The organism is Aporhodopirellula rubra (assembly GCF_014192335.1).
GTDB classification, from domain to species: Bacteria; Planctomycetota; Planctomycetia; order Pirellulales; family Pirellulaceae; genus Rhodopirellula; species Rhodopirellula rubra.
In genome coordinates, this window is record NZ_JACHXU010000002.1 from 57672 (window position 1) to 115342 (window position 57671).

The 57671-nt window shown below is 56.4% G+C and carries 42 protein-coding genes (2 of these 42 cut by a window edge); 24 read left to right on the plus strand and 18 right to left on the minus strand.

Features of this window, described 5'->3' with window-relative positions; translation table 11 throughout:
* Nucleotides 1-341, minus strand: the start of a protein-coding gene (locus FHS27_RS02495) for a competence/damage-inducible protein A (protein ID WP_184301335.1). 943 nt of this gene lie to the left of the window's left edge; 341 of the gene's 1284 nt are visible here — the first part of the coding sequence; the start codon lies at nt 339-341; the stop codon falls past the left edge of the window.
* Between the two features lie 125 nt (nt 342-466).
* Between FHS27_RS02495 and eboE the strand changes: the two genes are divergently transcribed.
* Entirely contained in the window at nt 467-1756 is a 1290-nt protein-coding gene (eboE, locus tag FHS27_RS02500; protein ID WP_184301337.1) for a metabolite traffic protein EboE, read from the plus strand.
* 90 nt (nt 1757-1846) lie between these two features.
* Nucleotides 1847-2593 (plus strand): pyridoxine 5'-phosphate synthase, encoded by a 747-nt coding sequence (locus FHS27_RS02505; RefSeq protein ID WP_184301339.1) that lies wholly within the window; start codon nt 1847-1849, stop codon nt 2591-2593.
* On the opposite strand, the gene FHS27_RS02510 is transcribed toward FHS27_RS02505, so the two are convergent.
* Genes FHS27_RS02510 through FHS27_RS02520 form a run of 3 tightly spaced genes read right to left on the minus strand, consistent with a single transcriptional unit; the run spans nt 2570 to nt 8887 of the window.
* Complete coding sequence (locus FHS27_RS02510) at nt 2570-5815, minus strand: efflux RND transporter permease subunit (protein ID WP_184301341.1); 3246 nt, start codon at nt 5813-5815, stop codon at nt 2570-2572. The two genes, FHS27_RS02505 and FHS27_RS02510, sit on opposite strands and share 24 nt — an antisense overlap.
* Nucleotides 5812-7995: an efflux RND transporter periplasmic adaptor subunit gene (locus FHS27_RS02515; RefSeq protein ID WP_184301342.1), complete on the minus strand. Its 2184-nt coding sequence runs from the start codon at nt 7993-7995 to the stop codon at nt 5812-5814. Before FHS27_RS02515 ends, FHS27_RS02510 begins: the two co-directional genes overlap by 4 nt.
* 49 nt (nt 7996-8044) lie before the next feature.
* A complete protein-coding gene (locus FHS27_RS02520) occupies nt 8045-8887 on the minus strand; it encodes a CerR family C-terminal domain-containing protein (RefSeq protein WP_184301344.1) in 843 nt (280 codons plus the stop codon).
* A gap of 188 nt (nt 8888-9075) precedes the next feature.
* On the opposite strand from FHS27_RS02520, the gene acs reads away from it, so the two are divergent.
* The 3 genes from acs to FHS27_RS02535 are packed head-to-tail and all read left to right on the plus strand — an operon-like array spanning nt 9076 to nt 14147.
* Entirely contained in the window at nt 9076-11049 is a 1974-nt protein-coding gene (acs, locus tag FHS27_RS02525; protein ID WP_184301346.1) for an acetate--CoA ligase, read from the plus strand.
* Nucleotides 11049-13229 carry a serine/threonine-protein kinase gene (locus FHS27_RS02530; protein WP_184301348.1) on the plus strand — a complete coding sequence of 727 codons (2181 nt, stop codon included), beginning with the start codon at nt 11049-11051 and terminating at the stop codon, nt 13227-13229. Before acs ends, FHS27_RS02530 begins: the two co-directional genes overlap by 1 nt.
* Before the next feature lie 6 nt (nt 13230-13235).
* Nucleotides 13236-14147: an EamA family transporter gene (locus tag FHS27_RS02535; protein ID WP_184301351.1), complete on the plus strand. Its 912-nt coding sequence runs from the start codon at nt 13236-13238 to the stop codon at nt 14145-14147.
* 54 nt (nt 14148-14201) lie between these two features.
* Here FHS27_RS02535 and FHS27_RS02540 read toward each other — a convergent pair whose 3' ends face one another.
* From FHS27_RS02540 to FHS27_RS02550, 3 genes are read right to left on the minus strand one after another with little or no spacing between them, the layout of a single operon-like run.
* On the minus strand, nt 14202-14984 hold the full coding sequence (locus tag FHS27_RS02540) for an ABC transporter ATP-binding protein (protein WP_184301354.1): 783 nt from the start codon (nt 14982-14984) through the stop codon (nt 14202-14204).
* Nucleotides 14981-15754 carry an ABC transporter permease gene (locus FHS27_RS02545; RefSeq protein WP_184301357.1) on the minus strand — a complete coding sequence of 258 codons (774 nt, stop codon included), beginning with the start codon at nt 15752-15754 and terminating at the stop codon, nt 14981-14983. The genes FHS27_RS02540 and FHS27_RS02545 overlap by 4 nt, the downstream gene beginning before the upstream one ends.
* Nucleotides 15754-17001 carry an ABC transporter substrate-binding protein gene (locus FHS27_RS02550; RefSeq protein WP_184301360.1) on the minus strand — a complete coding sequence of 416 codons (1248 nt, stop codon included), beginning with the start codon at nt 16999-17001 and terminating at the stop codon, nt 15754-15756. Before FHS27_RS02550 ends, FHS27_RS02545 begins: the two co-directional genes overlap by 1 nt.
* A 282-nt stretch (nt 17002-17283) precedes the next feature.
* Here FHS27_RS02550 and FHS27_RS02555 point away from each other — a divergent pair, with 282 nt between their 5' ends.
* From FHS27_RS02555 to FHS27_RS02605, 11 genes are all read left to right on the plus strand, one after another.
* Nucleotides 17284-17847: a 3'-5' exonuclease gene (locus FHS27_RS02555; RefSeq protein ID WP_184301363.1), complete on the plus strand. Its 564-nt coding sequence runs from the start codon at nt 17284-17286 to the stop codon at nt 17845-17847.
* Entirely contained in the window at nt 17844-18224 is a 381-nt protein-coding gene (locus FHS27_RS02560; RefSeq protein ID WP_184301366.1) for a low molecular weight protein tyrosine phosphatase family protein, read from the plus strand. The genes FHS27_RS02555 and FHS27_RS02560 overlap by 4 nt, the downstream gene beginning before the upstream one ends.
* Nucleotides 18225-18754: 530 nt before the next feature.
* Nucleotides 18755-19960 (plus strand): Na/Pi symporter, encoded by a 1206-nt coding sequence (locus FHS27_RS02565; protein ID WP_246419030.1) that lies wholly within the window; start codon nt 18755-18757, stop codon nt 19958-19960.
* A gap of 9 nt (nt 19961-19969) precedes the next feature.
* Nucleotides 19970-20194 carry a hypothetical protein gene (locus tag FHS27_RS02570; RefSeq protein ID WP_009096670.1) on the plus strand — a complete coding sequence of 75 codons (225 nt, stop codon included), beginning with the start codon at nt 19970-19972 and terminating at the stop codon, nt 20192-20194.
* Between the two features lie 25 nt (nt 20195-20219).
* The gene (gene ppk2 / locus FHS27_RS02575) at nt 20220-21113 is read left to right on the plus strand and encodes a polyphosphate kinase 2 (protein ID WP_184301369.1); all 894 of its coding nucleotides are present in this window, start codon (nt 20220-20222) and stop codon (nt 21111-21113) included.
* A gap of 312 nt (nt 21114-21425) precedes the next feature.
* Nucleotides 21426-21680 (plus strand): DUF3565 domain-containing protein, encoded by a 255-nt coding sequence (locus FHS27_RS02580; protein WP_184302337.1) that lies wholly within the window; start codon nt 21426-21428, stop codon nt 21678-21680.
* 52 nt (nt 21681-21732) lie between these two features.
* The gene (locus FHS27_RS02585) at nt 21733-23355 is read left to right on the plus strand and encodes a sodium:glutamate symporter (RefSeq protein ID WP_184301373.1); all 1623 of its coding nucleotides are present in this window, start codon (nt 21733-21735) and stop codon (nt 23353-23355) included.
* Between the two features lie 140 nt (nt 23356-23495).
* Nucleotides 23496-25109, plus strand: coding sequence for an amidophosphoribosyltransferase (locus FHS27_RS02590; RefSeq protein WP_184301377.1), 1614 nt, complete (start codon nt 23496-23498; stop codon nt 25107-25109).
* Nucleotides 25110-25290: 181 nt separating this feature from the next.
* On the plus strand, nt 25291-26253 hold the full coding sequence (gene trpS / locus FHS27_RS02595; protein WP_184301380.1) for a tryptophan--tRNA ligase: 963 nt from the start codon (nt 25291-25293) through the stop codon (nt 26251-26253).
* A gap of 4 nt (nt 26254-26257) precedes the next feature.
* Entirely contained in the window at nt 26258-26671 is a 414-nt protein-coding gene (gene acpS, locus FHS27_RS02600; RefSeq protein ID WP_009096653.1) for a holo-ACP synthase, read from the plus strand.
* A gap of 341 nt (nt 26672-27012) precedes the next feature.
* Nucleotides 27013-27333 carry a nuclear transport factor 2 family protein gene (locus FHS27_RS02605; RefSeq protein WP_184301383.1) on the plus strand — a complete coding sequence of 107 codons (321 nt, stop codon included), beginning with the start codon at nt 27013-27015 and terminating at the stop codon, nt 27331-27333.
* Nucleotides 27334-27426: 93 nt separating this feature from the next.
* Here FHS27_RS02605 and FHS27_RS02610 read toward each other — a convergent pair whose 3' ends face one another.
* The 3 genes from FHS27_RS02610 to dgt form a co-directional block, all read right to left on the minus strand.
* On the minus strand, nt 27427-27759 hold the full coding sequence (locus tag FHS27_RS02610) for a co-chaperone GroES (protein WP_009096648.1): 333 nt from the start codon (nt 27757-27759) through the stop codon (nt 27427-27429).
* Between the two features lie 3 nt (nt 27760-27762).
* Complete coding sequence (locus tag FHS27_RS02615; protein WP_184301386.1) at nt 27763-28770, minus strand: PIN/TRAM domain-containing protein; 1008 nt, start codon at nt 28768-28770, stop codon at nt 27763-27765.
* Between the two features lie 242 nt (nt 28771-29012).
* On the minus strand, nt 29013-30155 hold the full coding sequence (gene dgt / locus FHS27_RS02620) for a dGTP triphosphohydrolase (RefSeq protein ID WP_184302340.1): 1143 nt from the start codon (nt 30153-30155) through the stop codon (nt 29013-29015).
* A 348-nt stretch (nt 30156-30503) separates the two neighbouring features.
* On the opposite strand from dgt, the gene FHS27_RS02625 reads away from it, so the two are divergent.
* The 5 genes from FHS27_RS02625 (at nt 30504) to FHS27_RS02645 (ending at nt 35729) form a co-directional block, all read left to right on the plus strand.
* Nucleotides 30504-31355 (plus strand): glycosyltransferase, encoded by an 852-nt coding sequence (locus FHS27_RS02625; protein WP_184301390.1) that lies wholly within the window; start codon nt 30504-30506, stop codon nt 31353-31355.
* A gap of 4 nt (nt 31356-31359) precedes the next feature.
* The gene (locus tag FHS27_RS02630; RefSeq protein WP_184301393.1) at nt 31360-32817 is read left to right on the plus strand and encodes an NAD(P)/FAD-dependent oxidoreductase; all 1458 of its coding nucleotides are present in this window, start codon (nt 31360-31362) and stop codon (nt 32815-32817) included.
* A 191-nt stretch (nt 32818-33008) separates the two neighbouring features.
* Nucleotides 33009-33989, plus strand: a complete 981-nt coding sequence (locus FHS27_RS02635) for an SGNH/GDSL hydrolase family protein (RefSeq protein WP_184301396.1) — start codon at nt 33009-33011, stop codon at nt 33987-33989.
* A gap of 140 nt (nt 33990-34129) precedes the next feature.
* Entirely contained in the window at nt 34130-34273 is a 144-nt protein-coding gene (locus FHS27_RS02640) for a hypothetical protein (protein WP_184301398.1), read from the plus strand.
* A 148-nt stretch (nt 34274-34421) separates the two neighbouring features.
* The gene (locus FHS27_RS02645; RefSeq protein WP_184301402.1) at nt 34422-35729 is read left to right on the plus strand and encodes an outer membrane protein assembly factor BamB family protein; all 1308 of its coding nucleotides are present in this window, start codon (nt 34422-34424) and stop codon (nt 35727-35729) included.
* A gap of 9 nt (nt 35730-35738) precedes the next feature.
* Here FHS27_RS02645 and FHS27_RS02650 read toward each other — a convergent pair whose 3' ends face one another.
* From FHS27_RS02650 to FHS27_RS02660, 3 genes are all read right to left on the minus strand, one after another.
* Nucleotides 35739-37658: an arylsulfatase gene (locus FHS27_RS02650; RefSeq protein WP_184301405.1), complete on the minus strand. Its 1920-nt coding sequence runs from the start codon at nt 37656-37658 to the stop codon at nt 35739-35741.
* Between the two features lie 80 nt (nt 37659-37738).
* Nucleotides 37739-39724: a sulfatase gene (locus FHS27_RS02655; RefSeq protein ID WP_184301408.1), complete on the minus strand. Its 1986-nt coding sequence runs from the start codon at nt 39722-39724 to the stop codon at nt 37739-37741.
* Between the two features lie 184 nt (nt 39725-39908).
* Nucleotides 39909-43304 (minus strand): family 78 glycoside hydrolase catalytic domain, encoded by a 3396-nt coding sequence (locus tag FHS27_RS02660; protein WP_390852450.1) that lies wholly within the window; start codon nt 43302-43304, stop codon nt 39909-39911.
* A gap of 439 nt (nt 43305-43743) precedes the next feature.
* Here FHS27_RS02660 and FHS27_RS02665 point away from each other — a divergent pair, with 439 nt between their 5' ends.
* Both FHS27_RS02665 and FHS27_RS02670 read left to right on the plus strand, forming a co-directional pair.
* Nucleotides 43744-45231: a DUF1570 domain-containing protein gene (locus FHS27_RS02665; RefSeq protein WP_184301415.1), complete on the plus strand. Its 1488-nt coding sequence runs from the start codon at nt 43744-43746 to the stop codon at nt 45229-45231.
* Nucleotides 45232-45236: 5 nt separating this feature from the next.
* Entirely contained in the window at nt 45237-46742 is a 1506-nt protein-coding gene (locus FHS27_RS02670; RefSeq protein WP_184301418.1) for an SHD1 domain-containing protein, read from the plus strand.
* Between the two features lie 79 nt (nt 46743-46821).
* Here FHS27_RS02670 and FHS27_RS02675 read toward each other — a convergent pair whose 3' ends face one another.
* Nucleotides 46822-52641, minus strand: a complete 5820-nt coding sequence (locus tag FHS27_RS02675; protein WP_246419032.1) for an amino acid adenylation domain-containing protein — start codon at nt 52639-52641, stop codon at nt 46822-46824.
* A 3-nt stretch (nt 52642-52644) separates the two neighbouring features.
* Between FHS27_RS02675 and FHS27_RS30925 the strand changes: the two genes are divergently transcribed.
* Entirely contained in the window at nt 52645-52821 is a 177-nt protein-coding gene (locus FHS27_RS30925) for a hypothetical protein (RefSeq protein WP_246419033.1), read from the plus strand.
* Here FHS27_RS30925 and FHS27_RS02680 read toward each other — a convergent pair.
* The 4 genes in view from FHS27_RS02680 to FHS27_RS02695 are tightly spaced (at most 3 nt apart) and all read right to left on the minus strand, a layout consistent with a single transcriptional unit that may run on beyond the window.
* Nucleotides 52818-54356: a GumC family protein gene (locus FHS27_RS02680; protein WP_184301424.1), complete on the minus strand. Its 1539-nt coding sequence runs from the start codon at nt 54354-54356 to the stop codon at nt 52818-52820. The two genes, FHS27_RS30925 and FHS27_RS02680, sit on opposite strands and share 4 nt — an antisense overlap.
* On the minus strand, nt 54353-55579 hold the full coding sequence (locus FHS27_RS02685) for a glycosyltransferase family 4 protein (protein ID WP_184301427.1): 1227 nt from the start codon (nt 55577-55579) through the stop codon (nt 54353-54355). The genes FHS27_RS02680 and FHS27_RS02685 overlap by 4 nt, the downstream gene beginning before the upstream one ends.
* A gap of 3 nt (nt 55580-55582) precedes the next feature.
* Nucleotides 55583-56659, minus strand: coding sequence for a glycosyltransferase family 4 protein (locus FHS27_RS02690; protein ID WP_246419034.1), 1077 nt, complete (start codon nt 56657-56659; stop codon nt 55583-55585).
* A protein-coding gene (locus tag FHS27_RS02695) for a hypothetical protein (RefSeq protein ID WP_221224843.1) crosses the window boundary here: on the minus strand, nt 56656-57671 show its 3' portion. The gene runs 244 nt beyond the window's last position; the window shows 1016 of its 1260 coding nt (coding positions 245-1260); its start codon lies off the right edge, out of view — the gene reads right to left on this strand; the stop codon is at nt 56656-56658. Before FHS27_RS02695 ends, FHS27_RS02690 begins: the two co-directional genes overlap by 4 nt.

Sequence of the window (57671 nt, forward strand, 5' to 3'; positions counted from 1 at the left end):
GGCATATCACGCCCCCGCACCGAGAACATCGATTCGATGTGCTTGAGCGACGCCTCGTCGAGTTGCAGGGGACGACCGAGCGATTCGGCGATCGCTTCGCGGGTCAGGTCATCACGTGTCGGCCCGAGCCCACCGGTGGCAATCACAATATCCGCCCGACGAACCGCGATCCGAAACGCATCGGTGTTGTGCGATAGCGTGTCCCCCACGGTGCTGTGGTAATGAACATCGACTCCCAACTCGGCGAGCCGTCGACTCAACCACGCGGTGTTTGTATCAATTCGAGCTCCACTAATCATTTCATCACCAATGGCGATGATTTCAGCGTTGAGGTGAGACATGCGGTATCACGTGGTTGGGAAAAATGCCGGGCGGGGCGACAAGTCAGCCCCGGCAGCTTACCCTTTACGACTCGCTGCCGAACAGGTCGGAGGCGGGAAACATTCCTACGCCAACCAATTCATCCATGCCTTCTGCTTCACGATCCGATTGGACACTGGGTTACTGCACGAACATTCATCCGGGAATCGAAGTCGACGCGATCTGCAAAAACCTCAATACGGTCTCCGCAGAGGTTGCCCGCCGACGGGAACAGGCATCCGGCCCGCTCGGTGTTGGCCTTTGGATTCCGCACGCAGCCTCTGTCGAATTACGGCGACACGGCATGCCCCCGCTCGAAGAAGCGGTCGGACATAAGAGCCTCCTCGCCTACACCGTGAACGGATTCCCGTACGATGATTTTCACGGCGACCGGGTCAAACACGCCGTGTACCAACCTGCATGGTGGCACGACGAACGAGTCGGATACACACGGGATTTGGCGAAAATCCTTGGCGATTTGCTACCCGAGGGCATGACCACGGGCACGATCAGCACACTGCCGCTGGGTTGGCCACGCCAGATCGACGAACATGAATCGACCGAGACAAATCCCGTTTGGCGCGACGTCACCGAAGACGAACTCCACCACGCGGGAACCAACTTCCGCCGGTTGGCCGAAGACCTGCGAATGCTCGAGAACCGAACCGGCAAACGAATCATCGTCGCGATCGAACCCGAACCCGGTTGCCTGCTCGAACGATCTGAACAGGTCGTTGAGTGGTTTCAAAAACAACTCCCTGACCCGACACACCGACGATACATCGGCGTCTGCCACGACGTTTGCCACTCGGCCGTCATGATGGAAGATCAACGTGAAACACTCAAACGGTATGCCGATGCCGGCATCGTTCTCGGGAAGGTGCAGATCAGCAGCGCGATCGTGGCGGATTGGAAATCAGCCGAACCTTCCGACCACCCGGCTGTCCTAGAACAACTGCGATCTTTCGCCGAAGATCGTTACCTCCACCAGACCGGACGCCGCACCGCAAACGGCCGTTTCGAAATGGCGGAAGACCTTCCCGAACTGCTCGACGCGACCGCCTCGACGCCGATCAAGGATGAGCGATGGGTCGTCCATTTCCACGTCCCCGTTTTCCTCGAAAAGTTCGGTTTGCTGAAGACAACGCGTAACGAAATTGCGGAAGCCCTCGACGCGGTCGAACAGCTATCGGCCCCACTGGCTAAGGGTTCTCGCTCGACACGATCGGTGCTCGAATTCTCCGGCCACCTCGAAGTCGAAACGTACGCGTGGTCCGTCCTTCCGGACTCGCAACGAACCGGCCCTCTCGCTATCGACGACTCGATGTCACGCGAAGAAGCCATGGCTCGCGACATCGCTTACGAAATCGACTACGTCGCGGGATTGCTGACGTAAACAGGCAACCGACGCTTGGCAGGGGCACCGCTCACTCGCTGGCTCCCCATTCCCCATCTCCTCCCCACCCTGCAACCTCTCCCCAAACCCATGTCGTCTTTCATTTCCTTAGGCGTTAATGTTGACCATGTTGCGACCGTGCGTCAGGCCCGGCGAACGACTGAGCCCGATCCGGTCATCGCGGCCGCTCTGGCCGAACAGGGTGGCGCCGACGGCATCACCTTTCACTTGCGCGAAGACCGACGCCATATCCAAGACCGTGACGTCGAACTGTTCATGCAGACGGTTCGCGTCAGCACGAATTTCGAACTGGCCTGCGCCGATGAAGTCCTCAGCATTTGCTGTCGCCTGAAACCGGACTGGGCGTTGCTCGTCCCCGAGAGCCGCGAAGAAGTCACGACCGAAGGCGGACTCGACGTCGCATCGGATCAGGGGCGTGTTCGCGATGCGGTCAAACGAATCGCCGACGCGGGAATTCAAACGAGCCTGTTCCTCGACCCGGATCCTCGGCAAATCGACGCCGCCGCTAAACTCGGTGTCGACGCGGTGGAATTGCACACCGGCCCCTACGCGATCGCCACGCGAGACCAAGCCGCCTCGGAACTGGAACGACTGCGAAGCGTTGGCAAACAGATCACCGAGTACGGCATGCGATTGCACGCCGGTCACGGTTTGACCTACGCCAACGTTCGTCCCGTTGCCGCGATCGACGGCATGCGTGAACTCAATATCGGGCACAGCATCGTCAGCCGCGCCGTGATGGTGGGAATGAAAGAAGCCGTCGCCGAGATGCGACGACTCCTCGATTCGGCATCACTCCTCAATCTCAACAAATGAGATTCCAAGCGATTGCAGCACCACGAGGTACAACAGGTACAGTACCGGGATAAGCAGCAACACCAAAACCGTTGCCACCATCAATCCGAAGGCGAGACTCGTCGCCATCGGTATCAACAACTGAGCCTGGAACGACTTCTCCGTTAACAACGGCACCAGCCCCGCGATCGTCGTCAAACTGGTCAACATGATCGGGCGGAATCGACGCTCGCCGGATTGCAACAACGCCTCGAGCGGTGGCTCGCCCGCACGGACACGTGAGTTGATGAAGTCGATCAACACGATCGAATCGTTCACAACCACTCCGGCCAACGCCACCAACCCGAACATACTGAAAAGGGTCAGAGGCAAACTCAGCACCGCGTGTCCCCACACGGCTCCGATCATTCCAAAAGGAACGATCGCCAAAATCAACAACGGTTGTGCGTAACTACGGAACTGCAGCACCAACAACACGAACATGCAAACAATCGCGACGATGAACCCGATCAACAGACTGCCCACCGATTCACGGCTTTGCTCCTGCTGCCCTTCCCACCGAATAGATACGTTGGGATACAAGCCAGAAAACTCGGGCAGATAATCGCGTTTGAGCTCACCGATGATGACATCGGCGTTCGCGGTCGTCTCATCAAGGTCAGCCGAAATCGTGATGCTGCGTTGCTGATCCACACGGTTGATTTCCGAAAACCCGCGTTGCAGATCGATTTCAGCTAGCTCGCCGATCGGCCGCATCGTTCCGCTTCCATCGCTGACGCGAATCTCTCGAAAGTTCACCAGCGAGGCGCGTTCTTCCTTCGGGTACCGGACCATCAACTTGACCTCGTGCCGACCACGTTGCAAACGCATCACCTCGGCCCCGTAGTAAGTATTGCGGACCGTTTGACCGAGATCGGTGGGCGTCACGCCGGTCGACAACGCGGTGTCTTTTACGCGGAATTGAAACTCCCACTTACCCGGTGTGTTGTCGTCAGAGATGTCATACACCCCGGCAAACTTCTCGACGCGTTTCTTCATCGTTTCGGTCGCTTCGAGCAACTCATCAATGTGTTCGCTCGACGCCAGCAGCTTGAATTCGATCGGCTTACCGCCCGGACCCGTGCCAACACTTCCGAAAGTCATTTTCTCGACCCCCGGGACTTCACCGACCTCCCGTCGCCAACGATTGATCAACTCATCGCTGTGCACACCGCGGATTTCGGTTCCGTGCAGTTCCGCAAAAATCTGCCCTGAGTTACTGCCACTGCTGCTCTGTCCGCCCATCGGCCCCTGAGTGTTCGCGATCGCACCGACTTCACGGTAGGCCAAACGGACCGGGCCGACATAGCTGCCTTGCGCGGGAGGATAGATCGCCTCGATGGGACGACGTTCCTTCGCAGCACGTTCTTCGGCGAATTGCCGGCTGACTTTCGCCAGCGCGACTTCCATCCTGCGAGTCGCCATGTCCGTCGCGCCGGCGGGCGTACCATTGGGAAACACCACCGTCGCCTGCAGGTAATTGTTGTCCGTCTTCGGAAACAGCACGCTCTTGACGACACCGCCACGGACCATGCCGAACGTTCCGACCAACATGCCAATCGCAACCGCGATCGGCAACACCGGATTCCGCAAACAGAACCTCAACGTAGGAACGTAGATGTTCTTTGCGAACCATTCCATCGCGTCACTGGCGTGAGAATTAATCCACAACAGCAACAACATGAACGGCCGCAACGGATAGGTGACGATGGCTGCAAAGCGGAAAAATCCGGCATGCGAATGTGCCAAGTGACACGGCAGCACAAACGTGCTTTCCCACAACGAGATGATCAACATCGCGATCACCGCAAAAGGGATCACCGCCATGAATTTGCCCATCACCCCGGATACAAAGAACATCGGCGAGAACGCGATCACCGTGGTTGCGATCGATGCGGTCACACTCGGCAAAACTTCCGTCGCCCCGTCCACCGCCGCGTCCATCAACGTCTTGCCCATCTGACGATGCGCGTAGATATTCTCGCCGATCACAATCGCATCATCGACGACGATCCCGAGCGCAATCAGGAACGAAAACAACGACAACATGTTAAGAGTCTGATCACCGTAGGATAGCGCCGCTCCCGCACCCATGATCGAAATGGGAATGCCAAGGGCCACCCAGAACGCCAAACGGACTTCGAGGAAAAACGCTAAGACCAAGAAGACCAACGCCAGACCTTGGGCACCGTTGCGCAGCAACAACGCCATCCGGTCACGCACGTCGACACTTGTGTCGCCCCACAAAACCAATCGATACCCCGGAGGCAATTCGGCAATTTCCGCATATCCACGAACATCGTCGACCAACGCGAGCAAGTCTTCGCTCTTGGTGCGCTGCACGTTCACAACGAGCGCGGGTTCGCCGTTGATCTCACCGACCGCGGTCACGTCTTCGAACTCGTCTCGAACGACGCCCAAGTCACCTACCGTCAACACCACACCTCCCGGTTCGGTGATCAACGGGATCGTTTCGATTTCGGGACCGACGCGTCCTTTGTTTTTCGCCCGCAGCAGAATTTCCTGCCCCTGCGATTTCAACTGACCGCCCGGCAACTCCACGTTGTGAGCCCGAATGAGGCCTGCGACTTGATCGAGCGTTAACCCATACGAGCGCAGAGTCGCCTCGGGGATTTCAACATCGATTTGATAGTCACGCGTGCCCATCAATTCCGCCACCGAAACGCTCGGCAACAGCAGCATCTCCGAACGCACACGCTCGGTCACTTCACGCAGCGCCAATTCACCACGACGCGAGCGATCGTCCGGTCCGATCACGCCGACGCGAATTGCGGTATCACGAAACGTGATCTGTTCCACGCTCGCGTCTTCGGCGAGGTCCGGAAAACTCGGAATCCGATCGACTTCTCGGTCGATCTCCGACATCACCTTTTGAACGTCGTCGACGTCGCTCCGCAATTCTGCGAGAACGTAGCCGGTCCCTTCCAGTGCGATCGAGGTGACCTTTTTGATCCCGTCGATCGAACGAATCGCCTCTTCTATTTTTTGACAGATCGCTTCCTCGGCATCCTGGGGTGTCGCGCCAGGATAGGGCACCGAGATCATCACGACCTCCAACTCAAACTCGGGAAACACCTCACGCCGCATCGTCATGAACGCGCCCGCGCCGATCAGCACCAACGCAAACATCACCACATTCATTCCGGGCGCGTTGTGGATCGCCCATGAAATCGCTCGTCTCATCGGTTCACCTCCGACTCAGCGGAATCGGACTTCCGTTGCCGCTCGCCATTGACGGCAACCTTTCGCGATTGAACGCGGGCTGACTTTGGATTTGGCGACACGCCTTCGGGTCCCGTCAAACGCAGCCCCGCGATCTCTTCCGCGGCGGTCGTGGTCACTTCACCAACGACACTCGCCGGTGCACGAACGGGAAAGACATCCGTCCGCAAATTTCCGACCGGTGACACCACGACAAACGAACCATCAACGAGCACATCGCCAGACACTTCGCAAATCCACGACTGACCCGTTGCCTGAACTTCCGAATCGAGATCATCGCCAGGAACGTTCGCAATGAATTCCTCCTCCGTCACGAACAGATCAATCGGACGGATATTTTGACGGATGACCAAATTGCCCGGCACCCACGCGGCCGGGTCAAAGCCCGCCATCGGGTCCGTCTCGGATCGTCCGGCTGGCTCATCTTTGCCGCCCTCAGACTCTTCCGGCGATGCGTCATCGGACTTCGACGCATCGGCGATCTGTTCGGTCGCCTGCTCAGGCGCGGCGGACGGTTCGGGTTCGTCTGCATCGCCTCTGTCTGCATCGCCACCTTCCGCCTCGTCACCCTCAGGCGTGATGGAAACATCCAGCACGCTCGCGTCAGGCAAAAACTGCCAAACACGATTGCCCGGCTTGAGCGCCTCGCTAGGCAAGACGACCAACTCCACCGCCGGATCGAGCTCCAACCGCAACTTGACGAACATGCCTCGCACTAACGCCGTCGGTCCAGCGATTTCATCCGAGGCGTTCATTTTCTTGGTCACCTTCCCGTCACGAATCACTTGAAAGGTTTGCGGATCGTCGACCAAGATCCGTACAGGAACGGTTCGCGTTTGCTCATCCAATCCGATCCCGTCATAGCCGATCAGATTGCCCGTCCACTGGTAAATCAAACCGTCGCGGCCCGACACGACATAGCGAACGATGACGGGCGTCGGAGGCAAACGGTATCCGCGGTCTTGAGTGTTCAGGGGCGCCGTCAATGCAGCGTCGGTGTCATCGGCAACGTCCGCTTTGCGTTGATTGAGAACCCAATAAAGCTGGTCCGTCCGCAGCTTTGCCGCCACCTCGACCTTCGACGTGTCTTCGATCGTGACGACCGGACTCCCGCGAGCGACAAATGTATTTAACTCCGCCTGTTCACTGACCACGACTCCGCTGATCGGGGCCTTGATCTCGGTGCGGCGAAGGTTGTTCTCAGCGGCTTCGAGTTGCATCGCCGCCAATCGCTCAGCGGATTCCAACCGGGTTCGTTTCTTTTCTGAGAGATCGAGTTGGTTCTGATAAACAACGAGTTGTTGCTGCGCCGACAACAACGCTCGCCGTGCCTGATCGAGTTCGCCTTGACTGGCAAACTGACTCGGTAACGCTTCTTGTCGTTTGAGTTCGCGTCGTTGCAGTTCAATATCAGCTCGCGCTAGTTCCATCGAGCGTTTCGTGTTAACCATCTCCTGATCAACTTCGCCGAGCGCCTCGTATTCCTGCTGACGCTGGCGCTGCAACCGTTTGACTTCGAGTTCATAGTCGGTGGGGTCGATCCGCATCAACACCGCCCCCTTGGTCACGTATTTGCCGGTTTCACACAGTGGCGATTTTTCGACAATTTGTCCCGCCACTTCCGTCGCCAGAATGACTTCCCGAAAAGGAACCACGGTTCCGTCGGCACTCAGATGCAATTTCTCGCCCGTACTGACCAGCGACCGAACCGGGACCACGTCGACGGCAGGCAAGGCGAACAATCGGCCGACGGGTGTGTCGTCAATCGGCGGTCGCGCCGCCGACTCGACCGTCCCGAGCATCCAAACGATTCCCGCCGCGGCACATAACAAAATGACCGGAATGACGAGGTTGTAAATCAACCACCTCGGCAAGTTGCGGAGTGGCTTGACCGGCAAATCGGGATTGCCGGGCACCTCACCGCTGCCGTGCAAAGTCGCCCCGGCGTAATCCCCACCGGACGCACCGAGCCCCGGTGCTCTCGCCGCATCACCGTGAGCGGTCGAATCACCGTTGGTGGATGAGTCACCATTGGTCGATGGAGGAGAATGATTCGGATCGGGCGGCAATTTCTTCTCCGATCCCGCGTACGGATCCCCGGTCGGACCTGGGGACTTTGCTTCAGTCGATTCGATACTCATGACGGCCTATTTTCTTTTGGTTTTCTAATGCTTCGATTTTGTTTCGTTCTTAGGTCGTGGGACCCGGAGATGACTGAACCGATCGATCTTCTGTTCCGGTCGAATTGCTCGCGTCACGGTCGATCTGCTGATGCACCTGCACGATGTCCGATCGACCGCATGCGGCCAGCGTCGTGGCCGTGATGTGTCGGCAGAGCGAATCGACGTCGAAATGCCGTGCACGAACTTCGGGCTGGACGAGCTGTTCGATCACCTGTTTGCCGAGGAGGTAGTGCAAGCACTGACCAACAACGCCAAGTGCGACTTGCGCGACCAGAGCGTTTTCCTGCCAGGAACGGGTTGGCTGCGACTTCGCCGCCTCCAACGGAGCAATCAATTGCTCGATCGTCTGGCAGAGCGCGTCATGAATCGGACGAAAGTATTCCTGAATGACTTCGCTCAACGCCGCCGTCGGCTGCTGAACCTCCCGCATCATGAGCATCGATTCCCATCCCGTGCTGTCGCTCGACAGCATCCGCGACAACAACGTTCGAACGAGCTTGCGGAGCGTCTCTTCGGGTGGAGCGTCCCCCACCACAGGAGCCGGAAACGCCCGCTGGCGTCGATTCCGAATCCCCGCCAACACGGCGCGGTAGAGCCCCATTTTGTCGCCGAAATAATAATTGACCGCAGCAATATTGACCCCAGCAACTTTGGCAATTTCACGCACGGGAGCCCGATCGAACCCGCGTCGAGCGAATACGGGCCCCGCGGCGGCAACCAATCGAGCCGAAGGGTCCCCCGCGACCAAGGGCGTTTTGCCGACGGGCGAACCACCGGCATCCGAGTCCGCGTTCGACAATTCGTCGGAACCGAGCGGATCTTGCGACAAATTTTGTTGAGAAGGAGGCATGAAGGCCGTTCAAGAGAAGAAAAAGTACCCCGAAAATGCGATTTCACACCCATCATGACTGGAAGCTCGAAAAAGTTAAACACCTGTTTGAAACATTTGTTTTATTTTGCCCACCCCATCGATTTCGCGACAACTGCTAGACTGTGGGCTTCCCCATCCACCCGCCTCCCCTCGCAACAAGACTGCTGATGTCCGCAACTCCCGCCGACGCTTCACAAGGTGGCTCGATTGACCACGTTTTGACCGAAGACCGCCTGTTCCCGCCATCTGCCGAGTTCACAAAAAACGCTGTAATTTCGACGCAAGATCAGTACGAACAACTCTATGCGGCCGCCCGCGACACCCCGGACGATTTCTGGCGCGACCAGGCCAACGAGCACCTGCATTGGTTCGAACCGTTCAGTGAAGTCTGCCAATGGGAGGCACCTGACGCAAAATGGTTCGTCGGAGGCAAAACAAACGCCTGTTACAACTGCGTCGACGCCCACGTCGAAGCCGGCCGCGGCGACAAAACCGCGATCATCTGGGAGGGTGAACCCGGCGACAAACGAACGCTCAGCTATCGAGAATTGCAAACCGAAGTCGCGAAATGCGCCGAAGCCTACCAACAACTCGGCGTCGGCCTCGGTGACGTGGTCAGCATCTACATGCCGATGACGCCGGAACTGGCAATCGCGATGCTCGCCTGTGCCCGCATCGGTGCGATCCACTCGGTGATTTTCGCCGGATTCAGTGCCGAATCGATCGCGGACCGGAACAATGACGCCTCCGCCAAACTGATGATCACGTCCGACGGACTGAATCGCCGGGGCAAAGTCCTGCCGCTGAAACAGACCGTTGACGAAGCCCTCGACAAATCCACCACCGTGGAAAAGTGTCTCGTCCTTCGCCGCACCGGTGGCGACGACACTCCGATGACCGAAGGCCGTGACGTGTGGTGGCACGACGTCGTCGACACCCAACCCGGCGTCCTGCCCGCGACCCCGCTCGAGAGCGAAACGCCGCTTTTCATCCTTTACACCTCTGGCAGCACCGGTAAACCCAAAGGCATTCTGCACACGACCGCGGGCTACAACCTGTGGGCTCGCCGCACGTTTGAATGGGTGTTCGACCATCGCGACGACGACATCTACTGGTGCACGGCCGATTGCGGTTGGATCACGGGACACTCCTACATTGTCTACGGCCCGATGACGGCGGGTGCGACATGCTTGATGTACGAAGGCGCGCCCAATCATCCCGCCGAAGACCGTTTTTGGGATCTCGTCGAGAAATACAAAGTCACCATCCTTTACACCGCACCGACCGCGGTACGCGCCTTCATCAAATGGGGCGACGAACACGTCGACAAACATGACCTGTCTAGCCTGCGATTGCTCGGCAGTGTCGGCGAAGGCATCAACCCGGAAGCCTGGATGTGGTACCACGAAAAGATCGGCGGCGGCAAATGCCCGATCGTCGACACGTGGTGGCAAACCGAAACCGGCGGAATCATGATGAGCCCCCTCCCCGGCATCACGCCAACCAAGCCCGGGTCATGTACCAAACCGTTGCCCGGAGTCATTCCGAAAATCGTTGACGAAATCGGAAACGAAGTCGACAGCGAACACGGCGGCAAACTCTGCATTTCGCAGCCATGGCCCGGCATGTTGCGTGGCATCTGGGGTGATCCCAAACGTTTCGTCGATCAATACTTCAGCGACGTGCCGGGACAATACCTCACCGGCGATAACGCGCGACGCGACAGCGACGGGTACTACTGGATCATGGGCCGGATCGACGACGTGATCAACGTTTCCGGTCACCGACTCAGCACGATCGAAGTCGAAAGCGCGTTGGTCTCTCACCCCGACGTTTGCGAAGCCGCCGTTGTCGGCCGCCCCGACGATCTCAAAGGCCAAGCCATTGCGGCATTCGTCACGACGACCAACCGCGAAGTCAACGACGAATTCCTCAAAGAACTCAAACAGCACGTGAGGAAACAAATCGGTGCGTTAGCCCAACCCGATGACATCCGCTTCACTTCGGCTCTTCCGAAGACACGCAGCGGCAAAATCATGCGCCGGTTGTTGCGTGACGTTGCCGCCGGACGCGAATTGGCGGGCGACACGTCCACCCTCGAAGATCTCGCGTCCATCGCGAGCCTGCAAGAGAAGGATTGATGCCGTCGCGTCGCTTACACGATAGCGAGACTCTGAGATCGCGAATCCAAACCGGCACCAATCGTCGATTGGTGTCGTGGTTCGCGGCAGCCTACCTCGTGGTCATGTTCACCACGATGATTTGGGTGACCCGGAAATTGGATCACTCGATGCGCCGACTGACTGGCCGATCGATCCAATCCATTTTGGTCGGCAACGTCGCCCGGGTTCGGCTGCACATTGTTGAACTCGAACGCGACGCGGAACAACTGCTCGCAAACTCATCAATCCGCACCTCACTCGTCGAATCACTGACGGTAGATTCTCCGGCCCCAAACCCACAGGTAACGAGAACCGGCGGCACTGCCGCGACCGACGGCGACGAAGAAAGCGACACCGCCAATCGCGGCCCCCAAAAATCGCTCATCACGCGCCACCCACTCACCGGTGGTTGGATTTTGACGGACGGCGCCGGACGCGTCGTCGCGTCCGATGACGAGGCCCGCATCGGTACATTCAGCCAATGGACCGATCACAATCGCATGCAATTGCTGGGCAACAAGTCCACTCTCGTCTTGCCGCCTCTTCAATCAGACACCCCGACAATGTCTGTCCTGTCCCCTTTGACGGAGGAGAACCAACTGCTCGGCGCGTTCGGATGGCTCATCGACCCTCGCCGCTATCTCAGCGCCCGAATGTCGATCACCCCAACCGATGCAACCTACGTGTTTGACCGGCAGGCTCGCATGTTGACCCGCAGCCGTTTCGGCTCGCGCCTTCCGTTTTCGGCTTTGGAAACCGACGAAGAACCAACGGCCTGGCAACCGATCCTGATCCGCGATCCCGGCCGGTTTCTCGAATCCCCCGAAGAAATCACCGCTGACGAACTCGCTCGTCGCCCACTCACACAGATGGCCGACCAAGCCACACGAGGATCCGCAGGCGTCAACACCGATGGGTACAACGACTACCGAGGTGTTCGCGTTGTCGGCGCGTGGCAATGGCTGCCTGAGTTCAATCTCGGGATGGCGATGGAGATCGACGCGGACGAAGCCTTCGCGCCCGTCAATATTCTCCGCCGAGTGATCGTAGGATTGTTCGGTTTACTGACACTCGCGGGCCTCTGCGTGGCAGGACTGGCACTGTGGTCGGCCCGCCTGCAAGAACGTTTGCAGGATCGCGACCGCGGACGCCGCCGCTTGGGACAATACGAATTAACCGAGTTGCTGGGCGCCGGTGGGATGGGTTCGGTCTATCGCGGTCGCCACCAATACCTTCGCCGCGACGTTGCGATCAAGGTGCTCGAAGGCGAAGACCTGTCGCGACAATCGATCGAACGCTTCCGCCGCGAAGTTCAATTGACGTCCACGCTCCGTCATCCCAACACCATCGCGATTTACGACTACGGCCAAGCCCACCGGTTGTTCCATCACAACATCGAAGAAGGGACACACGATACCGATAGCGTTTTCTATTACGTGATGGAATACATCGATGGGATCTCGCTGCAACAGCTCATCGATTTCTATGGCCCCCAAGACCCGACCCGCGTGATCCATCTGTTGCTGCAAATCTGCGGATCGATCGCCGAGGCACATGACGCCGGTCTGATCCACCGCGACATCAAACCCGCCAACATCCTATTGAGTGCCCAAACGAACTCGTGGGACTTTATCAAAGTGCTCGACTTCGGCCTCGTAAAGGACCTCGGACGCGTCGACGACACCGTGGCACTGACGATGACGCGGAGCGATTCGATCACCGGCACCCCACTCTACATGGCGCCCGAAACGATCCGCGACCCGACCGCCGCGAGCATGTCCGGTGACCTATATTCGATCGGCGCGGTGGGATACGCCCTGCTCACCGGGCAAACCACTTACGACGGAGACTCCGCAATCGATTTGTGTTTGAAACAACTCGAACGCGCCCCCGTCCGCCCTGAAACACGGCTGGGACGCGTCTTGCCCGATGGGCTGCAAAACCTGATCATGGAGTGCCTCTCCCTGCAATCCGATTCGCGTCCTGCGTCCGTCAATGAACTCGTTACCCGCCTCGACGCACTCCCCGAATCAGGACGTTGGACGCAAGCCGACTCGGCCCTTTGGTGGGAAACCGTCTTCGAAGCCAATCGCCAACGCACGCCGGTCGAGACCAAGAACCCTACCCTCGCCGACCATCCACTCAATTCCGCACCGTAGCCACACATGTCATGGATGATCCTGACGCTCGTTTCAGCATTGATGCTGGGGCTCTACGACGTCGCCAAGAAAGTCTCCGTGCGTGGCAACGCGGTCCCGATGGTGCTGCTGGTCAGTGTCAGCGTCAGTGCAGCGATCTGGACGGTGATGCTGCTCGTGCAGACTTTCCTGCCATCCATCGCCGTTCCAAAATTACTGGTGGTGGAATCAATCAGCGGCAAAGGACACCTCGCGTTGGCGGGCAAGTCGCTGCTCGTCGGTGCCTCCTGGGTGCTCGCGTTTTACTCGCTCAAGGTCCTCCCTCTTTCGATCGCCGCCCCGATCCGCGCGACTAGCCCGCTGTGGACGCTCTTCATCGCGATCGTGTTTTTGGCTGAACGGCCCGCGCCGCTGCAGTGGCTCGGAATTGCCATCGTGCTCGGTTCGTTCTGGGCGTTGTCGTTGGTCGGCGCCAAAGAAGGAATCCGATTTCGAACCGATCGCGCCGTTTGGTGGATGATTGCGGCAACGATCCTCGGTGCGTTCAGTGCAATTTACGACAAACTGTTACTGCAAGAGTTCGGATTCAGCCCCGCCACCGTCCAGGCATGGTTTAGCGTTTACCTCGTGCCGGTGATGACCCCGCTCGCCGTGCGATGGTACCTCGAACAAAAAAGAGACGATCCGGCTAAAATCGTCCAGTTCGAAATGCGAGCGTCGATCGTCTGGATCAGCCCACTTTTGCTGGCCGCCGACATGGCGTACTTCTCCGCATTGGCTGATCCCGATGCACTCATCTCCATCGTCTCTCCTCTGCGTCGAGCCAGCGTTGTCGTCGCGTTAATTTTCGGCAGCCGCATGTCGGGCGAAATCAATCTCAAACGAAAAGCCGCCTGCGTTCTCGGCATCCTCACCGGCATTATTCTGCTGATGTTGTAGCCGGATCAGCGAAATCCATCCGCTGCCTCGCGGATTCCCGATCCAGACGAACCGTTACACCTTGGCCGCCTCGATGCCGTGATGGTCGAGCCCCATCAGTTCAAAAATCTCGTCGCGAATGCGAAGATACTCGGGGTCATCGAGGTTTCGAGGTCGCGGCAGGTCCACATCCACGACGGCGCGGATTTGCGCGGGACGATCACTCAGCACCACGACACGGTCGGCCAACTGAACCGATTCTTCCACGTCGTGCGTCACAAACAAGATCGTCTTCTTTTCTTGACGCCAGATCTCGACCAGATCGGCTCGCATCTTCAATCGCGTCAACCAATCGAGTGCACCGAGAGGTTCGTCCATAAACAAGACATCGGGTCCCGACGCGAGTGCACGAGCGATCTCAACTCGCTGCTTCATGCCACCGGACAACTCGCGAGGATACGCGTGCTCAAACCCCGTCAGACCGATCATTTCCACGTAACGCCGAATGATCTCGTCTTTCTCTTGCGGTGATTGGTCAGCGAGCCCGAATCCGATGTTTTGCGAAACCGTCAACCACGGAAACACCGAGTTGTCTTGAAAGATAAAAACACGCCGCCGGTTCGGCTGATCGACGGGCACCTCGTCAATCAAAACCTGCCCCCGAGAAGGTTTTAGAAACCCGCACGCGATATTCAACAATGTCGACTTACCGCAACCCGATGGACCGACGATGCAGACGAACTCGCCCTCTCGCACATTCAGATTAACCGAGTCGAGCACTTGGACCTTGGCCCCGTCTTCAGCGGTAAAGCACAACTCGATGTCGCGGAATTCGATCTTGGGTGTTTCGACAATCATCGCTTTGCGGTCCCTCGACGTGAAAGGGCAGTGTTTTCAATCCGAGCCATGACGCCGTCCAAAAACATCCCGATGATTGAAATCACGACCATCGCAGCGACCACCAAATCGTATCGAAGGTTGTTTCGTGAATCGTTGATCTGAAAACCCAATCCCGACTGCACGCCCAACATTTCCGCGGCGACCAAAACCACCCAGGCGATCCCGAGTGCCAACCGCAACCCGGTCAATATTTGAGGCATCGCCGCAGGAAGGATGACTTGGAAAAGAACCGTAAATCCGCTCACCTCAAAATTGGTGGCCACGCGAAGATACTTAACATCGATGCCCTCCACCGCCGATGTCGCCGCCGTGATGATCGGAAAGATCGACGCCAGGAAAATGAGAAAGATCGCCGACAGATCACTCGGTTCCCACCACGTCACGCCGCCAAACACCAGCACCGCGATTGGCAACCAGGCGATCGGTGAGATCGGACGTAGACCTTGGACCAACGGATTAACCAATTCGCGAAACCATCGCGACCAACCGATCGCCAATCCGACCGGAACGCCCACAACAACCGCGAGAGTGAATCCCCACATGACGCGAAAGACCGACGCGATGATGTAACGCCACAACAGCCCGCCGGTGGCCAGCTCGATCAATCCGGTCAACGTTAACCAAGGCCCCGGCACATCCGTTCGACCGTTGCCGAGCGTCACCAAATGCCAAACCAAGAGGAAGATTCCGATTCCGATCAACCCGAGCAGTATTTTGCGTCCGTGCATCAATCCTGTGCCTCATCCCCGACGGGCAAATCCGAGACGGGTAAATCTCCGACAGGCAAATCCCACGTGCCGGACTTTTCAAACGACGGGTCACAATAATCGTCGAAACCGAACGGATCGTCTTTGGTCACGGGGCGGAAACTGAAAAAGCCCAGCCGTTCGGCGTAGTCTTGAATTTCCGCGAAATCTTGCTCGGCCAGATCGAGGCTGCTGTAACTGACTCGGTCGAGCGGCCGCGTCAAAACGAACTTCAACAACTCAGGGTCTTGGTTGTAGTACTCTTGTCGAGACGCAATCAACGCGGCCTGCATGCGGGGCGAACGCCCAAAGCCATCGGGCACAATCGTCGCATCAGCGTCCTTCGAACTCGCGTCACCTTCGGCGGCCAATCCCGCCATCAAACGATCATCCCCTTCGTCGATCCATTTACCCGACGCCGAGATGCCTTGGACCAACTCGCGAACGATCTCCGGATCTCGGTCGATCAAACGCTCGGTCACGACCAACACGCACGAGATAAAGTTGGGCCAGATGTCTTTGGTGAAGTACAGCACACGCCCGAATCCATCGACTTCTGCCTTCGCCGCAAACGGTTCTCCAACGATGTACGCTTCAAATTGTCCGGACTTTAATCCCGCTGGCATCTCCGGTGGCGGGTAGTCGATCAAGGTGATTTCAGCGTTCGAGAAATGGAATTCATCTTTCAATTTCTCGATCAGAATTCGTTGATTCGAATAGCGATGCGGAATCGCAATTCGTTTCCCTCGCAAGTCCTCAAATGTTTTGTAAGGAGAGTCCTCCTTCACGACGATCGCCGTTCCATCACGGTGGCCCAAATGCACGATCTTTACCGGCGTCCCCTGTCGCTGCATCACCATCGCCAGAGGCGCGAGAATGAAGGCCGCGTCGAGGTTTCCCGCGTCAATGTCTTCGGTCATCGCCGGCCAACTCGTGTATCGCCATGAGACAAACTCCGAGTGGTCCTCCGAATGTTTGCTCACCCAACTCGTGACCGGGCACGTCAAATGACACGTCACGGGCAGATGCCCGACCCGCAACGACTTGCGCACATCCGAACCATCTGCTTGCGAACCGCTTTGAACGCCGTCGAACAAACGAAGGTTAAAATGGGCGTGAAGCAGAGACACCGTCGCCAAAGCAATCAGGAGTTTGCCGAGATGTGCCATCGTCGCTTCGGTATAAGAGAGGTGCTGGGGTTGGCGAGGGATTCCACGTTTTGCGGACATCGTCGCCGCTACGCAAGAAAGCGTCACAGCGGAAAGCCCGATGCCGCGGACTGAGCAGACCGCAGAGCAGACCGCAGAAACTGGATCATTCTCTTCCCCCCCCCGCGGCCATCCTGGATCGCATCCCCGAACATAGCTATCACGGAGAAATCAAGCAATCGCATGAACCCATCGCACCCATCAATCCTCCCAAATGAAGTCATACGTTACCTACCATTGCCGTTGAATCGCGCCCCGTCCGCAACGCGACTTCACTAAACCCGCCATTCCACCGAGATCACCATGGCCCGCAAACTTGATCAAATTCTTGTCATCGACGTTGAGTCGACTTGCTGGGACGGACCACCGCCGGCGGGAGAGACCAGCGAGATCATCGAAATCGGTCTTTGCCCACTCGACGTTGCATCGCTGTCACGCTCCAGCAAGCACAGTATCCTGGTCGCGCCGAAACTCTCATCGATCAGTGGCTTCTGCACCGAACTGACCACACTCACGCCCGACATGTTTGCTGGCGCCGGCGCACTCGCCGATGCGGTCAGACGACTGAAGAAAGAATTCGAATCCAAAGACCGTGCCTGGGCGAGTTGGGGTGACTACGACCGAAGACAATTCGAACGCTGCTGCCACACCGCCGACGTCGGTTACCCGTTCAGCCCAACTCACTTAAACGTCAAGTCATGGTTCGCCGTCACGATGGGACTCCCTCACGAAGTCGGCCTCGACACCGCGTGTCAGAAGATAGGCATTGAAATGGAAGGCACTCATCATCGCGGTGACGACGACGCGTGGAACATCGCGGGCGTGCTCGGCCAGTTGCTGCAGAACTCTCGATCGCCTCTCTCATGAACCGCATTCATCTCTTGTTCGTCTGCAGTCGCAATCAGTGGCGCAGCCCAACGGCAGAACAGATCTACCGCAACGATGCTCGAGTCAGCGTTCGCTCACGCGGCACGGCGAGAAATGCAAAACGAACGATCAATGCCGATGACATTCGATGGTCTGACCTGATCCTCGTGATGGAGGACAAGCACCGCCGTCGGATCCTGGCCGACTTCCCCGATCCTTCGCGGCATACTCCGTTGCACGTGCTCGACATCCCCGACGAATACCAACCGATGGATCCCGAGTTGGTCGAACTGATCCGATCCGCGACCGAACCTCACCTCGACGCAGTGCACCAAGAACAACTCCGCCGCGAACAACTCCGCCGCGGGCGACAATAAACGCAAACGACGCCAGTCCGCCCCGCGACAATCTGTCCCGCGATCACAGCCCGCGTTGAAACAGCCTCGATTTCAGGGGATTAAATTGTCGCCCCCCTTGCGGCCCTGAGGGCGTTGAACGAGCCGATTTCCCTGTGTTTTCCGGCCTCAGGACCGCAGCAAAAGTCAGGGTCGGGGTGTATCGGCACGGCCAATTCAAACGGCCACGACGTTAGCATGTGCGTTACCCATCGCCACACGTTAAGATTCCGTGAATCAGCGTCCCCGCGACTAGGCAAATCGGCTGACTTTGCTCAAGCTACGGCCCTCGGTCGAGGGCATTTCGCCCCGACCGACCGTCCTCTTCAGATCCCCCCAATGCACCCTCATGCGGATTGGCAACCGCGAATCAGTTAGCGTTACCGCTCCGTCACGACCGCTTCGATTGCGGCACCATGCCGCTGACGAAACGCCCTCCGAATGGAATCTCGACTCGCAACGCCCCACAACCGTTGCCCCCTTCTCCTCGCACAGTACCAATCGAGAGACTCATGAGTGACGCCACCCCGGCAACGAGTTTTGACGGAACCGCCATCGACAACGAATCGCTGCTCGACCCAGCACCTGACACGCTGCACGCATCCACGTCGAAGTCAAACGTGCTGCAGTGGATCGCAGTCTCGATCCTGGTTTATTTCCTCGTCTGCGCAGTCGGACTGATCGGCTCGGGATTCAAAGCGGCCACGGGCGACGAAGCCAAGGAAATGTTCGCCTTCGCAACGAACCCGTTTGCCGGCCTCGTCGTCGGAACCGTTGCGACTGCTCTGATCCAATCGTCGTCAACGGTGACTTCAATCATTGTTGGCTTGGTCGCTGGCGGCCTGCCCGTTTCGGTTGCCGTCCCCATGGTGATGGGAGCCAACATCGGCACCTCGATCACCAACACGATCGTTTCGCTCGGACACGTTCGCGAAAAGAAAGAGTTCGCGCGAGCGTTTTCGGCGGCCACGGTTCACGACTTCTTCAACTTATTGTCTGTCGTGATTTTCTTGCCGCTCGAGATGGCATTCGGGTTCCTGGAAAAAATCGGCGGCGCACTGGCGGGCCTTTTCGTCGTCGAGAACGCCTCGATGGGCAGCATGAACTTTGTCAAAGCAGCGACCGCTCCTGTCGTCGGCACGGCTAAACACTACGCACTGGATCTAGGTGATGCCGTCGGCGGAACACTGCTGATCATTGGTGGCGTGTTCCTGATCTTCATGACAATTCACTACGTCGGAAAACTGCTCAAACATTTGATGGTGGGCAAGGCGAAAGAGATCATGCACTCCGCGATCGGAAAGGGACCGATCTCGGGAATCATTTCAGGCACGATTGTCACCGTGTTTGTTCAATCATCATCGACCACGACATCGCTGATGGTTCCGTTAGCCGGTTCGGGTGCGTTCGGGTTGAAACAGATTTACCCCTTCACACTCGGGGCCAACATCGGAACGTGCATCACCGCGTTGCTCGCGGCGACGGCGGTCGAGGGCAACGCGAACGCGGCGTTACAAATCGCGTTCATCCACCTGACATACAACGTTCTCGGCGTGTTAGTCATTTATGGTATCCCCTTCCTACGGTTCGCACCCGTGCGGGCGGCCCAGTGGCTCGGAGCCACGGCGGCCGAAAACAAATTCGTCGCCCTGGCGTACATCCTGGGCGTCTTCTTTGTCATCCCGGGAATCTGCCTCGGCATTTCCAGTCTCGTATAAGGCAAACCCATGACCGATATCGAAAAAATTTCTAACGAGAGCATACGCGACCTCATCGCCGATACCGAATCAACACTGGGTGAACTGAAAGCCGAACTAATGCGCCGCGAAATCGCCGCACAGGACATGGAAATTGAACACCTCGAAGAACACATGCGGGGCGCAAAACTGTCACTGAACACGATCAAAGATTTCCTCGCTTATCTGTTGGTTGAAAGCCGCTCGAAGAACTGAGTCTTACTCTCCAAGCACCGACGAAATGCAAGATTACCAACGCATCCGAGAAGAAGTCCTCGATTCGATCGATGAAGAAATCGAAGCCGAACTCCGAGACCTGCTGCTAGACAAACTCGACAACGAACGTGGCGGCGAGCAGAACCGCCTCACCCGCACGCAGTACTTTCGCCACCTGCTTCGCCTGCAATTAGAACTGGTGAAATTGCAGGACTGGGTGATTGCGACAAAGTCAAAAGTTGCGATCGTTTTTGAAGGACGCGATGCGGCCGGAAAGGGCGGCGTGATCAAGCGAATCACGCAACGATTGAACCCGCGTGTTTGCCGCGTGGCCGCTCTGCCGGCTCCCAACGAACGCGAAAAAACTCAGTGGTACTTCCAACGCTACGTGCCGCACTTGCCCGCCGGCGGCGAGATCGTGTTGTTTGACCGCAGTTGGTACAACCGCGCCGGTGTCGAACGCGTGATGGGATTCTGCACCGATGATGAATACGAAGAGTTCTTTCGCACGGTCCCCGACTTCGAACGCATGATCGTGTCGTCGGGCACCTATCTGCTGAAGTATTGGTTCTCGATCTCGGACGAAGAACAAGCGTTTCGCTTTCAGTGCCGTATCGACGATCCTTTGAAGCAATGGAAATTGAGCCCGATGGATCTCGAGTCTCGCCGACGATGGGAACAGTACACCGTCGCGAAAGAGATCATGCTGAACAAAACCAACCTCGAAGGAGCACCGTGGTGGATCGTGGACGGCAACAACAAGAAACGCGCACGCCTGAACTGCATTCATCATCTGCTGGAACAGATCCCGTATCAGGAAGTCGAGCAAGACTCCGTTGAACTGCCTGAACGACGACGCGGCGATGACTACCAACGCCACCCGATCCCGCGAGAAGTCTTCGTTCCGGCGGTTTACTAGGCCCCAACGAACACTTGACGTGCGAATCGCAAAGCACACCACGACTCCATTACGAGAAACGCACCACGCCACAAAGGCGATGAACTGATCAACGTTCCGCGAGACGATATTGACGCGTCTCTCTATTTGCGGCTTAAATGCCGAGCGTGCCAGGGGCAGGTACCAGAAGCCACTTCGATCCCGATCGAAACCAATCCCTTCCCCCGTCCCAACCGACGTCGGGCTCCAAACATGGGCCGCGTGTTTCCGAGCATTCAAGCATTCGGAAACCCACCGTCAGTTGTCGAAAACATGAGGCATGTTCTGCAGTCGATGCCAAATCTCAATTCAAATGTGGTCCCCAGTGCGATCACCGGCTACCACGTCGATGACGAAGGGCACTGGGTCGCTCAGCTTCAGTGCGGTCACAATCAACACGTGCGCCATGACCCTCCGTTGGTCCGCCGCGAATGGGTATTAACCCCCAAGGGCAGGAGGTCCATGCTCGGCTTCCGACTCGGCTGCAAAAAATGCCGCGAATCAGCCCCACCGGACGCACGCCCGCCCGCCGCCCGTGAGCCCTCCTAACACGTCCGGCCTACCGGCTTCGCGGGAGTCGCCCGCACGCTAGACTGTCCACATGTTAGGCGCCATCCTTCTCACCGCCGTGTTGCTGGTTCTGGGCGTCGTGCTGCGCCGTCGGTTCCGCATATTGGCGATCGCCCGCATACCCGCATCGTTGATTGCAGGAGCTATCGGTCTAATCGCATGGCAGATCATTCTGTGGAGCGTCGCCGGGGCCGACGAAGCCGAACCCGATCGATGGACACAATGGGTACAGGCATTTACTAATGACTCGATCGCCAATCTCCGGTCGTGGCCCGGGTGGCTCATCGCGGTCGTGTTCTCGGGAATGCTGCTATCACGTTCGCCGCAAAATGGTGATACGACGCCGCCAAGCTCTCGCCCGCAATCTAAAACCGCGTCTCATGACCAACACGGGTTTTCGCCCGTTGCACGCGAAGCACTGATGGTATGGATCATTGTGCTCGGCCAAACGGTGGTGGGGTTGTGGTTAGTTTGGTGGTGGATCGGGCCACAGTTTAACCTTCCTCATTCAGCGGCAATGCTGATCGAGACCGGGTTCGCGGGAGGTCACGGAACGGCCGCTGCGATGGGAGCGGTCTTTTCACATCCGACAATCAATATGAAAGAAGGCCTCGACCTCGGCGTGTTGATGGCCACGTCCGGATTGGTGTACGGACTGGTATCGGGAATCCTCTGGATCGAAGTCGGTGCGCGGCGAGGGTGGATCGCCGCCGATCGATTTGCGACAGCGAACACGAGTGACTCAATCAATAACGACTCGCACGTCGAGGCGTCTCGAGATCCCACCAACCCAACGAGTCTCTCCGAACCAAACGTGGCGTCATCGATTGCCGATGCGATCGAACCGCTCCTGTTGCAACTCGTGTTTTTGATGTTGGCTTTCGGCATCGGGCTAGCCATGCAGAGCCTCGTCGATTCACTCGCCTCCGCGGTGGACGCCTCTAAAATCTTTGCCGGATCCGACTCAGCCGACGCGGGCGAACAGGTGCTCCGCGACCGATTACGAATTGCCAGCGTTGTGGGCTCGTTCCCCCTGTTCATCTACACCCTCTTCGGAGGCGCGATCGTTCGGTTTGCCGTCATCCGCACCGCCGGCGACCGCTGGATCGACCACGACACGATCAGCAGCCTCGTGGGCGCGAGCATGGACCTGTTGGTCGTTGCCGCGGTCGTGACGCTGAATCTCGCGGTCGTTGTATCACTGTGGATTCCGATCACCGCGTTGTTTGTCGGTGGTGCCATCTGGTCGACGTTTTGCTTGCTGGTTCTGAGTCGTAGAATTTTGCCTGACAGCCATTGGTTCGAACTCGGGCTGATCAATTTCGGCATGTCCACAGGAACAACGGCGACCGGTTTCGTGTTACTGCGGGTGATTGACCCGGAACTGAAAACGCGAGCCGCAGAACACTACGCCCTGGCAGCGCCGCTATCGGCCCCATTCATCGGTGGGGGGATGATCACGGTGGGGTTGCCGTTACTTCTGCTCGAACGAGTTCCGATTGCGTTATCCACCGTTTTCATGACCATTATGCTGATCTCACTCATTGCCTGGGGGGTCTGGTGGAAGACGAAACTCACATTCCACGAAGGATCCCCAGACGAAAAAACCGGCCCCGATTCCAGGCTCAGCGACGAATTTGGGCAATCTAGGTGAGAACACTGAATTGCGTTCTTTCGTCATACCGGTAAACTCAGGGCGTCGAACCGGTCGGGATTCTGCCAAATTTTGTTTTGGCGATTGCCGGGCTTCCAACGTTTCCTGTGCCATCCGCTCATCACGCGAACATAATTTTCATGGCCGAACTGAACCACGAATGTGGCGTCGCCGCGATTTACCATCTCTCCGGCCGTGGCCGAAGCCCCATTTGCACCGATGACGGGCCGCGACAAATTTCGCGATTGCTTCCACGGATGCTGCTCGATATCCAAAACCGCGGACAACTGGCCGCCGGGATGAGCACGTTTGATCCCGACCGCCCGGGCCTGATCAAAACGCTCCGTGACGTCGGCACAGTCACCGAAGTCTTCCGTCTCAACCACCGCGCCAAAGCCGATTCGCTGATGCAATCGCTGGCGGGTCGCGCCGCGATCGGACACGTCCGATATGCCACCTGCGGTCAAGACGACCGGAACTATGCCCAACCGTTCGAACGACGCCACATCCACAAACGCAAGTGGTTCAGCTTTTGTTTCAACGGTCAATTGGCCAACTACACGCTGCTCAAACAGCGACTGCTCGCCGACGGTGATCACCACCTGACGCTCGACACCGATACCGAAATTATCCTGCACGAATTCGGTCGCATTCTGTCAGCCACCAACGGCCGACTCGATTGGATCGAAGTCCTTCGTCAAGCCGCGGCCGGATTCGACGGCGCGTATTCGCTGGCGCTACTGACCGGTGAAGGCGAAATGATCGTTGCCCGAGATCCGCTGGGCATCAAACCGATGTGTTACATCCATGAAGGTCCATTGTTCGCCGCAGCGAGTGAAAGCGTTGCGTTGCTGAACCTCGGCTTCGAAGCCGACCAAATCAAATCGTTGCCGCCTGGCCACGCGATTTTGATTGATCCCGAAAACGGACTCCGCATTGAGCAGTTTGCGGCCCCCCAAGAACCAAAGCATTGCTTCTTTGAATGGATCTATTTCGCCAACGTCGCCAGCACGCTCGATGATCGCAGCGTTTACCTGAGCCGCACCAATCTGGGCCGGGAACTCGCCGACGCCGAACGTCGATTCGGTCGCGTGCCGCTCGACGATCCCGACACGATCATCGTCCCGGTGCCGGACACCAGTAAAGCGGCTGCCGATTCGATGGCCTACGAGTTGTCGATCCCGTGCCGCGAAGGATTGATCCGAAACCGCTACGCCGGACGAACGTTTATCGAAGGCGGACGAGCCCGGAAAGCCAAAGCCGCGGCGAAGTACACCCCACTGCGTGAAGTACTCAAAGGCAAACGTGTCATCCTGGTCGAAGATTCGATCGTCCGCAGCACAACGATGAACGCGTTGTTGGACCGGATCCGCGACGTCGGCGGTGCGAAGGAAATCCACGTTCGCGTGGCCTGCCCTCCGATCGTGGCCCCGTGTTTTTACGGGATCGACATGAGCACGATCGACCAACTGATCGCACCAAAGTACTTCTCCCTCAACGGCGAACTCAGCGACGACGCGCAGCAACGCCTCGCCGATGACCTCGGTGCCGATTCGCTGCAGTACCTGCCGGTTGACGCCCTCGCACGTGCGATTGATTTGCCGCAGAGCAAACTTTGCCAGGCTTGTGTTACAGGTAAATACCCGACGCCCGTCGGACAACATTTGTATCAAATTGCGTGCGATAATCGTGGCTCACGAATCGACAGCCAACGCACCTACGAACAGCTCGCCGCAGCCGTCGGCGTCAGCTAGTATCATCACGACGATACTCGGTCACATTCCCAGGACGATCCTGCCAGGATCGCCTAGAAAACATCCGAACGGAATCGACTAGAATCAGTCAAATGAGCGGGGCACCTCATCACTGTGGATTCGCGTCAACGGTTCCATCGTCCGTTCTCCCCACCCAAAAACCCCACTTCGTATTCAACCCATGCGTGTACTTTCTGGCATCCAACCGACCGGCCGGCCCCACTGGGGAAACTACTTCGGTGCCATTCGCCAATACATCGACCTGCAAGAAAACAACGACGGGTTTTACTTCATCGCCGACCTGCACGCCCTGACCACGGTTCGTGATCCGGCGCAGCTCCGCGAGAACGTTCTCAACGCCGCACTCGACCTACTCGCCCTCGGACTCGATCCGAACAAAGCGACCCTGTTCGTCCAGTCCCGGATCCCTGAAGTCACCGAACTGACGTGGCTGTTGCTCACGGGCACGCCGATGGGCTTGCTCGAACGATGTCACGCCTACAAAGACAAAAAGGAACGCGGCCTCCCCGCCGACGCCGGACTTTTCACGTACCCGGTCCTCATGGCCGCCGACATTCTCGCCTACGATTCGCAAATCGTACCCGTCGGTGCTGACCAAGTTCAACACATCGAAGTCTGCCGCGACCTCGCCGGATCGTTCCATCATACCTATGGCGAAACGTTCGTCATGCCGAAGGCAAAGACCCTCGATGTCGGCGCTAAGGTGCCCGGCACCGACGGTCAAAAGATGAGCAAGAGCTACGACAACACATTGCCATTGTTTGGTGACGTGAAGAAAATCCGCAAACAGATCATGCGGATCGTCACCGACAGTCGCCCGATGGAAGACCCGAAAGATCCCGAAGGGGATCACCTCTTCGAACTCTATCAACTCTTCGCCGGACCGGATGAAGTCGCGGCGATGGTGGAGAAGTACCGCGCCGGTGGATTCGGATACGGTGAGATCAAGAAAGCCGTCGCCGAAGTCAGCGAAGCCCATTTCGCGCCCGCCCGCGAACGTCGCGAAGAACTCGAAAAAGACCTCGATTCGGTCCGCGACATCCTCGACGCCGGTGCCGTGCGAGCACGCGAAGTCGCCGGCGCTGTTCTCGACAGAGCACGTTCCGCATGCGGGGTGCGGTGACACCATGGCGATCGTTGCCGTCGGAACGGAAATTGTGCAGTGTGCTCGGATCTCGCAAATGATCCAACAGCACGGCGAACAGTTTCTCGAACGCGTTTTCACGCCCGCAGAAATTGATCACTGTGCCCAATTGCCCGACGCCACCAGCCACTTCTCGCGGCGATGGGCGGCAAAACAAGCGGTCTACAAAGCCCTTCATTGCCATCGCAAAGGTGTCCGCTGGACCGAAATCGAAATCCAAACACGCCCTCACAGCGGCCCCACCATCTCATTGACCGGCAGCGCCCACGAACGGGCCCTCGACGCCGGAGTCGACACCATCCACCTCAGCCTCGGTGGATGCCGAACCCAAGCGATCGCGTATGTGATCCTATGGCAAGACGACACGTTCGAAACCCATCCATCGGACGACGACTGAGCGACCACTCCCCTCGCAGCCCCAATCGCCCCGCGAAACCACCACCCCAAGGGCTGCGATCACCCACGGCGCGCATACGCCGAAGGCGTTACAGAGATTAGCCGGCAGTCGAGCGAAGCGAACACTGCCGGCTATTGTCGAAGATGCCTCCGGCGTACACGAACTCTTGAACAACCAAGATCTGCAACACGCGAAATAAAGTCGCAACGGCTTTCGGTCACCTTCTACTCCCGACGAAAAAACAACAGGACGAATCACCCAATGAGCTTCCGAGAAGAAAGCCCCAAAATCGATCCTCCTTAGACGCAGCGTGAAAAGATCAACGCGGCTCTTCTACGTCGTTGGCTACTCGCCGATGGGAAGCCAACGACAGCTCCCTCGTGGGCGAACACTTTCATCCTGAATGCATGGTCAGCGGCCTGGCCCCCGAGGTGATTAAGGGCTTGGATGAGATGCGTGTTACCCACCGGGCCATGTGTGCAAGATTGCATCATCGCACAGTGACCATCCATCATTTGCTACTGCGCGGCGATCAGTTCACGGCCACGATGGAATTCGAAGGACACCAACAGGACCCTGGAATTGACGTCGCCTTAGACACGGCCTGCTTTGGGACATTGAAGGACGGACTGATCTACCGCGCACACAATGTCATCGACTAAACCGGGCTGTACGCCAAACTCGGCCTGTTGGATGTGGCCAAATTAGACGAGCACTTTGGATAGATCGACAGCGATCGGACGCCGCAGAGACGCCTACGACTCTTCCGGCGCGTTGCGACGAAAAACGGCGACGATGTCTTCCACGGGGACAACAAACAATTGATTGTCGTGCTCGAGATCGACCGGAATCGCGTTCTTAGGATGAAAGAGAATCTTGTCGTACTGACGAAGAGGCAACTCTTCATCATTTTCAACTGCCGCACTGATCGTGACGATGCGTCCGGTGATCGTTGGGATTTCAGCCGCGTCAGGCAGCGCGATGCCGCCTCGCGTTTCACGCTTGGGCTCATCCTTGCGGACGAGCACACGATCTCCGATCGGTTCCACGTATTCGAACGTGGATGAAGCTACTTTTTTCTTTGCCATGAATCAGTGCGCGTCGACTTTGGTGAAGATCATTTTGCCAGCGTTGGTTTGGAGAGTACTCGTCACTCGGACGTCGAGCTCTTGGCCGATTCGGTTTCGACCACCCTCCACCACGACCATCGTACCATCATCGAGGTAACCGATTCCTTGCTCAGGGCCTTCGCCCGGTTTAATCACACGCAATCGGAATGTTTCGTCAGGCAAGAAGACCGGTCGTAACGCGTTGCTGATCTCATTGAGGTTGATCACCGGGACGCCTTGAACCTTGGCAACCTTGTTCAAGTTGAAATCGCCCGTGACCACTTTGCCTTCGAGGTGCTTGGCCAGCAAAACAAGTTTCAAATCGACCGTCTGGCCCGCGAGCTCAGGGAGTTCACGGTCAAAGATTTGCAAATCGACATTCTCGTCCGCACGCAAACGGTTGAGCACATCCAACCCACGACGACCACGGGTACGACGCAGTTTGTCACTGCTGTCGGCGATCGCCTGCAACTCGCTCAATGCGAATCGAGGCATGATCAGTTGGTTGTCAAAAACACCCGTCGCGACCAAGTCAGCAATCCGGCCATCGATCACAACACTCGTGTCCAAGATCAAAGGCTTAAACCCTTTCACCTCTCGCACAAATTCGACATAAGGAATCAAAAAGCGAAAGTCATCTTTGGTCTGCAACAACACCGACGTGCAGAGATAACACAAACAAATCCCGACAACCAAACGGATGTGATTAGCGCTGGCGAACTGGTCCAAAAACGGCGCCGCCGCGATCGTGAGGATATACGTCAACAACACCCCCACCAACACACCAAAGTAGATCGATGTGATCGTGTCGATACGTTTGCGTGGGAGGTAGATATCAAAGATCACCATCCCCACGGCCAACCCCATGATGATGACGAAATTCATCCACGGCAGATATGTGGATCCGCCGCTGGGCAGCGAGGTGTTAATAATTGCCGAAACGCCACCGGCGCATAGCAAAAAGAAAAGACGCAGAACGATCAGTGCCATATGTGTCTGCAGCCCACGCTCGAAACGCGGACCGACCTAAAGCTTTAAGGAGGGAGGGAAAGCGGAGGAATCGACCAGTGTAAATGCTCAGTTGGAATCGCCCAGGGGTTGCCCCACGCGAACGAGCCGATTCTGCCATCGCTGGTTCGGTTTGTAGTGGGACGAGCCCAACAGTGGCAAGGTTTTGTTGCTTTTGAGATTAAGCACAAATTTTCCTGCCGGTTACCGAACCACTCCCAACTCTACCAGTCGGCCAACGGTCCCGCCGTCGAATGCTCCAGACTCGCATACTGCTGATCACAGAACTGATCGGTCATTCCGGCGATGTATTCACCGATAACCCTCGCCAGAGGTCGGGATTCTGCCCGACGCCGAAATCGCATCGGCAAACGACTTGGTGTATGACTTAATACATCAAACAACACGCGCACCCGGTTTGCGGCCGATTCACGCACTGGTATTAACCTGGGGTGACGATAGACCGCGTTAAATAAAAACCGTTCTAACTCACTGCGTTCGGCCGCCAACGTGTCGCTGTGATGGACACGGATTCCGGCGTCACAAACATCCTCGGCCGACATTCCTTGTGCCGTTTGCAGTAAATCAACCGACACGTGCAGCAAATCGCTTACTTGCAAATCGATCAGTTCATGCACCAATAGTTGCCGCATCGGGCCGATGGGCAACTCACCTGCTTTTTCGCGCACCCGCCTCATCGCTCGACGGATGATCGCCAACTCGGAAAGACTGTCGATCGACAGCAATCCCATCTGCAACGCGTCATCAATATCGTGTGCGTCATAGGCGATCGAATCCGCGGCGTCGACGATCTGCACCTCTAACAACGGTGCTCGCCCGACGGCCGCCTCGCTCTTGTGAGCCCGGGTGTCCTGACCGGCCAAGGTTTCCGCCGACAGATTCAATCCGGCGAATTCGTGATATCGCTGCTCCAGTTCCTCGACGATCGTCAATGCGAACTGGTTATGTGAAAACCCGCCAACCGAATGCATGCACTCGCTCAAGACGTCCTCGCCGCAATGTCCATAGGGCGGGTGCCCGATATCATGCATCAAAGCCAGCGCTTCGGTTAAATCTTCGTTGAGCCGGAGAACGCGGGCCAAAGTGCGGGCGACGGAGGCGACCTCGAACGTGTGCGTCAAACGCGTGCGGTGATAGGTTCCCATCTCACCGGTGAAAACCTGCATTTTGCCCGACAACCGGCGAAACGCACTGCTGTGCAGAATCCGATCTCGGTCCCGTCCATAGGGTCCCCGATAGGCGTGTGGCGGTTCGTGCTTGACCCGTCCGGCCGAATCACTGCTGTGCATCGCGTAAGATGCGAGCAGCAAATGCTCTCGGTCCGCGTATCGCCGCAGGTCAATCAGAGGGCCGCCGGTGGACATAGTGGGTGCGGGGAACTCGGCAACGGTGGTAGGCAACGGACCAGCGACTTCAATGGAGGAATACGAGGAGGACGGAGCGAACAGCCGCCCGTGACTTTCGATTAACTACTCCAAACCAAACCCCACGGGGCACGGCAAGCGAGAGAGAAACACACAATTTCGATACGCTCACGCCATCTCAGGGTAGCTTTTTTCCGCAAATAAGCCCAGAGCAAGTAATTACGGATGCGTCAGTTGTGATGGGTGAACGGGCGAATAGAATGGGGGCTCATTGAATCGCAATTGATCTTCCCCATTTCGGACCAACGCCCCTTGCGGGGGGCGAATTTTATGAACGATCCCAAACCCCAACCATCGGCGCTGACGAACCCGTCCCCCGACACGACACCTGCCACGTCCACGCCAGTGGCAACGGCCCCAAATCCGCTGCGTTTTCGCCCCGCAAAGGTGATCATGGCCCTGCCGGCGTACAACGAACAAGAAGCCCTTCCGGAATTGCTCGAACGGGTCGGGGAAGCCTTCGCCGACAGTGGACTGCCCTACGAAGTCGTGATCGTCGACGACGGCAGTAAAGACGACACGGCCAAGATCGCGTCGCAAATGTCTTTCCAAATGCCAGTCCACGTCGTCAAGCACGAAGTCAACCAAGGCCTCGGCGTGACCATCCGGGACGGGCTCAAAGAAGCCGTCGACCGCGCCGGCGAACGCGACATCATCATCACGATGGACGCCGACAACACACACCCACCCGGATTGATTAACCGCATGGTGCAGTCCGTTCATGAGGGTTGCGACTGCGTTATCGCATCACGATTCCAAAACGGTGCCCGTGTCGTCGGCGTTCCGATCGAACGTCACTTCCTCAGCATCGGTGCCCGATTGCTGTTCACGCTCCTGTTTCCAACCCGCGGTGTTCGCGACTACACCTCCGGATATCGAGCTTACCGTGCTTCGGCGATCCGCGACGGGTTCGCCCGTTACGGTGACGATTTTGTCGGTGAGACCGGGTTTTCATGCATGGCCGACATCTTGCTGAAACTTCGCAAGATGGACTGCGTCTTCGGCGAAGTCCCACTGCGATTGCGTTACGACCAAAAGGGCGGCGCCAGCAAGATGCAGGTCTTCAAAACGATCTGGCTGACGCTGAAAATGCTCGGACGTCACCGCGTTAAGGGATCGTAATCGGATGCCCGCGAGTTCACCGACACACTCGTCAACGAAGTCCGCCCCCACGACCTCTCAATCCGACACCGCACCGGCGAGCCGATGGCTCGTCATCGGTGGTGGAGTGATGGGGTTGCAGGTCGCCACTGATCTGCGCGACCGCGGCCAGAACGTGACAATCGCGGAAGCCGCTCCGACGATGGGCGGTTTAACGAGCGCGTGGAATCTCGGCGATGTGATCTGGGACCGCTTCTATCACGTCACGCTGATGAGCGACACCAAAATTCGCGACGTCCTCAAACGACTCGGCCTCGAATCGCAGATGAAATGGGTCGAGACCAAAACCGGCTTCTACGCCGGAGGTCGCTTGCTCTCGATGAGCAACACGAGCGAGTTTTTGAAATTCCCACCGCTGACGTTAATCGAAAAACTCCGACTCGGCGGGACGATCTTCTACGCTTCGAAGATTCGCAATTGGCGACGCCTAGAAAAACTCACCGTTGAGAAATGGCTCCGCCGTTGGTCCGGTCGCGGTGTCTTCGAGAAAATCTGGCAACCACTGCTGCAAGCCAAACTCGGTGAAGCGTACAAACAAACCTCCGCCGCATTCATTTGGGCGCACACCGCGCGAATGTATAAGGCACGGCGCAGCGGAATGAAAACCGAGAGGTTCGGCTACGTCCCCGGCGGCTACGCACAAATCCTCGAGAGCTGGGTCGGTTGGCTTACTGGACGCGACGTGACCATGAAAACCGGGTCTCCGGTGAAGAACGTTGCGCCTCTGAATTCGGGTGAACTGCTGGTCGAATTTGCCGACGGACATAGTGAAGTCTACGACAACGTCGTTTCCACCATCGCGTCACCGTTCATCGCCCAATCCTGCGACGCCCTGACACAAACCGAGAAAGATCAACACAGCAACATTCGCTACCTCGGCGTTGTCTGCGCATCGATGCTGATGGACAAACCGATCAGCCAGTACTACGTCACCAACATTACCGACACATGGGTCCCGTTGACCGCCGTGATCGAGATGTCCACGATCGTTGATCCCGAATCAGAACTCGATGGCAAACACCTTGTCTATCTGCCGAAGTACTTGCCGGACGATCACGAAGGATTGAACGAGTCCGACGACGACTATCGCGAGAAGTGCCTTTCGACTCTTGAAAAAATGTACGATCACTTCTCACGCGATCAAGTCATCGAGTTCAAAATCGCTCGCGCAAAATACGTGGCCGCTTTGTCGACGGTGGACTACAGCACCCGATTGCCACCGATCGTCACCAGCGTCCCGGGTTTTTACGCGTTGAATTCGGCACACATCGTCAAGGGAAACCTGAACGTCAACGAGACGATCACCCTTGGTGAAGAAAAATTGGCGGACGAAGTTTGGCCCGACTACCAGAAACGGGTCGCTCGAGGTCAGGTTGCCACCAACGCAACCTCACGAGACGAAGAACTCGTTTCATCCAGCTGACGCTCTCGCCGCAGGTCAACAAACTCCCGCACGCCAGACCGCACGCTCCGACTCGGGAAAATTTCCCCGAACAATGACGTTTGCGATGATGCTATCCTAAACGTCTTACGCTGCGTCTCGTATGTTCTCGCGATCACGATGAGAATCGCCGACGCAGCACTGAGTCTCTTCTACCGTGGGCAGGTTGAACGATGAACGATCAGAAACCTCGCAGTCGGCGATGGCTGATATTACTCGGCGTGATCATTGTCGCACTTGTACCGACTTACATCGAATTCTTTCTCCGTCGACCAGTGGGCGAAGGGCCTGCCGGACCGTCTATTTCCGCCGACGCATTCGAATCGGTGTGGACTGATCGCAAAATCATGATGCTCGGTATCGGCGACAGCGTCACACGTGGACTCGGTGCTGATTCACGCAGCCACACCTACTTCGAGCGATTACAGAACAATCCCGCCGACGAGTTTGCCGACATGCAGGGCAAGTGTCTCGCAAAAGTCCTCCCCAACCTAACCGCCGAAAACTTTGCGGTTTCGGGATCAACGTCGATCGATCACCTTCAGACACTCGAAACTCAAATCGAGCCTTACCCTGATGATGTGTTTGGGCTGGTCGTGATGACAACCGGTGGCAACGACTTGATTCATTCCTATGGTCGACGTCCCGCCGTCGAGGGCGCGATGTACGGTGCGACGCTCGAAGAAGCTCTCCCGTGGATCGCCAATTTCAAAACACGGCTCAATACGATTTTCGACGGCATTGAGGAGCGGTTCCCCGGCGGATGTGTCATCTATGTCGGCGACATTTACGATCCGACTGACGGTGTCGGCGATGCACCGAGCATCTTCCTGCCCCATTGGGCCGACGGCCTCGCGATCCATGCGAAATACAACGCGACGATTCGTGATGTCGCATCAAAACGCGATCATATCCATGTCGTCGACCTCTACCAAACCTTCCTCGGCCACGGATCACATTGCCGCCAATTTTGGCGAGCAAACTACGATATCTCCGACCCTCACTACTGGTTCTACGACAACATTGAAGACCCCAACGACCGCGGCTACGACGCCATCCGCCGCGTTTTCTTGAATCAGATCGTCGCCACACATGACCAACTTATCACCAAACCAATCACGGCCGAACCGTTGGCGCTGGCAACAAACGAATAGTCGATCACGCAAAACGCGGGGCAAGACCGCCACGGACAACCAACCAGCGACCGTAAATTGACACACTTATTGCCAACCGGTTCATCCGAGCATTTCTGCAAACCGCGTAGGTTTGTGGGGGCGGTTACGTTCGCCGTCGCGTGGTCCACCCATTGGGTGACGTTGGCTACAGCAACGGTGGCTACGGCAACGGTGGCTACAGCAACGGTGGCTACAGCAAACGTGCGAATCCGAGCGGCTCACGACCGCTCGCAAACGTTTCCTACTTTGATAAACGGGGTTAGCGGTACCACGACGCCCGATTCTTTCGGTACGCTAAGAAGGTCGCATCATTGAGGGGGAGCATCCTGAACGCCTCCCATGATCGCGAATCCCTGTTCTCCCCGCGATTCTCCTCGCGTGCCTTTTCCGCGTCTCAATCGAAAAACACTGATGATCCGGTATACTCTGTTATCGTTTCTGTTCCTGGCATCCGTTTCGGGCTGTTCCAAAAAAACTCCTGTCGAAGAACTCTCCGTCGACCAAAGCGGCGTCGAGATCATTGATCAGGCTGTTCTGATCACAGACACCGATTGGCCGATGTGGCGAGGGCCAAACGTCGACGGTCTCGCGCCCGATCAACCACTACCGACCTCATGGAGTGCGGACGAGGGAGTCGCATGGCGGGCCCTCGTTCCCGGTCGCGGACACGGCAGCCCGATCCTGGTGGGTGACCAAGTCGTGGTGGCGACTGCTCTCGACGACGAACAGAAACAACTTGTAATCAGTTTCGATCGCAACGACGGCACGGAGCGTTGGCGAACGATCATTCACGAAGGAGGCTTTCCCTCCAAAAGAGAAATTCACAACAAAGGCACCAACGCGAACTCCACCGTCGCGAGTGATGGAGAACGATTCTTTACCGCGATGTTAAATTCGCAAAAGCTTTTTGTCACCGCACTGGATCTTGAAGGCAATCAACTTTGGCAACGCGAAGCCGGATCGTTCCAACCTAAATTCGGCTACGCTCCCTCACCGCTGATCTACAAATCACTCGTCATCATCGCCGCCGACAATCAGGGCGGCGGTTATCTCGCCGCGTTCGATCGCACGACGGGTGAACCCGCGTGGAGGACCGCTCGTGGAAACATCAGCAGCTACTCCAGTGCAACAGTTGGTAACCTTGGCGGACGCGATCAGTTATTGATTTCCGGGTGCGACTCCGTCTCGAGTTACGATCCGGCCACGGGCGAACTGCTCTGGGAAACACCTTGCATCGCCGAAGCGACTTGCGGAACCGTCGTTATCGCCGGCGACCGCTTGGTAGCCTCAGGTGGCTATCCCGACAAAGAAACCGTGTGTCTGTCTGGCAAGGGCGAGAAACTCTGGTCCAACGGAACGAAGGTCTACGAACCGTCGTTGATCGCCCACGACGGACTCGTTTTTGCGGTCAGCGACGACGGCATCGCGTATTGCTGGTCGCTCGAGGACGGCGAACAAATGTGGAGAAAACGCTTGGGCGGCAATTTCAGCGGATCACCCGTGATCTGCAACGGTAACGTCTACGTCGCCAACCTTTCCGGCGATTGTTTCGTCTTCCGAGCATCAGACGAGAATTACGAGCAGATCGCGAAAAACAAACTCGGCAGCGACTGCTACGCCTCTCCCGCGATCGGCAACAGCCAAATCGTTTTTCGAATTGGAACAGGCAGCGGCGGTGACCGACAGGAGTCATTGGTCTGTGTCGCCGCTCCGGAATAAGGCCGCCCGTTACGGCGCCTCGACGACCGGCGACCTAAATCGCCACCAGAAGGCACCATCGTTCAGTGCCCCAACGGGGCGATCGCCGACTCGGATCCAACCGGGATCCCACAAAAAGATATAGGCCTGATCGGATTCCAGTTCCGGAATGTCGTCAAACACCAACTCCATCTTACCTTGGGCTGGGTGATGCTCGTCGGGACTCGCCTGCCAGATCGGATTTTTCTCGTCCGACACCGAGTACAACCGAATGCTTTTGCCCTCCGATCCGGCAAAATCAATCGCTTTGCTGAACCGCATCGAAACAGAAATCATTACCGAATCACTCGTGCTCGAATTGGCCGGCGACAACGCCTCCAAATGCGGACAGATCATCTTCAGTCGATGCCAGCCCCATCCGTTCTGATGTGGCAACGGGCGTGCAGACGCTTCAGGGACTCCCGATCGCACCGCTTCTTCCACCCACCGATTTACCATCATCTCCAACCGCTCGGTTTCCTGCGATGCCAGATCATGACGTTCGGTTCGATCGTTTCTGAGATTGAACAACTGCCACGGACCGTCATACAAACTGACCACTTTCCACTCGTCTTCGATCCACGCTCTTGAAAAGTGATAGTGCTGAAAATCGGGTTTCGACGCACGACTGCCGTCGGTCCGTAGCAGTGGCACTAACGACGCCCCGGTCAACGATCGCAATTCTCGTTCGCGATGAGTCTTCGGGTACTCCGCTTCGGCGAGTTCCAAAAACGTCGGGTAGAAATCCGTGATGCTCACCGGCGATCGAACGATCGTGCCGCCATCGTGTTGGACTCCCGCCGGCCATCGGACAATCATCGGTGTCGCGATTCCACCCTCATGGCATGCATGTTTGTAATATCGAAACGGCGTCGCCTTCACGGATGCCCATCCGTTACTCGATGACGGATTGCCATGCGGGGCCCAAGGAATCTGCTTCTCGTCTTTTTCGATGCCGCCGTTGTTGTAGTCGCCGCCATTGTCCGAAAGAAAAACGACGAGCGTGTTCTGATCAATCCCTTCTTCGCGAAGGTAATCCATGATGCGTCCTACCGCCGTATCAACGCCATCAACCGCGGCCGCGTATGCCGCCATTCGTCCCACCTCGACACTCTTGCGGTGCGGGGTTAACTCGTCCCAATGACGCGTCTCCTCATCTACCTCGGCGAGTTCAGTGTCAGCCTCGATGAGACCGATCTCGATTTGCCGCTCGCGACGCGCCCGACGAATTTCCTCGTACCCTTGCTCATACCGCTTCATGTATTTGTCGACCAAGCGTTTAGGAGCTTGGCAAGGATGGTGGGGTGCGTTGAACGCCACGTACATGAAGAACGGTTGCTGCGATTTGACCGCTTCACTCATGAAATCAATGCTTTTATCAGCAAAAGCATCCGTCGAGTAGAACTCCGGGCCGAAATCGCGAAACGGCTCTTCGTCCATGAACCAGTCGTCAGCGCCGATAAAACAATCGCTCATCCCGCTCAGAAAACCAAACGAACGATCAAACAAATCGCGCGAACGCGGATCCGGCGTCCCGGCGTGCCACTTGCCCGTCATCATGGTTCGATAGCCTGACTCCTGAAGCAAGGCAGGCAAAGGCATCGAATGAGAATACGCGTTGCCGCCGGCACGGTGAAACGGCATCCCCGAAAGGAACGCGATTCGTGAAGTCACGCACATGGGCGATGCACGAAAATGCGAAAATCGGACTCCCTGTTTCGCGAGTTCATCGATACGCGGTGTTTCAATCTCGCCGCCATAACATCCCAAATCGGAATAGCCGAGATCGTCGGCCATCAACACGAGAATATTGGGCCGGGCAGGCATGCTAGTGTTGTCCGCCGCGAGCGAACTCGTCAGCAACGTCACACCAACGAGAAAAACGAGAGGCCGAATCAGTCGAGAACACATACATCTTCAGTGATTACGGAACAAGAAAAAACACGAGGAGAAGACACCGACAAACCGGCACGCCCAACCCGCAACCCGAACTAGAATTCCCATGAGTGCAGGACCTGCCCGTCCCGCGTTGTCAAACGAATGTCCGACAACCGGATCACGCCCGCAGTACCTGCAGGATCGATGCGAATTCCGACGACGGGATGTTTGGGGGTCAAAGTGATCGCGTACTCATGTGGTTGCCCATCAGGGGCGACGTTGAAGTGAACACTGCGGTCTCGAAAGTACGAAGGAGCGACGCCCTCTTCGTGCCAGAAGATTTGTCCGGCGTCATCAGCGTCGGACGCCATCGTGAATCGAAGTACCAACGGTTGTCCAGACGAATCTTTAACGACCGCACTCTTCGGCAATGACGTGTAAAAGTGCGGGTCACCGCCAGTGCTATGAACCACGAGTTCGCCGCCTTCAAGCGATAGTCGGCATGTCCCCATCGGTTGCCAACCGGCAACAAGATCGGCGGGCGGCGATTTCGCCTTCGATTTCGTCGTCGGCTTCTTCGCGGTCCCCTTCAGCGTCGCTTTCCCTTCTAAACTGGGGTCGTATTTTGAAGGATCGAACGCGGGATTGGGCCGCGGCAACACCGCTCCGGTGTCATCCAAAAACTCATCAATCATCGCATCGAGTTCCATCACAATGTCTGGATACTGTGCCGCCAGGTTGGTGGTTTCCGCAACATCCCGCTTGAGATCAAACAGCTTGTATCGATGCTTGCCGTTGTCACCGTTGTAGAACAATCGAATCAATTTCCAATCGCCGCGATGAACACTCACCGCCGGCGGCAACCAATCAGGGATACCTGGACTGTGTGGAAAGTACGTAAAGATCGCTTCCCGATCGAGCTTGCCTCCCTTAAGAGCCGGCACGATGCTGATTCCGTCAAAGGATTGCTGAGGCTGCTTTTGGATCGATAGCAACTCCAACAGCGTTGGGTAGAAATCGCTGCTTTGAATCACTTCTTCACTTCGCGATCCCGACTCAACGACACCGGGACAGACAACAACTCCCGGCCCCCGTACCCCACCCTCATACATCGTCGCCTTGCCGCCTCGTAATGGCGCGTTGCTGGTCGCAGTGCTGCCATCGACGGCGTTGTACATATTGCCTCCGTTGTCCGACGCAAAAATGATGATGGTGTTGTCTGCAATCTCCAACCGATCGAGTGCGTCAATCAGCGTACCGACCGCATCATCCATGCTTTCGATCATCGCCGCATAAGTGGGACTGCGCTGCGGGTCGTTCGGATCCACTCGCTTTTTGTACTCGTCGATCAACTCCTGCTTGGCATCAAACGGGGCGTGAACGCTGAACATCCAATAATTCAAGAAGAAGGGTTTGTCCTTGTGGTCTTCCATGAACGCAACCGCTTCTTCAGCCATGCGATCTTCGATGTGCTCGTCAGGAGTTTGCGGATCGAGATCGGGATATTTCCAGGGCGCGACATACGAACCGGCAGGCCCGGGTCCCGGCCAATGCGGGATATCGATATCAAACCCGTGCTCGAGTGGCGAATACGGTTCAGGCCCCAAATGCCATTTCCCAAAGTGCGCGGTCGCGTACCCGTTATCGCGAAACATCTCCGCGAGCGTGTAGTGCTCCGTCTTCAGACGTGTGGCCGAATTCGGCAGAATCGCTTTCTTGTTAGGCCCGGCACTCGTCCCCGGTGTGGCGGTCGTCCGTGCCACGGGCAAGTGACATACGGGCGCCGTGATGTCAGTACGTGCCGGGCTCAATCCCGTCAGAATGCTCGACCGCGTCGGTGAACACAGTGGACTCGATGCATACGCGTGCGAGAACGTCATTCCTCGCGCGGCAAGCCGTTCCATATTCGGAGTGCGATAGAACTTCGTCGTTCCGAACAACGTCGTGTCACTGAAACCAAGATCGTCCGCCAGAATAAAAACGACATTCGGTGGAGCATCGGCAGCCTGGGCACTCACAAAACAAGCGCAGCAGAACGTGCCGAGCAAAACGGACTGCGCGAGCGTCCGCCACAGATGGGTTCCTAATCGCATGATCATTTAACTCTTAGTTCGAAAGAAAACTGATAAAAACGTTGCTAATGGCTGAGCCGGCCCGCAACTCAGCACGGATGCGGGGCCAATCTGGCCATGCCATTTCTAACATCGCCATTCTCGCACAATCATCATGGTGATACGCCCGCTTCGTGTTGACGCTGAACGCATTCAAATTGACGGGGTCTCGCTATTGAGCCAACTGATAGATGGAGATCGACTGCACTTCCATCTCGCCTCGGTCCGCGTACTGGTCATAGGTTTGGAAAGGGTCGAATCGAAGTTTATTGACCGGATCGTTCCCATCGATCAGAAAGAGATAGCTCTTCGGTTGATCCGATGATGCGAGCGGTCGCAGCGATTGCCGCCCCTCGCTGAATCCTTCCTTAGGCGGTGCCCAAAAGAACTGGCTGGTCGCTCCTTTGCCGAGAACCGCACGAAGTTCGATTACCAATCGCCCAGACAAACTTTTGTCCAGCGTGGTTGCGATTCTTGAATCACTGCCCTCCGCGACCAACTTGGTGTTTCCGTTCTCGGTAACCACACGCACGTCATCACGTTCGTTCCACTGTTCGAGATCGCTCGCCCGAGTGAAGTCCCACGACGCAACCTTTTTCGCCCCCGTTAAATCGACATCGTCAGGGTTCACCGAATGATCGTTGGGCTCGGATGTTGCGAGTGCCTGCGAAGCCGGCTTGATACCGCTGACGCATTCGAACGCATACTCTCCCGACGCCACGTCGAGCACGCAGGCGTTTGGAGTCTGGCGAAGCACGCGAACGTGAGCGTGGTGATCAATCGACATTCCACCTTCGGTAATACTTGACGCATTACTGGTCGGCAAGAACACCTTCGCATCAGTGTTAGCAGGGATCGAGACGTTCAGTAAAAATTGTCCGTCCTTCAGTTTCCAACTGCTGCGGATGGTTCCGCGGATACTGTCGTATGACGCATCGACCCAATCAATCGCATCGTGCATTGAATTACTGCCGGGTGACGGCGGTGTCGGCCGAATGATGATCGCCTTATAGCCCGGCCCATCGGACTGGATTCCCGCGAGCGTGCGGAACATCCATTCGCATACTGCGCCGAACGCGTAATGAGAAAAGGAATTCATTGCCGCGTTGTGGCGACCAAAGGCGTCTTCTTTCGTGTAACTGTCCCAACGTTCCCAGATCGTCGTGGCGCCGTTTCGGATTTCATAACCCCATGACGGGAACTCACGTGACTGCAACAAGAACGTCGCCAGATCGTGTTGCCCTGATTCCGAAAGGACGGGCAACAATGGCCGCGTGCCGAGGAAACCGGTCGCCATGTGATTGCCATTCTCTTTGAGCATCTCGGCGAGGTGCCGTCCCGTCGCTTCGCGTTTCTCTTCGGGGACCAGATCCGCAAAGAGGGCGAGTGCCTGAGCCGTTTGCGTTTTAATGTTCACACTGCCGTCGTCGTTCAGGTACTCCTTCGCAAAGGCAGCTTTGGTCCGGTCAAATTGATCTTCGTACCGTTTCGCTTCGTCGTGCCGTCCAATCGCGTCAGCCATTTCGGACATCATTTTTGCCGAAATCGCCAGGTAGACCGTGTCGATGTACTGCAGCGGTGTCTTCGCGCCCTGAGCCAACCAATCGCCCCATGCGTTGCCGTGTGCGACGCCCAAGTCGTTGACACTGGTCCGCTCCCGCCACTGCATGAATTTCGTCATCGGTTCCCAACACGTCTCAATCACACGTGTGTCCCCATATGCTTGCCAGATCGTCCACGGACAGATCACACCCGCATCCGCCCATGCCGTCCCAAAGTCTTGGCCGTGCTGGAACGGATAGGGTGCATATCCTGGAAACGCTCCGCTGGGCCGTTGCGACTCCATTAATTCACGCAACCACTTGGTATAGAACGCACCGATGTCGGCGTTGTACGCCGCCGTTGCGACATACGCTTGTGCGTCTCCGGTCCATCCCATCCGTTCGTCGCGTTGCGGACAATCCGTCGGCAGATCGAGGAAGTTCGCCCGTTGCGTCCAAACCACGTTTTGGTAGAGCCGATTGACCATCGCGTCACTGCACTGGAATGAACTCGTCATCGGTGTGTCGCTGTGCAAGACCAACCCGGTGATGGTATCGAGCGTGGGTTCGCCAGGAAAGTTCGAGACTTCGACGAATTGAAAACCGTGGAAAGTGAAACGCGGTTGATACACTTCACCGTCGGCATCCCCACGGCAAGTATAAAAATCGGTCGCACGCGCTTTACGCAAATTTTCGGTCATGATGCGTCCATCGGGATGCAGCATCTCGGCGTAACGGATCCGGACCTGCGTTCCCGCAGGACCGTTCACTTTCATGCGAATCACCCCGGCAAAGTTCTGCCCCAGATCGAAGACATAGATCCCTGGTTCACGTTCGGTTACCGATTGAGCCTTGATCTCCTGTATCACTCGAACGGGCACACCTGGAAACGCTTCGAGCTTCGGACGGACAAATCCAAACTCGGCTGGCGTTCCTGCTTTCCGGACGGGCTGACCTTGCTTTTCAGGATTTCGGAACTGGAAGAACGTCGCTGATTTGCTGCCGTTTTCCTCTGCCAATACAGCATGTTGCCAATCGCTGTCGTTGAACCCGGCAACATCCCAACCTGAAAACTCCTTCCGCGCGTCGTATGATTCCCCCATCAGCAAATCGGCTTCTCCGATCGGCCCGTCACCGGACACCTTCCACGACGCGTCCGTGCCAACCGTTTCGCTCGTTCCGTCGGTGTAGTGAATTTCCAACTGAGCCATCAGGGCAGGCGTTTTCCCGTATGTGGACCGCCCCGTTTTTTCCGTACCGATCCCGGTGAGCAAACCGAACCCGACGTAACCGCTGTACCAACCGTCCGCGACCCAGGCGCCGATAGCGTTGTCACCCTGTTTGACCATCTCGGTAACGTCGTATGTGTTGTAGTAAGCGCGTTGTCGGTAATCGGTCCAACCGGGTGCGAACATCGCGTCACCAACGCGGTTCCCGTTGAGATGCAATTCATAAATCCCAAGGGCGGTCGCGTAGATCGTCGCACGCGAAATCTGCTTCGGTGCGGCAAACTCTTTCCGATATTGTCGCGCGGCGGGCAAATGCAACACGCTGGGATCATCGTAGACCGGATCGGGGTCACGGTACGAAATGTAATCAGCGTTCCAATCGTCATCGGAGAGCAATCCCATCGACCATGATGAGACGTCGCTCCAGGCCGGACGATCTTCATCGGAAGCCCACGATTTGACCTTCCAAAAACACTGCTGTCGCGAACCGAGCGATTGACCGGCATAGGGGACAAACAAGGTTTGGTCGGATTCAACGCGTCCCGAATCCCAAAGGTCTCCGACGTCCTCGGCTAATTTCTCCTCAGACGAGGCAACCAGAATCCGATACGCGACCTGATACTGACCGCGTAAATCCGACTCCACTTGCCAGCTCAAACGGGGAGATGTGATATCGATCCCTTGAGGATCTTCCAGATACTCGCAGCGAAGCGTCGTCGCCGCCGTTGCGGGCAACTGACCAGCGGGACAGATCGTGAGAACGCACAAAAGGAGGGATGGAAAGAAAATTGTCTTCACGTTTCGCACATTTCAGGTGGGGAGGGGAGAGGAGGCGAGCACCGCAATGCAGGCCATCAGGGGACACTCAGTGGGCGATAACTCAACCTTTCCAAAAAGACTAGACCAAGAAAACGAATGAAACCTTCACGATCGATTTTTGCTCTAGCACAGAAGTGCCGTGTGTACCCACGACAGAATATGTGCCGATTGAAGCCGATTCTCACGATCTTCTCGTGTCGAATATCGAATCCGTGAGGAAGTTCGTCTGATTTTCGAAGGATTTCCTTCCCATGGGGGAACAATCGTCTTACTTTGGGGGTCTACACACTTGATCGGGGCAAAACGACGGGATTTGGATCACGTTGCCCCGTGACCACTCGGCAAAGCAAGATCAGGACTGCCTTCCAGACTCGATCGAGCTTGGCTACCACTCGATTCTTAGGGGGCAATTTGACGCATGCGACGTGCACTTTTCCTGATCTTTCTGCTTCTCGTTTTCACAACCCTTTTTGCACTCGCGTCACAGACCGCCGTCGCGGACTACACGCTCTACCGACTGCCCGGAACGGAATTGCAGTTGCTGCTCGAAGGATCCGTTACCCATCACGCAGGCGGCACCGCGACGCACCGTCACCCACGTGGATCGCTCCACTTCAGTGCCCATGATATTCAGGTACTCAAGAGCCCATCCGCTCAGACGATCTATTCGCGGCGACTACGCGAAGTTCGAAAGTCCAACGACGTTGACGAAGTACTCGAGCTTTCCAAATGGTGTCTCCAGAACGGAATGCTCGAGCAATCGAAGTCGCTGCTGAGCGTCGCGTGGAAAATTGACTCAACTCATGAGCAGCTAAGAAAACTCGCGGGCTTGATGCGTTACATCAACGCGTCCGTCCCCACCGACCCTGCAGTCGAAGAACACGCCCGTGACTACGTCGGCGGACGCGCGATGGAGGTCACCCGCAGCAAACACTTCCTGCTATTGCACGATGCGGAACAGAAAGAGGATGAAGTGACGGGCAAGACTCGTGCTGAGATGCGATTGAATTTGCTCGAGACGGTTTACGAATCTTACTTCCTCACGTTTGCATTTCGCGGCGTGTTTCTACGCCCGCCGAACAAGCGGTTGGAGGTCGTCCTGTTCAGTCGTCATGGTGACTTCCTTCAGATGGAACGTCGCCTCGGCGGCAGTCTCAAACAGACCGCGGGTTTCTACCTGCCCGATGAGAACATCTCCATGTTCTATGACTCCGGCACGTCAGAACACTTTAAGGTTCTCATGGAATTGGACAAACAACTCGTCCAAGCACGTGAGATCGCCAAAAAGAATCGCATGGCCGGCGCAGGCGATTTGATCCGTTTCGCCAAGACCATTGAACTGCTGATTGACATCACCCGCGAAAGTGAAGATGTCTCGACAGTATCTCACGAAGCGATCCATCATCTGACGGCAAACACCGGCGTCTTTCCACGCGACGGTGCTTTCGTTCGCTGGGTTCATGAAGGGATGGCATCCTATTTCGAATCAGCCAAACTCGCCAAATGGAGCGGTGTCGGTGTCGTCGATAAAACTCGCATCGGATATTACCGCGTACTCGAAGGCGACCCACTTCGCGGCAGCCTCGAATTCATCGTGTCCGATTTCGGTTTCGTGTTGGAGTCCACATTAGGAAACCAGTTGCCCGCTTACGGTCAAGCATGGGCGCTGACACATTTCTTGTTTGACCAACGATTCGATTCGTTGATGAAGTTCTACAAAAAGGTCGGCCAACTCAAAAAGCAGGAAGGAGAAATGACCGAGGAAATCTGGAAAGCCCGAGCCAACACCCTTCTCGAGATTTTTGACGAATGCTTCGGCGACCGCACCCAACTCGAACTCGAATGGAGACGCTACATGCGAGGTTTGAGAACCGACACCGAACGTCTCGCCGAGGAAATGGATTGATACCAATGCGATTGCTAGTTCTCGGATTTTTGGCATGCGTCCTGACCGCCTCGCACGCGGCACATGCCTGCGGTGAGTCATTGCGTTACCGTCCCCAGGTCGGACAAGAATGGATCTTCGGCGTTGAACTGCGCATCGTGTGTCGCGACGTGCGTAAGCCCGAAACCCGCAAACGATGTCGAATCCACTATCAAATCACGGCGGTGAATAATGACTCGTGGGAAGCGTCATTCAAAACGATCCCTTACGGTCAACACGGTCCGTATCGAAACCCCGAAGACATTCGAGGTCCGGTAATTCGCACGCAATCGATAAGCAAGGTGACGGTTCGCTCTTCCGGGCAAACACTCAATCATCCGGGCGTCCCCGATTTCGCCCGCGCGTCTCACGAGCGGATGATCCAGAACGCTGTGAGAATGAAGCAAATCAGTGAGAACAATCTCAAATATTACCCCGGCGTGTACCAATTTTGCTCGGGACAAATGCGGGCAAACTTTCAGGGTGAACTGCTCTCGGCCACCACGTCGACCAATTCGCCGTTGCTGCTCGGACCGATCATCGGGTTGCCGCTCGTCCGACTCTCAGAAAACGATACGTCCGAACCGTTTGGATACAAAGACATTCGGAAACTGAATTTCGTACGCGTCAAAGACGGCAATGCCGACACGACGGCCACATCCTACTCGCTGCTGCAAACTGTCACTCCCGCATCAAGCAGTTCACCGATCGTAGTCCAGTTCGACGTTGAAACGGAAATGGCTGGTGGCGTGAATACGGGCTCCGCCATTCGTTTGTCGGGCTCAGGATTCAACGATTTTTCGAGACGCGACGGGATGCCACTCCAAGGCAGAACCGACTACATCGTCCAAGGCCTCTCTTTCGGAATATCAGGAAAATCATTCGACGTTGAAGCCAGCTTCTTACGACTCGATGGTTGGCGACGAGAACTGTTCGATGCGATGATGATCGCGAACGCAAAAGCTCTCTCAAAAGCCGCGATGCCGCGTTTGCCGTCACAGCTAAGCGCGGAGCTTCAAACACGGTTGCTCAAACGTGATCGGATGATTTTCATCTCTGATCGCGACCCAATCTCCCGCTACGCGCCGCCTCCGCATGGATCAAAGATTTGGAATATCGTCGACGCAATGGCGAACCGAGAGATGGAAGATGAAAGCCCAGAAGCCAAGCCTTCAACGGATCAAAAACGAACGAACGACGCGATTGAACTTTCCCGTGCCATTCGCAAACGTTGGATTGATGTCTATCGTCTCGCCACGAAAGTAGAACGCAACTGGGCCGACACGAGCGGTTCGTTCAGCGTGCCGGCCCGTATGCTCGGCAGAACCGACACGAGCGTGGCGCTGCTCCGGACGGACAATGGCCAACGCATTAACGTGCCGCTCGAAAGACTCAGCAATGATGATCGCGAAATCGCCGAAACGTTCGGTTTAACGCCCGACGCACTCAACGAAGTGCGTCAAATCGAATCAACGCGTCCGGCGGGAACGTAGCGAGAGCGGTCCATCTCTGGATTGTGTCAACTCCGGCGCCGCGTGTCTCACCGGACTCTTCAATCGCTCGCTCTGATTCTCACGCGTCGGCAATCTGCCGTCGCATGTGCTCGACCAACCCTTGCAGCTTCTGTTTGGACAGCATGTTCGCGTGAGCCCCCTCGACTTCGATGACTTCTAACATGTCGTCGTCGAAAACGGTCCCCCAGCCCAACCGCGGATCGACGCGATCTCGACCGGGCCAATTGGCACGCAGTTTGGCTTTGTACAATGTCGCGGCTCCCTCAGCGGCGTCCGGGTGATACCCGTCAATCACTCGCATGTTCTTGGCGGCGACCTTCGCGTAAATCCCCTTCGTTCCGATGATACGTTCCAAACGTTCTTCCATCGTGATCCATCCCAACCGGTATTTAATCGCCAAGACCATCCCCACGACTCGTTCGTAGAGATACGTCCAACGTTGGCGTCCCTGGCATTGTTTTGCATACCGCAGGTGAAAGCAGAGATTCTGATGAATCGGTGCAGGCATCGGCAAACCAGTCCATGCGTCGATGATCGCGAGAGTCACTTGCTCACCAGCACGTCGCAACTGCTGCGAAACTTCGTACGCCACGACACCACCAAACGAAAACCCCGCGAGATGATACGGTCCGTGAGGCAGCACACGGCGGATCATTTGAACGTGATTTCGGGCGATCTCCTCAATCGTGTCCGGCGGCGTGCTCACACCATCCAAACCAAGCGGTTGGACACCGTACACAGGACGTTCTTTTCCGAACTCGGCGGCAATCTCGCGGAAGTTCAACAGGTGTCCGTCGATACCAGGAAAACAGAATAACGGGGCTTGTTTGCAAGGCGTCTCATGCGGCCCATTGGAATCCAGCGAGACCAATTCATTCCAATAGCCTTCGACGCGTGATTCGTCCTGGCGATAAACGTCCGCCAAATCTGAGATCGTCGGACTACTGACGAGTTTGGTAATCGACACCGCTCGGCCGAATTCCTTTTCCAACCGTGTGAAGAGAATTGCCGCGCTGAGCGAATCGCCTCCACAATCAAAGAAATTGCTACGCGAATCCAAGTCATTCACGCCCAACACGGATTGCCAAATGGCAATCAATCGATCGACCAGTGGATCACAGGTTTCCGGTGTGTCGTTCCGGTTCAGATCGCTCGACACGGTCGTGCATGGGATCGACGCCAACTTTCTTCGATCTACCTTCCCGCTCGCCGTGCGTGGGAACTCATCAACCAAACAGAACTGACTCACCATCATGTAGGACGGCACCTGCGAACCGAGATACTGCTCGAGTTCAGATACCGCCAGAGCCTCAGAATCAGACAACACATGGGCGATCAATTGCCCACCCAATCCGCTGCGTTCATACGTGACGACAGCCTGTCTCACGCCGGGGAATTGCGACAACACCACTTCAATTTCGCTGAGCTCAACACGGTGTCCGCGGACCTTGACCTGAAGATCGTTTCGCCGAACGAATTCAATTTGCCTGTCCCAGTTCAAACGACAAATATCGCCGGTTCGATAGAGACGTTCCGTTGGCAACTCATGATGTGGGTTTGCAACGAATCGCTCTCGCGTCAATTCTTCGTTGCCGAAATACCCTTCCGCCAAACATTCTCCGCCGAGATACAACTCGCCGTCGACGCCTTGCGGCACCGGTTGTTGATTCTCATCCAAAATCACCGCGATGCAGTGATCGATTGCACGACCGATCGGAGGAACTGCCGCCCACTCGGCCGGATCTGATTCCATCCGGTACGCCGTTGCGACATGCGTTTCGGTAGGCCCATAGTGATTCCACAATTGACATCCCGGTCGCTTCTTAAAAAACTCCCGCAAGACAGGAGTAATTTCCAACCGCTCTCCCGCCGTGATCACTTCACGCAGTGCTGACTCGTGCGCCGACTCGCCCGCGACCTCACAAAGCGTACGCAAAACGACAAAGGGGACAAAGACACGTTCAGCACGCGACTCCACGATGTGCCGCCATAATCGATGCAGGTCTCGTTGCAACTCACCCGAAATGAGTTGCAATTCGCCACCACTGCATAACGTCGCAAAGATCTCCTGGAACGAGACATCGAAACCCAGAGAAGCAAACTGCAACGTTTTGGTCGAAGTCGTCGCCCCACTGTTGTGCAACTGCCACTGCATCAAATTGCTGAGGGCCCCGTGTCGCATCGCAACGCCTTTGGGTTCGCCCGTCGAACCCGATGTGTAAAGCACATAGGCAAGGTGATCCGGCCCCAAGACGGGGAAAGAGACGTCCTTGAATGAATCAAAAGATTCCGTCTCCGCATCGACGTCAATGACGTGGATTTCCGATTCATCCAAATCCAGGTCGTGGACCAATCCCGATAAAGTAACAACCGATTTCGCACCGCAACGCTGCAGCATTCGTTGCCGTCGAGACGTTGGCAATGCCGGATCCATCGGGACGTAGCATCCACCGGCCTTTAATACACCGAGGACGGCAACGAGCATCTCAATGGAACGATCGATCGAAACCGCAACAGGAGAATTCGGCACGACGCCATTCCGCATCAAACGCACCGCCAACCGCGATGCACGATCGTCAATTTCACGGTACGTCAACGATTCCCCGGCAAAGTTCACTGCAGGTAAATCGGGAGTACGCTCTACCTGCGAGTCGTACAGCGACAACACCGATTCGAACGCGTGGGGTGCTCCTTCGATCAATCGAGACGACAACACGTCCTTTCGCTCTTCGGAAGCGAGCATCTCGAGTCGGTCGACAGGACACGACGGGTTTGCAATCGCAGCGGCCAGGAGCGACTGTACATGTTCGGCGAACCGTTCGATTCGGGTTCGTTGAAACAGTTTACAGCGATATTGCAAATCAACTTTCAATGCCCCCAACGACTCGTTCATACCGATCAACAAGTCGAACTTCGCGATCTGCGTATCCATCACAGATAGGTTCGAATCTAATCCGGATAATTGAATCGGCTCCGGTTCATTTTCCAGGACGAGAAGCACACGAAAGGGCGTCCCACCCATCGGCTGCTCGGAAAGAACCTCTTTCTTCAACAACTCAAACGGATAGTGACGGTGGGCAAACGCGTTAAGTGCCACTTCGCGGACATGCCCTTGCAGGTCTTCAAAGGAGCCGCCGGCGTCAAACCGCGTTCGCAGCGGCAACACGTTTATGAAATACCCGATCAGATTTTCCGTCGACAGTTCATCCCGAGTCGTCACCGCAGATCCGACGATGATGTCGTCCTGCCGAGTGTACCGATAGATGACCGCTTTAATTGCCGACAACAACGTGACAAAGAGTGTTGACTGTCGCTGCAACGAGAATTCTTTCGCGGCGTCCAGCAATTCCCCCTCGATCGTCAGCGAAACGGTGTCACACAACGCATCGTCGACGGGGCAATCGTCGGTCGGCAAATCCAGGACGGGCAGTTCGCCATCAAGACTCGCTCGCCAAAACTCACGATCTTCTGCGAGCGAACCAGTCTCATGCTGAAGCTGCTGCCAAACGGCATAGTTGGCGTACTGATGCTCCAGCGACGGTAAATGAGGCGACCTCTGTTCCTGGATCGAATTGTAAAACTCAGCCAAATCTTGGTGCAATACACCAATCGAATGCCCATCAAACGCGATATGATGCACGACCAAAACGAACCGAAACTCGGCAGGCCCGATTTGATAGATGGCCGCGCGAACGGGAGCCTCGCGATTTAACTGAAACGGGATCGTGGCAAACGCTCGTGAACGAGCCTCGAGCGTCTCCAAACGCGTTCCCGCATCGTGCGTTTGCAAATCAACCCGATCAATTTTGAACGGACCGGGCGGTAGCACGTTCTGCATTACCCCATCGTCCGCCGATTCATAGACGGTTCGAAGTATTTCGTGCCTCGCAACGAGGCGAGTGCATGCCTCTTCAAGAGCGTGCCCGTCCAACTCTCCCTTGAAGTCATAGACCAACGGGATGTTGTACCGTCCGCGGTTGTCAACCAAAAAATGTTCGATCCACAACTGTTGTTGATGAGACGAAAGCGGCGCCGACACGAGACGCTCCCGTCCAATCGTCGACTTTGGTTTGTCGCAATTCGAAGCCTGATGCGATAGCTCCTCAATCGCTTTGGCCATTTCGATCGTGTTGAGCGAATTAGCGAGAATGCCCCAGAACTCGAGCCGAACACCGTATTTTGCTTTTACCCGAGCGGCCAACGCGACCGCCGCCAGTGAATTCCCCCCCAGTTCCATGAAACCGATGCTTGAGTCTACGCCGGGCAGATACAACAGCTCGCAAAGTGTCTCTGAAATGAATGCTTCAGTTTCGTTGGCTGCATGTGAACTCTGCGTGGCATGGCACGAAACGGTCGGTGATGGAAGTGATTTACGATCCACCTTTCCGTTCGACGTCAGCGGCAAGGAATCGAGTGAAACCAACGCGGACGGCAACATGTAATCTGGGAGGCTGCGACTCAACGCTTCCTTGAGTTCCGCCAACGTCATGCTGCGTCCGTTTTCGAATACCGCATAGGCAATCAGACGCGAACCAGTTTTCTCGTCGCTGGCGATGACGACCGCCTCGCGGACGTTGCACATTTTTGTGATTTCCGATTCGATTTCACCCAAACCGATGCGGTACCCGTGGACTTTGACCTGGTGGTCTTTGCGTCCGAGAAACTCGAGATTGCCGTCTTCGAGGTAACGACACAGGTCACCGGTGCGATAGAGCGTCCCACCGACCTCAAACGGATCGCTAACAAATTGTTCGTCGGTCAGGTCAGGGCGATTGAGATATCCGACCGCCACTCCCATGCCGCCCAAACATAACTCACCCGTCTCGCCGATTCGACAGAGTTGTTGATTTTCGTCAACGACATAGCAACGTTGATTCCGCAACGGTTTGCCGTACGGAATGCTTCGCCATTGCGGGCCAACAACGTCGATAGGAAACACGACCGACCAAATCGATGCTTCGGTGCTACCGCCCAGCGAAATCAGTTTCGCGTCACGGGTCACTTCGCGAATACGGTCAGGAAGCGTTACCGGAATCCAATCACCACTCAGCATCACCAACCGCAGACTCGATAACTGCGACGCACCATCGAGATACGTGACCAACATCTCCATCAAGGCAGGAACGGTATTCCAAACGGACACACCGTGTCGCTGAATCAACGACGCCCAACTGCCCGGATCGAGGGCCTGATCTGGCGTGGGCAACACGATCGCGGCACCGACGGCCAGCATCCCAAATACATCGTAAACCGACAGATCAAATCCGAGCGATGACAATGCCAACACACGATCCGTATCACGAACACCGAAACGCGTATTGATATCACGGACCGTGTTCACCGGGCCTCGGTGATTCAGCATCACCCCTTTGGGCTTGCCCGTCGACCCGGAGGTGAAGAGTACATACGCGAGTGACGTCGCAGCGACCTTCGGCAAACTTGGGTGCGATGCCTCGGGCAGTCCTCGGACCGCAACGGTTTGTAAACCAGAGACCTCCTCGTGGATCGTTTCATCGAGCGAACCAACGACGAAACGGGTTTGGGCTTCGCGAAGAAAGAACGTGATCCGATCCCGTGGAAACGACGAGTTGAGAGGCAGATACGCGGCGCCCGCTTTCAAAATCCCCAGCAACCCGACGTACGCATCCGGCGTTCCGTCGAGGACCACACCGACAACCTCTTCGCCGGCAACTCCCATCTCGATCAACGCGCAGGCGACCCGTGTCGACTGTTCATCGAGTTCGCCGTACGTCAATTCGCGATCGCCATAGATCACCGCTACCGCATCAGGTGTGGCTTTGGATTGACGTTCAAAGAGTTCATGCAGGCACGGATCATCCGGCCAGGGATCACTCGTTTGATTCCATTGATGGATCAATTGATGTCGTTCATTCCGCTCGAGTCGTTGGCATCGGTCCAAACCTTCAACGGCCAACGATTTCTTAACCTGTGTGGCAAGGATTCCGGACGACTCGACGTGTGGGCGCAGATTCTGCACGGAAAAGAGATTACTCCCTCTCTGACGGCTTCCTATCCCTTCATTCCTGAAGTCCATTAAAGCCACCGGAAGGAAAGCAAACGCGTCGCCGCGTTAACGAATCGGAATCCTTTCCATGATGGCTCCTTCTTCTTACGAGGAGCCATCGTGGGCTCCTCCCGATGAATCGTTCTCAACTGAGCCAGGATTGCGACCAAAGCACTCAGAAAAGTTCCCGACGTGATGCCCATGACAAGCGTCATCGCGACTTTGGGACTCGATGGAATTTTGGACGCACTGGGCGATTGCAGCACGGTCAGGTTCGACAAGCTCTCGCTACTCAATGCTTGATCCATTCGCGCCAACTCAGATCGTCGTGCATAATCCTGGTAGCTCGTACGCGCCAAATCGAGTCGGCGTGAGATCTGTGCAAACTTGATTTCATTCTCATTGATCGACTTCAGTTCGCTTTTCGCGTCGGCAATCTGTTGGGCCAAAATCTCCTGACGGGCGGCGAGCGATGCCGCGATCGCTCGCTGATTCTGCAGTTCCGATTCCATTTCACGACGTGATTCGTTGACCCCCATCGTCACCTGAGTCAACCGATTTTCGGAATCGAGCGTTTCCTGAGCGGCCGCGATCTGCGCCCGCATTTGTCGAACCTTTGGATGCGTCGGCTGGTATCGCGACAGATACTCGCTTTCGTTCAACTGCAACGAGTAAAGCTGTTCACGCATTCCCTCAGCGGCACTGCTCGGCAAACCCGTTGTCTCGGCCAAACGAACCTGCAACGGTTGCTGAGCGACCATCCGCTCACGCGATTTGATTTCGCCATCGACTGCTTCGATTTGAGCGATCGTTTCCAACCACGCATCTTCGAGCGATGCAATCTGAGCGATTTTGACCTGGCGATGCTGATTCAACTCGGAAACACCACTCTCGTTTTTGAATTCGAGCAGTTCCGCTTCTAGCCTCGCCACTTCTTCGGCGGTTTGCTGGGTTTGGTCTGTGAAAAATTCGTTGGAACCTTCGGATTGGTGAATGCGGACATGAGCGTCGACGGACGATTCGATGATACGATCGAGTACCTCCGCCGCGAGTTTCGGGCTGATGGTCTCGTACCGTAACCCGATGATCGCCGTCGAACGCGGGTTGTAGATTTCCAAACCCTTTTCGAGCTTTTCGATCGCTTCATCGCGTGGGCTATCGACGTACACAGGACTGAGTTTCTTCAGCTCCTTCAAATCGATCGGCATCCAACCAGGCTCGTCGTCGCCTGTTTCCTCAAGGATTCGCTCTACACCAACCGCATCGACCACCTGTTCGAGAACGCCACGACTTTGCATCAGCGATTGAACGGAGTAGATCTCCTTTTCGCGTCCTTCCTGAACGGCAATGGTCTGTCCGACCGTCGCCGTTGGGTCGAGCCCCACGGTCTCTTTGCCCAAACGAATGAACAGCTTCGCTTCGGATGTGTACTTGAGTTTGGCAACTTTCAGCAAACCGATGGTGGCGATCATGACCATCGAAAAGACGATTAACATCTTTCCACGGTTTTGCCACAAGGCCTGGGTCAGGTCCAATGTTTTTTCAGTGCTCGGAGAATGGGTAGTCATGATAAAGTCATTCCTAAAGGGTCACCGATAACGACGGGGCGTTGATCCGGGCCGTCCGCGAATTGCGGATCAGCGACGGGATCTTGATGATGAGGTTGGTGGCGTCGGTGCCCGTCGAACTTGGCCCACTCGGCCGCGATGAAGTCCGACAATTCCTTACGAAAACGTTCGGGGCGAAAGCCCTCGGCATGTCGCCGGATGGACGACAAGTCATAGTGCCCGTGCTGACGTTCAAACGTCTCCACGGCTGCGACAATACTGTCAGGGGTTTGCTCGGCGAAGAAACAACCAGTAACGCCATCGATGACAGTCTCCAAACTGCCGCCGCGTCCGTACGCGATCACGGGCGTCGCACAAGCCTGAGCCTCAACGGGTGTGATGCCGAAATCTTCTTCCGCGGCAAACACAAACGCCTTCGCACCTTGCATCAGCTTGCTCATCCGGTCGTGCTTCAAATAACCGAGCAATTCCACGTTGGCAGGGCAGTTTGCCTTCAACGATTTGAACATCGGGCCGTCACCGACCACGACCAATTTGCGGTCAGGCATTTTTCGGAACGCCTCCACAATCAGATCGACACGTTTGTAGGGGACCAAACGCGACGCCGCGATGTAGTAGTCTTCTTTCTCGTACGTTGGCGTAAAGGCATCGACATCCACGGGCGGATGAATGACCTTCGCCGTGCGACCGTAACACTTCTGAATGCGGCGTGCGATGAAGTGGCTGTTCGCCACATACGCATCAACCCGACTCGACGAGACTTTGTCCCACAACCGAATGTAATGCAGGATGCTGCGGGTCAGCATGCTGCGAATTCCCCACGTCAAATTGGATTCGCGGAGATACTGAGCCTGGAAATCCCACGCGTAACGAATCGGCGTATGCACGTAACTGACGTGCAGTTGATCGGGTCCACAAATCACCCCTTTGGCAACGGCATGATTGGACGACAAAATCACGTCGTACCCACTCAGATCCCACTGCTCGACGGCCATCGGCATCAGCGGCAGATAGTGCCGCAACAGTTTCTTAAGGAAGGGGAGCTTTTGAATGAAGGTTGTGTTCGGCGTTTTCCCCTGCAAGAACTCTCGTTCGTTTTCAGGCAAAATATCTGCAACGGCAAACACGTCCGACTCCGGATACTCACGCAGCATCTGTTCCACGACGCGTTCGGAGCCCGCGTAAGTGGTCAGCCACTCATGAATGATAGCAACGTTTTTCATGGCTTACTGCGATGTCGCTTCTAAGGGGGATACAATTCGTTCGACGCACTGCGACTCGTCGCCGGCGAGTTGGCCAACCACCTCGAGGACTTTTACTGACGTCGCCTCCCAGCTGAAGTCTGCGGCCCGTTTTCGTCCGGCCAAGACAAGTTCCTGCTGCAGCGATTCATCATTGAGCAAACGGAGGATTCCCGCCGCAATACTCTCAGCGTCAATATCCACCAGCACCGCGGCACCTCCGGCGATCTCCGGTAACGACGTCACGTTGCTACACACGACCGGTGTCCCACACGCCATCGATTCAATGACGGGCAATCCGAACCCTTCGTACTCCGACGCGAGCACCGTGGCTCGGGCTCCCCGATACGCACACGCGAGTTCATCGTCGGTGACCGAGCCCAAGAAATGAACGTGTTGCGACAAACCTAATTTTTCAATCGTCGCGGTCGTGTGCGGCTCCGCTTTGCCGGTGATTTCCAAATGCACGTCGACGGTCTTCCGAACCTCGGCCAACGCGTGCAGCAACCCCGTCACATTCTTATGTGCTTTCTGATTACCGACATACAACAGGTAGTCGTATTCCGTTTCGCGTTTCGGCCCATCGACTTTGAATGCAGATCCCACACCGTTGTAGACAACGCCGACATGCGACGGATCCACACCTGACCAAGCAACAATTTCCTGCTTCGAGAACTCCGAAACGGTCAGAACCTTGAACGCTTTTCGCGCCGCCGGACGGATGACGTATTGATAGTACAACCGTTTTGGCAGCGAGGACTCCGCGGGATAGTTCACATGAATCAGGTCATGAATCGTAAAAACAAACGGCCGCTTCGTCGAAACGAGCCATGACAGCGGCGCGTTGTAGCTCGGCGAAAAATACGCCCCGTCGTTCTTCCAAATCGTGTATCCGAGTCTCAGGCAATCGAGCGGACTCGTGGGACTGCCGCTCAAGGTCTGCTCATCGAGACACGGCAACCGGTTGTTCAGCTCCGTGGCAAAACGACCGATCCCATGAGTTCCCATCCACCGGGAATCAAAAATGATTTTGCGTTGTCTTGTTGCGTCGCGTTGAGTCATGCCGCCACCTCTGTTTTCGGAGACACCAATGACGCGGCACCGGCCGCAGCGAACACTGCCAAGATCATGAACGTGAACGACCCGGCGGAGAAATAGTAAGTCCGCCAAAGTTCAAAGAAGCCGTACAGCACAATGCAACCGATCAAGCACATTAAGTTATCCGAACGCCAAAAATAGCTGCCGATCGTTGCCATCAAAAACGTCGACCACGCGATCACGGGGAACGCCCAAAACCCTAAATGACCATACATATCTACGAACGCGGAATTGGTCGTCAGCGTTTCACTGATGTCGACGTCGTGCAAGTACCACTGCGTTGCGACGCCACCGGAGTGATCTTCGACCTTCAATTCTTCCGGATGAAGGAACGTCGGAGTGACGTACAGGATGAGGTTCGAGAGCGATCCACGGGGCGGTTGATTGGCCGCGATCCTCGCAACCCCCATGCTCGCTTGAACGGGAGCACCCAAGTATCGTTGAATTTCCAGAAACGTCATCGCGACCGGGTTCTTCACACCGAAATAGTCGCGATAACTGCCTGCGCTACGGACCCATGTCAGAGTGACGATCAACATGGCCAACACCAGCCCAGACACACCGATCGTACGCGAACTGATTCGACCGATGTCGTTGAACCGGATCGCCAACCCTCCGGAAAAAATCACCGATTGGACAATTAGAATCCGTGCTGAGATTGCCGCCGCGGCTAGCAAGAGGACAAGATTCAAAACATCCAAACGCGTCAACTTCCGCAAGAACACGATCCGATAGATTGCGTACCCACCGACGAGCGACGACGTGTAGCGAAGCGAATAGAGCAGATTGTAGTTGTCGTAGAGAGCATCTTTGAGCAAATTGAATTGCTGGGTCTTGGCGAGCTCAACCAACGAAGGTCCCGCCCGCAACGCAGCTAACCAAGCACCAACCACACCCACGAACGCCAAGACTGTCAACGCAACATAGAACGTATGCGGGTCAATCGCATTTTTGGACATCAATGTGAGACGTGGGA

What these genes read in the sequence shown, in the direction of transcription:
- FHS27_RS02690 (WP_246419034.1), bottom strand. Translation starts at nt 56,659, where the DNA reads ATGACTCAACGCGACGCAACAAGACAACGCAAAATCATTTTTGATTCC.
- FHS27_RS02580 (WP_184302337.1), top strand. Translation starts at nt 21,426, where the DNA reads ATGCCAAATCTCAATTCAAATGTGGTCCCCAGTGCGATCACCGGCTAC.
- FHS27_RS30925 (WP_246419033.1), top strand. Translation starts at nt 52,645, where the DNA reads ATGTCGTTCATTCCGCTCGAGTCGTTGGCATCGGTCCAAACCTTCAAC.
- FHS27_RS02555 (WP_184301363.1), top strand. Translation starts at nt 17,284, where the DNA reads ATGGCCCGCAAACTTGATCAAATTCTTGTCATCGACGTTGAGTCGACT.
- FHS27_RS02515 (WP_184301342.1), bottom strand. Translation starts at nt 7,995, where the DNA reads ATGAGTATCGAATCGACTGAAGCAAAGTCCCCAGGTCCGACCGGGGAT.
- FHS27_RS02670 (WP_184301418.1), top strand. Translation starts at nt 45,237, where the DNA reads ATGCGATTGCTAGTTCTCGGATTTTTGGCATGCGTCCTGACCGCCTCG.
- FHS27_RS02630 (WP_184301393.1), top strand. Translation starts at nt 31,360, where the DNA reads ATGCCCGCGAGTTCACCGACACACTCGTCAACGAAGTCCGCCCCCACG.
- FHS27_RS02650 (WP_184301405.1), bottom strand. Translation starts at nt 37,658, where the DNA reads ATGTGTTCTCGACTGATTCGGCCTCTCGTTTTTCTCGTTGGTGTGACG.
- FHS27_RS02540 (WP_184301354.1), bottom strand. Translation starts at nt 14,984, where the DNA reads ATGATTGTCGAAACACCCAAGATCGAATTCCGCGACATCGAGTTGTGC.
- FHS27_RS02510 (WP_184301341.1), bottom strand. Translation starts at nt 5,815, where the DNA reads ATGAGACGAGCGATTTCATGGGCGATCCACAACGCGCCCGGAATGAAT.
- FHS27_RS02560 (WP_184301366.1), top strand. Translation starts at nt 17,844, where the DNA reads ATGAACCGCATTCATCTCTTGTTCGTCTGCAGTCGCAATCAGTGGCGC.
- FHS27_RS02530 (WP_184301348.1), top strand. Translation starts at nt 11,049, where the DNA reads ATGCCGTCGCGTCGCTTACACGATAGCGAGACTCTGAGATCGCGAATC.
- FHS27_RS02520 (WP_184301344.1), bottom strand. Translation starts at nt 8,887, where the DNA reads ATGCCTCCTTCTCAACAAAATTTGTCGCAAGATCCGCTCGGTTCCGAC.
- FHS27_RS02550 (WP_184301360.1), bottom strand. Translation starts at nt 17,001, where the DNA reads ATGTCCGCAAAACGTGGAATCCCTCGCCAACCCCAGCACCTCTCTTAT.
- FHS27_RS02685 (WP_184301427.1), bottom strand. Translation starts at nt 55,579, where the DNA reads ATGAAAAACGTTGCTATCATTCATGAGTGGCTGACCACTTACGCGGGC.
- FHS27_RS02585 (WP_184301373.1), top strand. Translation starts at nt 21,733, where the DNA reads ATGTTAGGCGCCATCCTTCTCACCGCCGTGTTGCTGGTTCTGGGCGTC.
- FHS27_RS02625 (WP_184301390.1), top strand. Translation starts at nt 30,504, where the DNA reads ATGAACGATCCCAAACCCCAACCATCGGCGCTGACGAACCCGTCCCCC.
- FHS27_RS02635 (WP_184301396.1), top strand. Translation starts at nt 33,009, where the DNA reads ATGAACGATCAGAAACCTCGCAGTCGGCGATGGCTGATATTACTCGGC.
- FHS27_RS02615 (WP_184301386.1), bottom strand. Translation starts at nt 28,770, where the DNA reads ATGGCACTGATCGTTCTGCGTCTTTTCTTTTTGCTATGCGCCGGTGGC.
- FHS27_RS02570 (WP_009096670.1), top strand. Translation starts at nt 19,970, where the DNA reads ATGACCGATATCGAAAAAATTTCTAACGAGAGCATACGCGACCTCATC.
- eboE (WP_184301337.1), top strand. Translation starts at nt 467, where the DNA reads ATGCCTTCTGCTTCACGATCCGATTGGACACTGGGTTACTGCACGAAC.
- trpS (WP_184301380.1), top strand. Translation starts at nt 25,291, where the DNA reads ATGCGTGTACTTTCTGGCATCCAACCGACCGGCCGGCCCCACTGGGGA.
- acs (WP_184301346.1), top strand. Translation starts at nt 9,076, where the DNA reads ATGTCCGCAACTCCCGCCGACGCTTCACAAGGTGGCTCGATTGACCAC.
- FHS27_RS02655 (WP_184301408.1), bottom strand. Translation starts at nt 39,724, where the DNA reads ATGATCATGCGATTAGGAACCCATCTGTGGCGGACGCTCGCGCAGTCC.
- FHS27_RS02535 (WP_184301351.1), top strand. Translation starts at nt 13,236, where the DNA reads ATGTCATGGATGATCCTGACGCTCGTTTCAGCATTGATGCTGGGGCTC.
- FHS27_RS02645 (WP_184301402.1), top strand. Translation starts at nt 34,422, where the DNA reads ATGATCCGGTATACTCTGTTATCGTTTCTGTTCCTGGCATCCGTTTCG.
- FHS27_RS02505 (WP_184301339.1), top strand. Translation starts at nt 1,847, where the DNA reads ATGTCGTCTTTCATTTCCTTAGGCGTTAATGTTGACCATGTTGCGACC.
- acpS (WP_009096653.1), top strand. Translation starts at nt 26,258, where the DNA reads ATGGCGATCGTTGCCGTCGGAACGGAAATTGTGCAGTGTGCTCGGATC.
- FHS27_RS02610 (WP_009096648.1), bottom strand. Translation starts at nt 27,759, where the DNA reads ATGGCAAAGAAAAAAGTAGCTTCATCCACGTTCGAATACGTGGAACCG.
- FHS27_RS02565 (WP_246419030.1), top strand. Translation starts at nt 18,755, where the DNA reads ATGAGTGACGCCACCCCGGCAACGAGTTTTGACGGAACCGCCATCGAC.
- FHS27_RS02665 (WP_184301415.1), top strand. Translation starts at nt 43,744, where the DNA reads ATGCGACGTGCACTTTTCCTGATCTTTCTGCTTCTCGTTTTCACAACC.
- ppk2 (WP_184301369.1), top strand. Translation starts at nt 20,220, where the DNA reads ATGCAAGATTACCAACGCATCCGAGAAGAAGTCCTCGATTCGATCGAT.
- FHS27_RS02545 (WP_184301357.1), bottom strand. Translation starts at nt 15,754, where the DNA reads ATGCACGGACGCAAAATACTGCTCGGGTTGATCGGAATCGGAATCTTC.
- FHS27_RS02680 (WP_184301424.1), bottom strand. Translation starts at nt 54,356, where the DNA reads ATGACTACCCATTCTCCGAGCACTGAAAAAACATTGGACCTGACCCAG.
- FHS27_RS02590 (WP_184301377.1), top strand. Translation starts at nt 23,496, where the DNA reads ATGGCCGAACTGAACCACGAATGTGGCGTCGCCGCGATTTACCATCTC.